Below are 56942 nucleotides of genomic sequence, written 5' to 3'. Positions count from 1 at the left end.
ATCAAATCTATAAAAAGAATAATAAATAGCGACTTAAAAAGCTTAACAACATTAACTTTACGTTTTGCTTTTTAATCTGGCTATTGCAGTTATTTTTCGCCGCCACTATTATGAGGCGGCAGAACAACTCCATTTATTATATTTTGAGATTAGGACAATGAGCGAAGCACTTAAAATTCTTAATAATATCCGTACATTGCGCGCGCAGGCTCGGGAATGCTCTCTGGAAACACTGGAAGAGATGCTGGAAAAACTTGAGGTTGTGGTGAATGAACGTCGTGAAGAAGAATCTCTTGCCCAGGCGGAAAATGCCGAGCGCAGCCGTAAGCTGGAACAATATCGTGAAATGCTGATGGCAGACGGTATTGATCCAAACGAACTGCTGCAGGCATTAGCGGAAACCAAAGCGCCAGGTAAAGCCAAACGTGCGGCACGTCCGGCGAAGTATGGTTACGTCGACGAGAACGGTGAGAACCGTACCTGGACCGGCCAGGGACGTACGCCAGCCGTGATTAAAAAAGCGATTGAAGAACAAGGTAAACAACTGGACGATTTCCTGCTGTAAGGAACCAGTGCTTCGCAGCATGCCAGGCCTGGCGCTGTGCTCTGTTTTACACCGGGTAAGAAAAAAGGAAGCCGCTGGCTTCCTTTTTTTATCGCGATTTATTGCTGATAGAAGTCGCGGTACCAGTCAACAAAACGCTGCACGCCCTGCTCTACGCTGGTCTGCGGGCGGAAATTTATCGCGTCATACAGCGGCTGGGTGTCTGCACTGGTGCCTAATACATCGCCGGGCTGCATCGGCAGCATATTTTTCTTCGCCTCAATCCCCAGCGCTTTTTCCAGCGACTCAATGTAAGTCATCAGGCTGGTAGGCTGACTATTGCCAATATTGTAGACACGATACGGTGCCGAACTGGTGGCAGGCGAGCCGTTTTCCACCGTCCAGTTTTCATCTGCCTGCGGAATCACGTCCTGCAAACGCACAATCGCTTCGGCAATATCATCAATATAGGTAAAGTCACGTGTCATCTGGCCGCGGTTATACACATCGATCGCGTCACCGGCCAGCATCGCGCGGGTGAACTTAAACAGCGCCATATCAGGACGGCCCCACGGACCATAAACGGTAAAGAAACGCAATCCGGTGGTGGGTAATTGGTAAAGGTGTGAATAGGTATGCGACATTAATTCGTTGGCTTTTTTCGTCGCAGCATAAAGTGATACCGGATGATCAACGGAATCATCCGTGGAGAACGGCATTTTACGGTTCAGGCCATAAACCGAACTCGATGAAGCATACAGCAGGTGGCCAATCTTATGATGACGGCAACCTTCCAGAATATTTAAGTGACCAATCAGGTTGGCATCAGCGTAGGCGTGCGGATTCTCGATGGAATAGCGAACCCCTGCCTGTGCGCCTAAATGGATCACGCGCGCAAAAGCATGCTGTTCAAACAGGGAAGAAATGGCCTGGCGATCCGCCAGGTCCATTTTAAGGAAAGTAAACGCGGGATGTGCGGTAATCTGGTCGAGGCGCGCCTGTTTCAGGCTGACATCGTAGTAATCATTCAGGTTATCGATACCAACAACCTGGTGACCGGCAGCCAGCAAACGCTGACTAACGTGAAAACCAATAAATCCTGCCGCGCCGGTGACCAGAAAATTCATACATCCCTCATTTATTACACAATTTGAATAGACGCTCCGCGGCCGATTGCATAATAAACGAAACCGCGTTTGCTGATACGCTCCGGATCATACAGGTTACGACCATCAAAAATCACGGGTTGTTTTAACGAGGATTTAATCACGTCGAAATCCGGAGCACGGAAGTTCTGCCACTCGGTGCAGATCACCAGACCATCAGCGCCCTGCAGCGCAGCTTCTTTAGTGCCGCACAGCTTCAGATCGTCACGATGGCCGTAGATGCGCTGGGCTTCTTCCATCGCTTCCGGATCAAACGCCTGCACCGTTGCGCCCGCCTGCCACAGTGCTTCCATCAGCACGCGGCTTGAGGCTTCACGCATGTCGTCGGTGTTCGGTTTGAACGCCAGACCCCACAGCGCAAACGTCTTGCCACGCAGATCGTCGCCAAAGTGACGTTTAATAAACGTCGGCAGCTTGTTCTTCTGCGAATCGTTGACGTCTTCTACCGCCTGCAACAGGCGCGGGGTGTAGCCGATTGACTCTGCAGTGCGAATCAGCGCCTGCACGTCTTTCGGGAAGCAGGAACCGCCGTAACCACAGCCCGGATAAATAAAGTGATAACCGATGCGTGAATCAGAACCGATGCCCTGACGTACTTTTTCCACGTCAGCACCCAGGCGTTCCGCAAGGTTGGAAATCTCGTTCATGAAGCTGATTTTGGTTGCCAGCATGCAGTTAGCTGCATATTTGGTCAGCTCTGCACTGCGGATATCCATCAGAATCATGCGATCGTGATTACGGTTAAACGGCTCGTACAGTTCACGCAGCAGTTCGACCACCTCATCATTGTCGGTGCCCACCACGATACGTTCCGGACGCATGCAATCGTTAACTGCGGCGCCCTCTTTCAGGAACTCCGGGTTGGAGACCACATCGAACGCGATATTGGCATCACGCTGCTTCAGCGTTTCGCTCATCACCGCGCGCACGCGGTCAGCGGTGCCTACCGGTACGGTAGATTTGTCGATGACGACTTTGTGATCGTTCATGTGCTGCGCGATAGTACGCGCAACCGCAGTCACATATTTCAGGTCGGCAGAGCCATCCTCATCCGGCGGCGTGCCCACAGCAATAAACTGCATTACGCCATGGTTTACGCCCTCTTCTGCGTTGGTGCTGAATTTCAGACGCCCCGCTTCATAGTTCGACATAACCAGCGGCGTCAGGCCCGGTTCAAAAATTGGGATGATGCCCTTTTTCAGGTTTTCGACTTTCTTTTCGTCGACATCAATACAGAGAACGTCATGTCCGACTTCGGCTAACACCGCAGCCTGAACCAGACCGACATAGCCGATACCAAATACAGTGACTTTCATTGAATTATCCTGTGCTTAATGAATTACTTTTTGTTGCCTGCAACGCCGTCGAGCCACTGAGCGAAATCTTTGCCCAGCACCGGATGACGCACGCCATACTCAACAAAAGCTTGCATATAACCCAGTTTGTTACCGCAGTCGTGGCTCACGCCGGTCAGGTGGTAAGCTTCTACGGTCTCTTTTTCCATCAGCATGGCGATGGAGTCGGTCAGCTGCACTTCGCCGCCGGCACCCGGAGGGGTCTTCGCCAGCAGAGGCCAGATGTCCGCAGACAGCACGTAACGACCGACTACCGCCAGGTTAGATGGCGCTTCCGAGGCTTTTGGCTTCTCAACCACGCCCACCATCGGTGCGCTCTGGCCCGGTGCCAGCTCTGCGCCCTGGCAGTCAACCACGCCGTAAGCGGTGACATCGGCAACTGGCTCAACCATGATCTGGCTGCGACCGCTCTCTTCAAAGCGCGTCAGCATTTCTGCCAGGTTATCTTTGGTTGGGTTAGATTCGTACTCATCAATAATCACGTCTGGCAGAATCACCGCGACTGGCTCATCACCGACCAGCGGATGAGCACACATCACGGCGTGACCGAGGCCCTTGGCGATACCCTGACGTACCTGCATGATGGTGACGTGTGGCGGGCAGATGGACTGGATTTCATCCAGCAGCTGACGCTTCACGCGTTTTTCCAGCATCGCTTCCAGTTCGAAACTGGTATCAAAATGGTTTTCGATGGAGTTTTTAGAGGAGTGCGTAACCAGCACGATCTCATTAATACCCGCAGCAATACACTCGTTCACGACATACTGGATCAACGGCTTATCGACCAGCGGTAACATCTCTTTTGGAATAGCTTTGGTGGCAGGCAGCATACGCGTACCCAGACCTGCAACCGGGATTACCGCTTTTTTTACTTTAGACTTATAGGCAGACATCAAATACCTCTCTTAATAGGCCGTTCAAGTTAATACTTGATATGTCGGTTTAAAAACGAAATGAGTATATCAGTTAGTGTCAGACGGATTTATCCTGGATGGAGTTAATCCGCGGAATTTAAGACTATTACCCAAGTGTAAAGCTAAGCTTTGGCCCTGTCTTTAACCCGCGGAAAATATAAATCTGAGTGGCTATTCTTCGGACGATAACATCAGGCGAAGCCGGCCGCCGGCTCCCCAGACGTGACATTGCCAGGCATCGGCGCGCTGGCTGATTTGATTAAGATGGGTGCTGCCCATAGTGCCAAGCGGCACACCGTTACTGAGCTGGATTTGCTGAGTATTGATGTGCAGCGTGGCATTCAGACCGGCTGAAACCAGAATCAGATTTTTCAACTGACGATGATAGTAGCCCACCAGCAGCGGGAACTGACCGTTCAGGTTGGCCTGACGCAACAGCATATTCACCTGACGCAGCAGACCATTGAGTTCCGGCAGACGCTGCTTTTGCCCGGACAGTTGCTCCTGCAATAAACCGTTAAACAGTGCTCTGAGCAATAATGCAGCCAGCACGCCGTTGTCGCCGGCACGCGTCACGTCCAGGCAATAAAACGCCAGATCTTTGTCCGACAGCGCGGCAATATCCAGCACCAGTCCCGGCTGTTCCGCCATGGTGAGTTGACGGTAGTTTATGCGGCAGCTGGCGATGGTTTGCTGGACTGGCGGTTGCAGCTGTTTGAGCAGCTTGGCGGCAGCGAGCGGATCGCGTACCAGGGCATCCCAGTCCTGAAAGAGCTGTTCATCTTCTTCCACTTTTGAGGTGAACATCGAAGGATAGAGGCACTCAAACACCGCTTCACGGAAACGTTCCAGGTTTTTTAGCGGCTTGAGCAGCACGTCCTGCACGCCAAGGCGCAGCACGTGGGCAATATCGGCCATGTTCTGCGTGGCGGAGATGATCAGGATGGGCACGCTATTACCACGTGTACGAATTCGCTCGACAAACTCAATACCGCCCATGCGCGGCATTTCCAGATCGCAAATGACCAGGTCCACCGACTGCGCGGCGAGTAAATTCAGGCCGTCGAGTCCGTCGCCCGCTTCGAACGTGCTGGCTCCAAGGCCAGTTAACAATGTGTCCAGCAATGAACGGAAAACGACCTCATCTTCGACAATGAGTATCTTTTTGCCGATTAGCGGTTTTTCCATTCTCTCCCCCTGCGTACCAGATATTTCAATAGTGGTTCATAAAACGCCGTTGCGCCTTTCAGAATTGGCTGAAGTCACAACCCCCGTGAATGAACAACTGATTATCTGCTACGGACCAGCGGTAATAGTTCATCCATTTTTTTCTCCACGGCGGCCTTGCCTGCCGCAATGGCCTCTTCAGCCCGATGAAAGTCCAGCGTTGAAATCTGCGGACAAAAAGGCTGAATCAGCACATCCGGCGGATCGCCTGCCATACGGTTACGTTTCAGGCGATTTTCCAATACCTGGATTGACGTTGACATAATTTCCATCGCGCCTGGAGACTGGCTGGCGCGCCGATGGGTCAACCCCATCAGACGCTGGCGCAGTTTTTTGCCCCAGCTCAGTGCTTCTGCCGCTGCCGCCTCTTCACCGCTCTGCGGCGTGACCGACAGCAGATCCTGCTGCATCAGGTGCGCATCATGTTGCAGGTCAACGGCAATCACTATGTCAGCGCCCAGCGCGCGGGTTAGCGAAATCGGCACCGGATTGACCACCGCACCATCCACAAGCCAATAACCATTGTAGCCAACCGGAGGCAATAAGCCTGGCATACTACACGATGCACGCACCGCCTGGTGCAAATCACCTTCGGTCAGCCACAGCTCGCGTCCGGTGCTGAGGTTGGTTGCCACCACGCCAAAGCGCTTATCCGCGTCTTCGATGAGCTCGTTAGGGATCAGCTGACGGATATGGCTAAACACCCGGTCGCCGCGCAGCAGGCCGCCACGCTGCCATGAGAGATCCATCAGACGGATAACATCCCAGTAGCGAAATGCGCTGACCCACTTCTCCATTAACGCCAGCCGGCCGTTGACGTAGGCAGAACCCACCAGTGCGCCGACGGAACAGCCGGCGACGACATCCACCTCAATACCGGCGCGCTCCAGCGCGTTGATAACACCGATATGCGCCCAGCCTTTGGCAGCGCCCGACCCCAGGGCCAGCCCAATCCTGACTTTTCTCATCTCACCTCGTGATCAACCTGATGCGTAGCTTCACGCTGGCCAGTCGGCTAACATAGCGCACACTTTCATTAACTTTAATCACTCTCAGGAGATGATGTGTCCGAAAAGTGCCCCTGCTGCAGCGGAGAGCAGTATAGCCTATGTTGTCAGCCCTTTCTGAACGGGCAACAAACGCCACAGCGCGCTGAACAGTTAATGCGCTCGCGTTACAGCGCTTACGTTAAGCAAAACGCCGCCTGGCTGGTAGAAACCTGGCATCCCAGCCAGCGCGTGGCCGGACTGGAGACGCTATTATCCGAAAGTTTCGCCACCACCGAATGGCTTGGCCTGAATGTAACCCGTTGTAATCACGGAAGCCATGAGAATGAAGCCTTCGTCACTTTTTTTGCGCGTTATCTCGAAAAAGGCCGTACCTGCAGCCTGTATGAATGTTCACGCTTTCTTCGCGAGGATCAACGCTGGTACTATGTCGACGGAACAACGCCGGAGTTAGGGCGTAACGATCGCTGTCCTTGTGGCTCCGATAAAAAATACAAAAAATGTTGTGGCTAATCTGGACAGATGCCCAACAGCTTCACCATTCATCGCTTTGACAGGACTCTGATCGAGATGCAAGCGCAAACCATGCAACGAAAAGTTTTACGGACCATTTGCCCCGATGCTAAAGGTCTGATCGCCAAGATCACCAACATTTGCTACAAGCACGAACTGAACATTGTGCAGAACAATGAGTTCGTCGATCACCGTACCGGGCGCTTTTTCATGCGCACAGAGCTGGAAGGCATTTTCAACGACAACACGCTGCTGGCTGACCTCGACAGCGCGCTGCCGACCGGTTCGGTACGTGAACTGCATAGCGCCGGACGTCGCCGCGTGGTGATTCTGGTCACCAAAGAGGCGCATTGCCTGGGCGATCTGCTGATGAAGAGCGCCTTTGGTGGTCTGGATATGGAAATCGCCGCCGTTATTGGTAACCATGAAACGCTGCGTTCGCTGGTCGAGCGTTTTGACATCCCGTTCGTGCTGGTCAGCCATGAAGGCCTGACGCGCGAAGAGCACGATAACCGCATGGCGGATGAGATCGATCGCTATCAGCCGGATTACGTGGTGCTGGCGAAATATATGCGCGTGCTGACGCCGGCGTTTGTACAGCGTTATCCCAACCAGATCATCAATATTCACCACTCGTTCCTGCCCGCTTTCATTGGCGCCCGTCCTTATCATCAGGCCTATGAGCGCGGTGTGAAGATCATCGGTGCCACCGCGCACTACGTGAACGACAATCTGGATGAAGGCCCGATCATCATGCAGGACGTGATTAATGTCGATCACAGCTATACCGCTGAAGAGATGATGCGTGCCGGACGCGACGTGGAAAAGAATGTACTGAGCCGCGCGCTGTACAAAGTGCTGGGCCAGCGCGTATTTGTTTACGGCAACCGCACGATCATTCTTTAACCACCGCGGCGCTGATTTGCGCAACTCTTCAGCGCCACGCGTAAAAAGTGGGCAAACGATTGAGTTTTTTACTGCGGGCGCTTTACAGACTGAACGCATTTGGTATGATGCGCCCCGCTTTCAGGCATAAAGATTCAGGCCAGTGGCGGGATTCCCGAGCGGCCAAAGGGAGCAGACTGTAAATCTGCCGTCATCGACTTCGAAGGTTCGAATCCTTCTCCCGCCACCATCTGAATCCATTCTGTGCCTGAATCTTCTGAGCTTCATATCCCTGGCGGGATTCCCGAGCGGCCAAAGGGAGCAGACTGTAAATCTGCCGTCATCGACTTCGAAGGTTCGAATCCTTCTCCCGCCACCATTTCATGCTGCACATCTCCTCCAGTTGTCATATGAATTCAGGCAATGCCTGGTCGCCATCAATGGCGCCCCTACAGTGATACGGACTCAAGTGTTACCCATGTGACCGGTTTGTAGGGTGCGCATTAATGCGCACCGGGTCAAGCGCACGAGGTGAGCCGCTTGCGGCGAATAATCCTTCTCCCGCCACCCTTTCATGCTGCACTTTTCACCAGACCGACATCTGAATTTACGCGATGCCAGGCCGGCATCAATGGCGCCCCTACAGTGATACGGACTCAAGTGTTACCCATGTGACCGGTTTATATTCTCATCGTCCCAGTTGTCACCCGGATTGTAGGGTGCGCATTAATGCGCACCTGGATATTCACATCAACGCCCCAGGCTGAACGGCATCGCCTGTCTTACCCCGCTATCCTGCGTCTCCCACCACAAATCACCTGCGTGCTGCCTCTCGCTCTTATCGGCACGCTCTTATGACGCAAGCCATGACTTTTGCCGCAAACCTGGTTACCATCGCCGCAACCTTTTGCGACGAAAAATGGCAGCGAAATGAAATTTGTCTCTTTTAACATCAACGGTTTGCGCGCACGCCCTCATCAGCTGGCGGCGCTGGTTGAACAGCATCAACCGGATGTCATCGGCCTGCAGGAAACCAAAGTGCACGATGACATGTTCCCGCTGGAAGAGGTCAGCAAGCTCGGTTACAACGTGTTTTATCACGGCCAGAAAGGCCATTACGGCGTGGCGCTGCTGACCAAAACGCAGCCGGTGGCAGTTCGACGCGGTTTTCCTGATGACGGCGAAGATTCCCAGCGACGTCTGATCATGGCAGAAATTCCCAGCCCGATTGGCGATATCACCGTCATCAACGGTTACTTCCCGCAGGGGGAAAGCCGTGACCATCCCATCAAGTTCCCGGCTAAAGAGAAGTTTTATCGCGACCTGCAAAGCTATCTTGAGCAGCAACTGGCGGCCGACAAGCCGGTGCTGATCATGGGCGATATGAACATCAGCAGTACCGACCTGGACATTGGTATTGGTGAAGAGAACCGCAAGCGCTGGCTGCGCACCGGCAAATGCTCTTTCCTGCCGGAAGAGCGCGAATGGATGGACCGTTTGCTGCAGTGGGGGCTGGTCGATACGTGGCGTGAGAAAAACCCGGAAACCGCCGATCGCTTCTCGTGGTTCGACTATCGCTCCAAAGGATTTGATGACAACCGCGGTCTGCGCATCGATCTGCTGCTGGCCAGCCCACCGCTGGCATCACGCTGCATCGATAGCGGTATCGACTACGACATTCGCAGTATGGACAAACCGTCCGATCACGCGCCAGTGTGGTCCAGTTTCAAGCTGTAACTGAACAGCGTGGCGCCTGCGCGCCACGCCCGCTTATTTAATGATTTTCCAAATCAGCGGATTGGTGCCCAGCACTTTTTCGTCACGCGCACACTGCAGCAGTACGCCTTCCGCTTTTACAACCGCACCTTCAGAATAGCTGCGGTTTTCATAGATACAGCACTGCAGGCAGTTGTTCTGCTGGCGATTCTGCCCCTGCGTCCACACTTCCGGCGGCATATCCACCACCACATCGGTATTGCCCATTTGCGCGGGCTCCGGCTGGCGATTAGCCAGCGCGGCATGGCTGCACAGCAGCAGCCCACTCAGCAACAGCGTTGCGTAACGCATTATTCCGTCTCCTTCGTTTTGCGCCGGGGCGTTTTGCCTTTACTGCGCGTCTTCGCTCCGGTCGCGGCTAATCCACGAAAAGCCTGCAGCGACGGCCTCTGGCGCGCCTCACCGATCAAACCAATTAAGGTACTGACCAGCGGCTGCATAAACTCATCATAGCGACAGGCTTTTTCACTGATGCCGGTAAGCGTTGACTCCCAGTGCGCCGTCATATCCGGCCGCGCGGCCATCTCAGGTAACGCATGAATCAGCGCCCTGCCCGCCTCGGTTGAGTGAATATAGCGACCTTTTTTCACCAGAAATGTACGGCGGAACAGCAATTCTATGATGCCGGCGCGCGTCGCTTCCGTTCCTAAACCATCGGTCGCACGCAGCACTTTCTTTAATTCTTTATCCTGCACAAAGCGGGCAATACCGGTCATGGCCGACAGCAGTGTGGCGTCGGTGAACGGCCGCGGCGGCTGGGTTTGCTTCGCCAGCACCTCACCACGCTCACACAACAGCTCATCGCCTTTACTCACCACCGGCAGCGGCGTGCCGTCATTCTCTTCATCGCGCTCTTTACTGCCCAGCAGCGCACGCCAGCCGGCTTCGGCAAGAAAACGTGCTTTGGCAACGAACCTGCCACCGCCGATATCGAGGTCGATGACGCATTTGCGAAATACCGCGTCGGGACAAAACTGCATCAGATACTGGCGCGCAATCAGACCGTAAATATTGGCTTCATTGTCGCTCAGGTTCACCTTGCTGGCGCGCGCCGTAGGAACGATGGCATGGTGCGCATCCACTTTTTTATCGTCCCAGCAGCGATTTTTCTGATCCGCATTGAAATCCGCCGGCAGCGACACGTCCGGCTGATGCGCCTGAATGGCGTTCAGCACCGCATGACGTCCGGCAAAATGTTCGTCCGGCAGATAGCGGCTGTCCGAACGCGGATACGTGATCAGCTTATGGGTTTCATACAAACGCTGACAGCAGTCCAGTACCGTCTGGGCACTCAGGCCAAAACGCTTTGCCGCCTCGATTTGCAGGCTGGAGAGAGAAAATGGCAGCGGCGCCGTTTCTGACTCCCGCTTATCGTTGTAACCGGTAACCCACGCCGGTTTGCCGTTGATACGTTCAAGCACGTGGTCAGCGAGAGGACGATGCAGCAAACGGCCCTCGTCATCCTGCCACGGTTCACAGGCATCGCTGGGGATCCAGCTGGCAACGAAGCGCTCCTCTTTCGGGGTGACGATGTGCGCCTTCACTTCGAAGTAATCCTTCGGCACAAAGTTTTCGATCTCTTCATCGCGCCTCACCACCAGCCCCAGCACCGGCGTCTGAACGCGTCCCACCGAGAGCACGCCGTCGTAACCGGCGTTGCGGCCCAGCAGCGTCCAGGCGCGCGTCATGTTGATGCCATACAGCCAGTCAGCGCGCGCCCGGGCCAGCGCCGAGACGCACAGCGGAATGAATTCACGGTTCTCGCGCAAACGGCTCACCGCGCGCTCGACCGCCGCAGGGTTGAGGTCGTTAATCAGACAGCGCTGCACCTGCTGGCGCTTTTCAGCCGGCAGCTGCAGATAATCGAGCACTTCGTCGACCAGCAGTTGTCCTTCGCGATCCGGGTCACCGGCGTGCACCACCACGCTGGCCTGCTGCAGTAAGCCCTCGATCACTTTGAGCTGCTTCGCTACCGACGGGCGCGGCTGCAGGCGCCATTTATCCGGGATGATGGGTAAATCCGCCAGATTCCAGCGCGCATAGCGGCTGTCATAGCTGTCAGGCTGCGCCTGCTCCAGCAGATGCCCGACACACCAGGTCACAACCTGGTCATTACCACAGGCAATATAGCCGTCGCCACGTCGATGCGGTTTGGGTAGCACATCGGCGATGGCGCGTGCCAGACTGGGTTTTTCAGCAATAAACAAACGCATGAATGGCGTCGTTCCTTTACGTCAGGTGACTACAGTAATCAGTGGATGGGCGTGGTCGGCCGGCAGAAGTGTGCCAATCGCCGTGGCCTCAACGCCAGCCTGCGCGGCGCACGCGCGAAACGCCGCCACAGCGTCAGGCTGTACCGCCACCAGCAGCCCGCCGGAAGTTTGCGGATCGCACAGCAGTGCGCGCGTGGCCTCGTCCATGGCAGAAATGTGCTCGCCGTAGCTGGCGAAGTTGCGGCTGGTGCCGCCCGGCACCGCGCCGGCCGCAATGTACTGGTCCACGCCGGGCAGACGCGGTACCTGTGCGGCCTGCACGTGTGCGCGCAGGCCGGAGCCCAGACAGATTTCACTCAGGTGCCCCAGCAGACCAAAGCCGGTGACATCGGTCATGGCGCTGACGCCGGGCAGTTTAGCAAATTCCGCCCCTGCGCTATTGAGCTGGCACATCACCTGCGCCGCCAGCGTCTGATGCTCCGCACGCAGCAGCCCTTTTTTCTCTGCGGTAGTCAGAATACCGATGCCGAGCGGTTTGGTGAGGAACAGCTCGCAGCCCGCCTGCGCAGCGCTGTTCTTTTTCACGCGCGCTACGTCAACGATGCCGGTAACGGCAAGGCCAAAAATCGGTTCCGGCGCATCAATTGAGTGACCACCCGCCAGCGCGATGCCGGCCGCCTGGCAGGCCGCGCGACCGCCTTCAATCACCTGCTGTGCCACCTTCGCATCCAGCACATTAACCGGCCAGCCGAGAATAGCGATGGCCATGATCGGTTTGCCGCCCATGGCGTAAATATCACTGATGGCGTTGGTGGCCGCGATACGGCCAAAGGTGTGCGGATCGTCAACGATGGGCATAAAGAAGTCAGTGGTGCTGACCACCGCCGTGCCGTTGCCAAGATCGTACACGGCAGCATCGTCACGGGTTTCATTCCCGACCAGCAGTTGCGGATCGTGAAAGGCAGCCAGTTCGCTGTGCAGAATGGTCTCAAGCACCTGAGGTGAAATTTTACAGCCGCAGCCAGCGCCGTGGCTGTATTGCGTCAAACGAAGCGGTTCGCTCATGGCGGGTTCCTTGTGCGCTGAACAGAGAGGGCTATGTTAGCCTGGCAGCCCGCTGCTGGTAAGCGCTGTCGCAGCTAAGCGCGATCTTTCGCACAGCGACTGTGCAATCAGTGTCGTTGCATGCACCTTGCCGCAGAAACCCGCTGCTGTCTGTCAGAAATAACTGACAAAAGCCTCGCTATCGGGCGCAACCACGGTGGTATTCGCTTTCAGCTGCGGCGTTCCGAGGTAGAGGAAACCCACAATCGCATCCTGCTCGCGGCAGCCAAAGGAGGCGCGTACCTGCGGATGATCGGTCCACGGCCCGCTGCGCCAGATGCCGTTAAAGCCCTGCGCGACGGCCGCCATTTGCATCGCCATCACCGCGCAACCCGCGGACACGACCTGCTCCCAGCGCGGCACTTTGGCGGAGGCTTCGCAGTGCGCGACAACGGTGATGATCATCGGCGCGCGGAATGGTGACGTCCGGGCCTTCTCGATAGCTTTGTCATCCAGCTGGCTGTCGCGTGCGGCCTGCTCCAGCAGATGGCTGAAGCGTTCGCGCCCCTCATTTTCAATGATGATGAAGCGCCACGGCTGCAGCGTTCCATGATCCGGTGCGCGCATACCCGCGTGCAGAATATTCTGCAGCACCTCACCGGCCGGTGCCGGCTCGGTCAGACGCGACGCTGAACGACGGTTTATCAGTAATTCCAGAGCATCCATCTTGATTCTCCCGTGATTAACAAAGCGTGGGCTAATCCTGGCACAGCGCGATCTTTTGTAACAGTCTGGCGCGATTTCCTGCTGACTTTTCGCACGCTGCTCTTTAGGATGAACCCGACATCGGGGCAGACCGCACACCGGCTGCCCTGGCTACGTGAATATGGAGAGTTTATGCGCACATTGTGGCGAATTATTGCTGGCCTGTTCCGCTGGAGCTGGCGGGTGCTGAATTTTATCCGGGAATTTATCCTGAATCTGTTCCTGATTGTGTTAATTCTGGCCGGCGTCGGCATCTGGCTGCAGCTATCCAGCGCCAGCAGCAGTGAACCGGTGCAGCAGGGTGCGCTGAAAGTCGATCTGAGCGGCGTGCTGGTGGACAAACCGTCGGTCAGCAATCGTCTGAGCCGCATCAGCCGCCAGCTGCTGGGTGCCAGCAGCGATCGTTTGCAGGAAAATTCGTTGTTTGATGTGGTCGATGCCATTCGTCAGGCAAAGAGCGATAAAAATATCACTGGCATGGTGCTGGATCTGCGCGATTTTGCCGGCGGCGATCAGCCTTCGCTGCAGTACGTGGGTAAGGCACTGCGCGAATTCCGCGACGCGGGCAAACCCATTTTTGCCCTCGGCGACAGCTATAGCCAGGCGCAATATTATCTCGCCAGCTACGCCACGAAGGTCTATCTGTCGCCGCAGGGCACGGTGGATCTGCACGGTTTCGCCACCAACGGCCTGTATTACAAATCCCTGCTGGATAAGCTGAAAGTCAGCTCACACGTGTTCCGTGTCGGCACCTATAAGTCCGCAGTTGAACCTTTCCTGCGTGATGATATGTCGCCGGAAGCGCGCGATGCTGATGGCCGCTGGGTCGGCCAGCTGTGGCAGAACTACCTCAACACGGTGTCCGCCAACCGGCAAATCACGCCGCAGCAGCTGTTCCCGGGGGCGGCGGGCATCATCAGCGGTCTGCAGGCCGTTCAGGGCGATACCGCTAAATATGCCCTGGATAATAAACTGGTGGATGTGCTGGATTCACGCGCTGCCGCCGATCGCGAGCTGGTGAAAACCTTTGGCTGGGATAAAGCCAGCAATGACTACCGCAACGTCAGCATCTATGACTACAACGTCAAACAACCGACGCAGCAGGATGGCAACATTGCGGTGATTCTCGCCAGCGGCGCCATCATGGACGGCGAAGAGAGCGCCGGCAACGTCGGTGGCGACACCACCGCTGCACAAATTCGTGACGCCCGCCTCGACGACAAAATCAAAGCCATCGTGCTGCGCGTCAACAGCCCGGGCGGCAGCGTAACGGCCTCTGAAGCCATCCGTGAAGAGCTGGCGGCAGCGCATGACGCCGGTAAGCCGGTGGTGGTGTCGATGGGCGGCATGGCGGCATCGGGCGGCTACTGGATCTCCACGCCGGCCGACTACATCGTCGCTGCGCCGAGCACCCTGACCGGGTCGATCGGCATCTTTGGCGTGATCAATACGGTGGAGAACAGCCTGAGCAGCATCGGCGTGCACAGCGATGGCGTTGCCACCTCGCCGCTGGCGGATGTGTCGGCCACCAAAGCGCTGCCGACTGAAGTGCAGCAGCTGATGCAGCTGACCATTGAAAACGGTTATCGCAACTTTGTCGGTCTGGTCGCGGCGTCACGCCATAAAACGCCACAGCAGATTGATGCCATTGCGCAGGGTCACGTCTGGACCGGTAGCGATGCCAAAGCCAACGGGCTGGTGGATGCGCTGGGCGACTTCGACGATGCGGTGGCTAAAGCCGCTGAGCTGGCGAAGATCGCGAAACCTGAACTGAGCTGGTATCAGGACGATCCGGGGATGATCGACCTGCTGCTTAACCAGATGAATGCGTCGGCACAGGCCGTGCTGCCGGCCGCGCTGAAAGTGTGGCTGCCGGCTCCGGTCAGCGAAGTGATGGGCGCGCTGCAGGCGCAGCCGGGCCTGATGAATAATCTCAACGATCCGCAAAACCGTTACGCGTTCTGCCTGACCTGCGGCAACGTACGCTAATCTTTACAGCCCGGCCGCTGGTCGGGCTGCTTTTCCCCGCCAATCGCCTTATACTGCGCGTTTTACGGCAAGTCTGAGTCCATTCATGCAAAAGAAAAATATCTATGTAGCCTACACGGGCGGGACCATCGGTATGCAACGCTCCGCGCAGGGTTACATTCCGGTCTCTGGCCATCTGCAGCAGCAGCTGGCGATGATGCCAGAGTTTCACCGTCCGGAAATGCCGGATTTCACCATCCACGAATACCAGCCGCTGATTGACTCCTCGGATATGACGCCGCAGGACTGGCAGTCAATCGCTGATGACATCCAGCTGAACTACGATCGCTATGACGGTTTCGTCATTCTGCATGGCACCGATACCATGGCGTTCACCGCGTCGGCGCTGTCGTTCATGCTGGAGAACCTGGCCAAGCCGGTGATCGTCACCGGGTCGCAGATCCCGCTGGCCGAGCTGCGCTCAGACGGTCAGCAGAACCTGCTGAACTCGCTATACGTCGCGGCCAACTATCCGATTAATGAAGTGGCGCTGTTCTTCAACAACACGCTGTTCCGCGGTAACCGCACCACCAAAGCCCACGCCGACGGTTTTAATGCGTTTGCGTCACCGAACCTGTCGCCGCTGCTGGAAGCGGGCATCCATATTCGCCGTCTCAATACGCCGCCTGCACCGCGCGGCAGCGGTGAGCTGATCGTCCATCCGATCACGCCTCAGCCGATTGGCGTGGTGACCATCTATCCAGGCATCTCTGCCGACGTGGTGCGCAATTTCCTGCGTCAGCCGGTGAAGGCGCTGATTCTGCGCTCTTACGGTGTGGGCAACGCGCCACAAAACGCCGAGTTTCTTGCCGAACTGCAGCAGGCCAGCGAGCGCGGCATTGTGGTGGTGAACCTGACGCAGTGCATGTCCGGCAAGGTCAACATGGGCGGTTACGCCACCGGCAACGCACTGGAACACGCCGGCGTGATCAGTGGTTTTGATCTGACCGTCGAGGCCACCCTGACTAAACTGCACTTTTTGTTAAGCCAGAACCTCACCAGCGCTGAAATTCGTGCCAAAATGCAGCAGAATTTACGTGGCGAACTGACCGAAGACTGATACGGAGCAAAATCCCATGAAGCGGGCATTGATAATCATCGATATTCAGAACGATTTTTGCCCCGGCGGCCCGATGGCCGTGCGTGAAGGTGACCAGACGGTTGCCGTTGCTAATCGCTATGCACGCGAATTCCGCGCGCGCGGTGAATGCGTGGTGGCATTGCAGGACTGGCATCCGGCCAATCACGGCAGCTTTGCCTCGGTCTCTGGCGAGCCGGTGTATACCCTCGGTGAACTGAATGGTCTGGCGCAGATCTGGTGGCCGGATCACGGCGTGCAGCACTCACAGGGCGCGGATTTCCATCCGGATCTCGATCGCAGTCTGATTGATGCGGTGTTCCATAAAGGCGGCGATGTGGATGTGGATAGCTACAGCGCCTTTTTCGATAACGGGCACCGCCGCAAAACCGAGCTCGACAGCTGGCTGCGCGAGCGCGGCATTACTCACCTGGTGATGCTCGGCCTGGCGACCGATTATTGCGTTAAGTACAGCGTGCTGGATGCGCTGGAACTGGGATATCACGTTGAGGTGGTGCAGGAAGGCTGCCGGGGCGTCAATCTCAATCCGGACGACAGCGAGATCGCGATCGCGCAGATGCAGGCGCAGGGTGCGGTCATTATCTGAAAATCAGGGCTGGAACTCTCCAGCCCTGCAGCCGGTTAATGCAGGTTGATGCGCGTCACGTCGGACTCGATTCCCCACTCTTCCTTCAGCTGTTTTTTCGACTTCATCACCATCTCACCGCCTTTACCGATGGTCATGTGCTGCGGTTCGTCGTTATGGCGCGCCTGCCACAGCATCACCAGCTGCAGACAGTTATCTTTCTGATCCTGCGTCAGCGCCACGCCGTCTGGCCACTTGCCGGTTTCCACCGCGGTGGCGAGGCGCTCGTAGACTTCCGGCGTCATCGCCGCCAGCATTGCTTCCAGTTCCTGCTTCATGCTCAGCCCTCGTGCTGATTGCCCTGCTCGTCGGTAAAGTTCAGCGACGCTGAGTTGACACAATAGCGCTCACCGGTTGGCTGCGGGCCATCCGGGAAGACGTGGCCAAGATGGGCGTCACAGTTACCACAGCGGATTTCGACGCGGTGCATACCGTGCGAGTCATCTTCCAGATAGCGGATAGCTTCATCGTTATACGGCTGGTAAAAGCTCGGCCAGCCGCAGCCGGAGTCATACTTGGTTTCGGAGAGAAACAGCGGTGCGTTGCAGACCAGGCAGTGATAGATACCCTCCTGCTTGTTGTGCAACAGCGCGCCGGTGAAAGGCGGTTCGGTTCCACGATGCTGAGTGACGTAGCGCTGCATTTCCGACAGCTGGGCAATTTTTGCCTCGGGTGCGGTGTCTTTAGCCATTTTGAGTTCCGGAGTGTCATTCTGTAAAAATCGTCTAGTATTCTAACAAACGAACAACATCTTCCGGGTCTTTTTTCGTGCGGATGCTTTTGCCCCGACCAGCACTGCGCAATTTTGTGATGACGATCACTCTTTGCAACAGTCATCCCTTTTTAGTCTGCATTCGGCGTAAGATAGGTGCGCAATAAGGGCGCTGCGCAAGCGTTTGCGCACCCAATTATTCCTGGCGCTGGAATTGACCTGTCGCAACAATTGACACGATTCCGCTTGACGCCTGGTAAGGTTTTTGTAATTTTACAGCCAACCTTTTATTCACTAACAAATAGCTGGTGGAATATATGACTATCAAAGTAGGTATCAACGGTTTTGGCCGTATCGGTCGCATCGTTTTCCGTGCTGCTCAGCAGCGTTCTGACATCGAAATCGTCGCGATCAACGACCTGCTCGACGCCGATTACATGGCTTACATGCTGAAGTATGACTCTACACACGGTCGTTTCGACGGCACCGTAGAAGTGAAAGATGGCGCGCTGATCGTTAACGGTAAAAAAATCCGTGTTACCGCTGAGAAAGACCCGGCTAACCTGAAATGGGACGAAGTGGGCGTTGACGTTGTTGCTGAAGCAACCGGTATCTTCCTGACCGACGAAACCGCACGTAAACACATCACTGCCGGCGCGAAGAAAGTGGTTCTGACTGGCCCGTCTAAAGATGACACCCCAATGTTCGTTCGTGGTGCCAACTTCGACAAATATGCCGGCCAGGACATCGTGTCTAACGCTTCCTGCACCACCAACTGCCTGGCGCCGCTGGCTAAAGTAATCAACGATAAGTTCGGTATCGTTGAAGGTCTGATGACCACTGTTCACGCCACCACCGCCACCCAGAAAACCGTTGATGGCCCGTCTCACAAAGACTGGCGCGGCGGCCGCGGTGCAGCGCAGAACATCATCCCATCTTCTACTGGCGCAGCGAAAGCAGTAGGCAAAGTTCTGCCAGAGCTGAACGGTAAACTGACCGGTATGGCGTTCCGCGTACCAACGCCAAACGTGTCTGTGGTTGACCTGACCGTTCGTCTGGAAAAACCAGCGTCTTATAAAGACATCTGTGCAGCCATCAAAGCCGCTGCTGAAGGTGACATGAAAGACGTGCTGGGCTACATCGAAGACGACGTGGTTTCTACCGACTTCAACGGCGAAACCCTGACTTCCGTGTTCGACGCGAAAGCCGGTATCGCTCTGAACGACAACTTTGTGAAACTGGTTTCCTGGTACGATAACGAAACCGGTTACTCCAACAAGGTTCTGGATCTGATTGCACTGGTTGCTGCTAAGTAAGCTAACCGGCTAAACAGACAAGGGGTGACTTCGGTCGCCCCTTTTTTTTCGATTGGATGAGAGAAGGTCTGACAATGCACAATTCGCTCTTTAACTTGCCCGTGGTGACGCAGATCACCCCTTACCTGTCGCAGCGTCAGATGGGTGAATTGCCGATTCTGGTGATCAGCCATCCGAAAGTGCGCGCGGCCATTGCGCTGCAGGGCGCGCATCTGCTGGCATGGCAGCCGGCCGGTCAGCAGCCCGCCATCTGGCTTAGCGACAAGACGCCGTTTGTCAGCGGCAAAGCCATTCGCGGCGGTGTGCCGGTCTGCTGGCCGTGGTTTGGTCCGGCAGGTGAACCTGCACATGGCTTTGCCCGTAATCAGCCATGGACGCTGACGGCGCATGATGAGAACGAAGATGCGGTCATGCTGACGTTCACGCTGGAAAGTAATGCACAAACGAAAAAACTGTGGCCGCACGATTTCACGCTGCTGGCGCGCTTCCGCATTGCTGAACACTGTGAGATTGAGCTGGAAGCCTGGGGCGATTATGAAGCTACTGCCGCGCTGCACAGCTATTTTCAGGTGGCGGACATTGCGCAGGTTGAAGTCAGCGGGCTCGGCAACAGCTATATCGATAAGGTGCAGGACAATGCCATCGGCAGCGCAGCGGACGGTAAACAAACCTATCCCGATCGGGTTGATCGCATTCATACCGCAGCGGAAGACTGCAGTGTGATTCACGATCGCGCCGGTAAGCGCCAGATTGAAGTCTACCACCATTATCAAAGTGACGTTGTCACCTGGAATCCTGGCCCGGCGCTGTCCTGCAGCATGGCCGATATGCCTAATGATGGTTATAAAACGATGGTGTGCGTGGAGACGGCGCGGATTAACAAGCCGATGAAAAGTGCCGGAGAAACCCCTGCCCGCCTTGGCGTCACGCTGAGAATCCGTAATAAGTAATGCTGAACGGCGCGCACGCGCCGTTTACACCACATCCAGCGCCAGTTTATGCTGCGGCGGCGGAAAGGCGCGATCCAGCAGCGCCAGCTCATCGCTGGTCAGGATGATATTCAGGGCCGCCGCATTCTCCTGCACGTGCGCCACGCTGCCCGCCTTTGGAATGGCCATTACGCCCGGCTGGCGAATCACCCAGCTCAACAGCAACTGAGCGATGCTGATGCTCTTCTGTTGTGCAATCTGCTGCAAAGTCGCATCGTCAAACAGCGCCTGACGCAGCCGTCCGGCCTGCGCCAGCGGACAGTAAGCCATGACGGGCGTATGGTGCTGCTGACAGAGCGGCAGTAAATCGAATTCAATACCGCGTGAAGCCAGATGGTACAGCACCTGATTAGTCGCGCAGCCCATCCCTCCGGCTTCACTCCACAACTCCTGCAGATCGTCGCTATCAAAATTGGAGACGCCCCAGTGGCGGATTTTGCCCTGCTGCTGCAGCGTTTGCATGGCGCGCACGGTCTCCTCCAGCGGCACATTACCGCGCCAGTGCAGCAGATAAAGATCGAGATAGTCCGTCTGCAGACGGCGCAGACTGCGCTCACAGGCGTCAATCGCATCGACCTCACCGGCGTTCCACGGGTAAACTTTTGATACCAGCCAGGCTTGATCGCGCCGTCCGCGCAGCGCTGCGCCGACCACCTCTTCCGCGCCGCCTTCGGCATACATCTCAGCGGTATCGATCAGTTTCAGTCCGGCGTCCAGTCCAGCCTGCAGCGCAGCGATTTCCTGCGCCCGCTGTGCCGGATTTTCGCCCATATACCAGGTGCCCTGGCCGATAGCCGCTAACGGCGTATCGTCATTAAACTGAATTGTCTTCATCCCACCTCCCGTTGCGCCATTACGGGGCGCAATATTGGTGCAGGGTAACAAAAACGCCTCATTATGAGGCGTTCGTACGGTCATCAGAAGCTGTAGCTAACGCCGGTCCACAGCGTAAACTGACCGTCTTTATCTACCATTGGACTGTCTTTGATTTCGCTGGCGAAGCGGGTGTAACGGCCTGACAGGCTGGCGTTCCAGCTCTCGCTAATCTGATAGCTGGCGTTCATCTCGACGTAAGGCGACCAGCTGTCGTCCGGGTGATAGCGATCAATGCCGGTACGCGCGCTTTCGTGGCCGGAAACGCCGTAGTAATAGCGGTTTTGGTTGGCACTGTTCCACATTGCGCCAATGCCCGGTGTCAGGCTGAACGCGCCGAAATCAAAGCGGTACAGGTAGGTCAGGTCCCAAATCATGCCGTTGCTGTTATTCAGCACATCGCCCAGCAGCGCGGTACGCACAATCCCCCAGTCGGCAACGTGACGATAAGTCGCGCCGGCCATCAGCGTCATGCGACGCTTGTCCAGCCCTTTCATGTCGCCCAGATCGTTATCTTTCGGGTCATACTGCTGCGGCGAGCCCAGCAGCGTTAACGACAGCTGATTCTGCGGGTCTTTCCACAGGTAATAACCGCCCTGCAGGCTGCGGAACCAAAAGTTTTCTCCCTCATAATTGATGACCGGGATCGGCAGATAACGGTCCTGGCCGCCGCGGTACGGCGACTGGGCATAAATAACCGAAGCCCCAAGTGACACGGGTTCAGCGTAAGTGCTGAACGCCGCAAAATAGCAAGGACACATCAGAGCAAGCGCTTTAAGTTTGAAATGGTTCACAATTTATTCATTCCATTAATATAACAATCACACGCAGAGTCTAACCAAATTTTGCCACTGGTTTAACTTTTAATGTTGATTTCCTTTTTATCCTGTCAGACGCGTCTGAGACGCAGCGCACCTGTTGCCGCAAGGGCGTGACGGCCTTAGCGCTTATGAGACTTTGTTATTGATATATCGCTAAATAAGGAGAAAAGACGGAGCAATTTTTCTGATTGCCTTCTACAGTAAAAGTAAGACGAGAATTTTTTGTACGAGCAGAGTAACCATAAGAATTGTGAATCCCGATAAAAAATCGTCAGGTTGGCATAAGGGTTGCTGTACTCAATAAAGAATATCTTCCGGGAGCTGCAAGAGCATCTTATTACGCTCCTTTACCTGTGCTAAAAACGAAAGGACGGGCATCGCTATGAATATATTCGATCACTATCGTCAGCGTTATGAAGCTGCCAAGGACGAAGAGTTCACACTGCAGGAATTCCTCACCATCTGTAAGCAGGATCGCAGTGCATACGCCAACGCGGCAGAACGACTATTGATGGCCATCGGTGAGCCTGTGATGGTCGATACTGCCCAGGAGCCTCGCCTTTCCCGTATCTTCTCGAACCGCGTCATCGGACGCTACCCGGCCTTTGAAGAGTTTTACGGTATGGAGGAAGCGATTGAGCAGATCGTCTCCTACCTGAAACACGCCGCACAGGGGCTGGAGGAGAAGAAACAGATTCTGTACCTGCTCGGCCCGGTGGGCGGCGGTAAATCCTCGCTGGCCGAACGGCTTAAAGCGCTCATGCAGCGCGTGCCAATCTATGTGCTGAGTGCCGACGGTGAACGCAGCCCGGTCAATGACCATCCGCTGTGCCTGTTTAATCCGCAGGAAGACGCCAATATTCTTGAAAAAGAGTACGGCGTGCCGCGGCGTTACCTTGGCACCATTATGTCGCCGTGGGCGGCAAAACGGTTGCATGACTTTGGCGGCGACATCACCCGCTTCAAAGTGGTGAAAGTGTGGCCGTCGATTCTGGAACAGCTGGCTATCGCCAAAACCGAACCGGGTGATGAGAACAACCAGGATATTTCAGCGCTGGTGGGTAAAGTGGATATCCGTAAGCTGGAAAACCACGCGCAGAACGATCCGGATGCCTACGGCTATTCGGGTGCGCTGTGCCGCGCCAACCAGGGCATCATGGAATTCGTGGAGATGTTTAAAGCACCCATTAAAGTGCTGCATCCGCTGCTGACCGCCACTCAGGAAGGTAACTATAACGGTACCGAAGGGATTTCCGCCCTGCCGTTTAACGGCATCATTCTGGCGCACTCCAATGAATCAGAGTGGGTGACATTCCGTAACAACAAGAACAACGAAGCTTTCCTTGACCGCGTATACATCGTGAAGGTGCCTTACTGCCTGCGCGTGTCCGAGGAGATCAAAATTTATGAAAAACTGCTCAACCACAGTGAGCTGACCACCGCGCCTTGCGCACCCGGCACGCTGGAAACGCTGGCGCGTTTCTCGATTCTGTCGCGCCTGAAAGAGCCGGAAAACTCCAGCATCTACTCGAAGATGCGCGTCTATGACGGTGAAAGCCTGAAAGACACCGATCCAAAGGCGAAATCGTGGCAGGAGTATCACGATTACGCCGGTGTGGATGAAGGCATGAACGGCCTGTCGACCCGCTTCGCGTTTAAGATTCTGTCACGCGTGTTTAACTTCGACCATGCCGAAGTAGCGGCTAACCCGGTGCACCTGTTTTACGTGCTGGAGCAGCAGATTGAGCGCGAGCAGTTCCCGCAGGATCAGGCGGAGAAGTATCTGGAACACCTGAAAGGCTATCTGATTCCGAAATATGCGGAGTTCATTGGCAAAGAGATTCAGACCGCTTACCTTGAATCCTATTCGGAGTATGGTCAGAACATCTTCGACCGCTACGTCACTTACGCGGATTTCTGGATTCAGGATCAGGAGTACCGCGATCCGGATACCGGCCAGCTGTTCGATCGTGAATCACTCAACGCCGAGCTGGAAAAGATTGAGAAACCTGCCGGGATCAGTAACCCGAAAGATTTCCGTAACGAGATTGTCAACTTTGTGCTGCGCGCACGGGCACAGAATAACGGACGCAATCCAAACTGGACCAGCTACGAAAAACTGCGCACGGTGATCGAGAAGAAAATGTTCTCCAACACCGAGGAGTTGTTGCCGGTGATTTCGTTCAACACCAAAACATCCACGGACGAACAGAAAAAACACGACGATTTTGTCGATCGCATGATGGAAAAAGGCTATACCCGCAAGCAGGTGCGTCTGCTGTGTGAATGGTATCTGCGCGTGCGCAAATCGTCATAATCGACAGCGGTAAGCTACGCGGCATCCACATGCCGCCTGAGGAGGCCGGACCCGTTCCGGCCTGGCTTACAGCGTAGTTTGGGGGAATTTATGGCCTATTTCATCGATCGGCGTCTTAACGGCAAGAATAAAAGTGCGGTCAACCGGCAGCGCTTTTTGCGCCGTTATAAGTCGCAAATCAAACAGTCGATCTCCGAGGCCATCAACAAGCGTTCGGTCACCGACGTGGAGAGTGGCGAATCGGTGTCGATTCCTGTTGACGACATCAACGAGCCGATTTTCCATCAGGGGCGCGGCGGCAGCCGCCATCGCGTGCATCCGGGGAACGACCACTTTGTGCAAAACGACCGCATTGAGCGGCCACAGGGCGGCGGTGGCGGCGGGAGCGGTCAGGGCAATGCCAGCCAGGACGGAGAAGGTCAGGACGAGTTCGTGTTTCAGATATCGAAGGATGAGTACCTCGACCTGCTGTTTGAAGATTTAGCGCTGCCTAACCTGCGCAAAAATCAGCATCGCCAGCTCAATGAGTACAAAACTCACCGCGCGGGCTTCACCTCGAATGGCGTGCCGGCCAATATCAGCGTGGTGCGCTCGCTGCAAAACTCGCTGGCGCGACGAACCGCCATGACCGCAGGCAAGCGTCGCATGCTGCACGAACTGGAAGCCACACTGAGTGAAGTCGAAAACAGCGAGCCGGCGCAACTGCTGGAAGAGGAGCGGCTGCGCAAAGAGATCGCTGAACTGCGGGCGCGCATTGAGCGCGTGCCGTTTATCGACACCTTTGACCTGCGTTACAAGAATTTCGAGAAGCGGCCTGAACCGTCCAGCCAGGCGGTAATGTTCTGCTTAATGGACGTTTCCGGCTCGATGGACCAGGCAACCAAGGATATGGCGAAACGCTTTTATATCCTGCTCTATCTGTTCCTCAGCCGGACTTACAAAAACGTCGATGTGGTGTATATCCGTCACCATACTCAGGCGAAAGAAGTCGATGAACAGGAGTTCTTCTACTCGCAGGAGACCGGCGGCACTATCGTCTCCAGCGCGCTTAAGCTGATGGACGAAGTGGTGAAAGAGCGTTATGACCCGTCGCAGTGGAATATCTATGCGGCGCAGGCCTCGGACGGCGATAACTGGGCGGATGACTCACCGTTGTGTCATGAAATTCTGGCGAAGCATATCCTGCCGGTGGTGCGCTACTACAGCTACATTGAGATTACCCGACGGGCGCACCAAACCCTGTGGCGCGAGTATGAGCATCTGCAGGCGATGTTTGATAACTTTGCCATTCAGCACATCCGCGAGCCGGAAGACATCTACCCGGTATTTCGTGAGCTTTTCCATAAACAGGTCGCTGAAGCCTGAGTTTACCAGCCGGTCACCGACCGGCTTTTTCTTTCCCCCGCCCGGCTTAACCCCTCTGAAAACCCTGCTGTTTTTCTGTGCGGATTTAACCTTCTATGGGATAGCGCGCCACAGAATGAAAAAATGTGCAATTAACCGCTGACAAGCTATTGATAAGGCATTATCTTTTCACCTTGTCTGTGTGAATTGCCCGCAATTTGCTTTTTTATGCCCCGCCGCAGGAGAACGCCGTTGAATGCCAGCATGATTTACAGTTTGTTCATTATTGGTTCCGTGCTGGTCGCAGCAAGTATTCTGCTGAGTTCCTTCTCGTCGCGTCTCGGTATCCCGATTCTGGTGATCTTCCTGGCGCTGGGGATGCTGACCGGCGTGGACGGCATCGGCGGTATTGCCTTTGATAACTATCCGGTGGCCTATCTGGTGTCCAACCTGGCGCTGGCCATCATTCTGCTCGACGGCGGCATGCGCACCAAGGCCAGCTCGTTCAAGGTAGCGCTTGGTCCGGCGCTGTCGCTGGCCACCGTTGGCGTGATGATTACCGCCGGTCTCACCGGTCTGGCTGCGGCCTGGCTGTTTAAGCTCGATCTGATGCAGGGCTTTCTGATTGGCGCCATTATCGGCTCGACCGACGCCGCAGCGGTGTTTTCACTGCTGGGCGACAAAGGGCTCAACGAGCGTGTCAGTTCCACGCTGGAGATTGAATCAGGCAGCAACGATCCGATGGCGGTGTTTCTTACCATTACGCTAATCGACATGATCCAGCAGGGGCAGAGCGGCCTGAGCTGGATGTTTGTGGTGCATCTGGTGCAGCAGTTCGGCCTGGGCATTGTGCTCGGACTGGGCGGCGGCTGGGCGCTGCAGCAACTGATCAACCGCATCAGCCTGGCACAAGGGCTCTATCCGCTGCTGGCACTGAGCGGCGGCATCATTGTGTTTGCTCTGACCACAGTGATGGAAGGCAGCGGCATTCTGGCGGTGTATCTGTGTGGTTTTCTGCTGGGCAACAGCCCGATTCGTAACCGCCACGGCATTCTGCAGACTTTCGACGGGATGGCCTGGCTGAGCCAGATTGGTATGTTTATCGTGCTCGGCTTGCTGGTGACGCCGTCTGATCTGTGGCATATCGCGCTGCCGGCGATGATTCTCTCACTGTGGCTGATTCTGGTGGCGCGTCCGCTGTCGATTCTGGTCGGGCTGCTGCCGTTTAAAGGCTTTACCGGACGTGAACGCATCTTTATCAGCTGGGTAGGCCTGCGCGGTGCGGTGCCGATCATCCTCGCGGTGTTCCCGATGATGGCCGGGCTGGAGAATTCCAAACTCTACTTCAATATCGCCTTCTTTGTGGTACTGGTATCTCTGATGCTGCAGGGCACGTCGCTGGGCTATGCCGCTAAACGGGCTAAGGTGGTGGTACCGCCGACCGCATCGCCCATCAGCCGCGTCGGGCTGGATATCCATCCGGAAAATCCGTGGGAGCAGTTCGTTTATCAGCTCAGCGCCGACAAATGGTGCGTCGGCGCCGCGCTGCGCGATTTGCAAATGCCGCGCGAAACGCGCATTGCCGCCCTGTTCCGCGATAACGCGCTGATGCACCCCAACGGCAATACGCGTCTGAAAGAGGGTGACGTGCTGTGCGTTATTGGCCGCGAGCGCGATCTGCCGGCGCTGGGCAAAATGTTCAGCCAGACGCCGCCGGTGGCGCTGGATCAGCGCTTCTTTGGTGACTTTATCCTTGATGCCGAGGCGCGCCTGCGCGATGTCGCACAGATCTATGGCCTGGAGCTCGATGAAGAGACCAACGATCAGCAGTCGCTCGGCCAGTTGATTATGGGTCTGCTCGGCAGCACGCCGGTGGTGGGAGATCAGGTCGAGTGGAACCAGCTGACGTGGACGGTGGCGGAAAAAGAGGATAACCAAATCGTCAAAATCGGGGTGCGCGTGCGGGAAGAGAAGGAATAATCTGAGGCCGTATCGCTCGTAAACTGCGTGTCAGCGTCTATGATCACTATTCCACCCAGCAAACGGGAGAAGATGATGGGACACGTGGTGAAGATTGGTCGTTACGAGATCGTCGATGCAGTAATGGATGTGGAGAAGCTGGATACCGTCGGCATCCCCTGCCATACCAACCCCGGCCTGAGTTATCAGCTCGACGGCTGGGATCATGAAACCAGCGTACCGGCGTGGATTGATGGCGAACCGGTTGATCTGCAAATCGGCCACTATGACAAGCAGCAAGACCGCTGGGTATTGAAAAAACCGGCCTGATATTTTCCTCACCGCCATTCACTTTGACTGGCGGTCATTCCGAAAAGTAGTCTTAAAATAGTCTGTTATTTCATGGCACCTTTTACTTTTAAGATTATTTTTCAACAGATTAGGCAGTTTATAGTTTAATCAAATATTGTTTTTTCAGACTCTTTCCATATTAACTCTGTCAAATAACTCCTGCATACTCTTAAACGTTGCTGCAGCTTTTCGTGACGTAAATCACGTCTCAAACGGCCCTTTCCATGCAGCGCTTATGGCAGCACTGACTCATATCTCGCTGAATATTATTTTATTTCTGCTTTCAGCGGACGACTCCTGAGCGCGTACTTGATTCTGGTCAGGCCATCTTTTACTTAAGAAAAGAGAGCAGGTTTTATGGCAAGTACATTGGTAATGAACGATGCAACCCGCTCGTGGAGCGGACTGCGCAAAAATCTCATCGCGAAAGTGGCACTCAGCTTTTCGGATTTAATTGCACTGAACCTGGCATTATTTTTATCCGCGGCCACCGTCCAGGGTATTTGGGGAGAACTGGACAGTTTTATTCCGCCGCAGCAAATTGAATACCGCTTTGTCGCACAGTTAGGCCTGTCAGTGCTGTGCACGGCCTGGTTCTGGGTGCGTATGCGCCACTACACCTACCGCAAACCGTTCTGGTTTGAGCTGAAAGAAATCGTCAAAACGCTGTTTGTGTTTTCGCTGCTGGATCTGGCGCTGATTGCCTTTTCCAAATGGGACTTCTCGCGCATGGTGTGGGTGTTTAGCTGGACCTATGCCCTGCTGCTGCTGCCGCTGATGCGCGCCGGCGTGAAGCGTGCCATCAATCGCGCTGGCCAGTGGCAGAAAGAGACCATTATCATCGGCTCCGGTAAAAACGCCATGGAAGCCTACGCAGCGCTGCAGAGCGAGGAGATTCTGGGCTATAACGTGCAGGCGTTTATCTCGCTGGATGATGAGCCTCACCAGGAAAGTGTTAACGGCGTGCCGGTTATTACCTGGAAAGACATCAACTGGCAAACCATGGACCGTGACAACACGCAATTTATCGTCGCCACCGAATTTGAACAGCAGGTGGTGCGCGATAAATGGCTGAAGTTTCTGTCCAAGATGAAATGCCGCTCAATTTCGGTTATCCCTACGCTGCGCGGTGTGCCGCTGTATGGCACCGATATGTCATTTATCTTCAGCCATGAAGTGATGATCCTGCGCGTCAGTAACAACCTGGCGAAACGCTCCTCGCGTTTCCTCAAGCGCACTTTCGACGTGGTGGTTGCCTCACTGCTGCTGCTGTTTCTTGCCCCGGTGTTCGGTCTGCTGTGCTGGATGGTGAAGCGCGATGGCGGTAACGCTATTTACGGCCACGAGCGCGTCGGTCAGGATGGCGTGAAGTTTAAGTGCCTGAAGTTCCGTTCAATGGTGACCAACTCGCAGGAAGTGCTGCAGAATCTGCTGGCCACCAGTGCCGAAGCGCGCGCTGAGTGGGATCGTGATTTCAAACTGAAGAATGATCCGCGCATCACCAAAATCGGTGGCTTCCTGCGTAAGACCAGCCTGGATGAACTGCCCCAGCTGTGGAACGTGATTCGTGGCGAAATGAGTCTGGTGGGACCGCGTCCGGTGATTGAAGCTGAGCTGGAACGCTACGCGGGCGATGTCGACTACTATCTGATGGCCAAACCGGGCATGACCGGTCTGTGGCAGGTCAGCGGGCGTAACGATATTGACTACGACACGCGCGTCTATTTTGACTCCTGGTACGTGAAGAACTGGGCGCTGTGGACCGACATCGCCATTCTGTTCAAAACCGCTGGCGTGGTGCTGCGCCGCGACGGTGCTTACTGATACCCTCGACGCGATGTCTGCGCCGTCCCGGCAGACATCGCCTTTTCGTTTTAGCCCTTTCTTTTTGGTCGCAGACTCATTACCCTTCTCGCCTGTTTAACAGGACGTTACTGGTTCGTAATGCAAAAGTTTACCCTACTCCTTTTGAGCCTGGTGCTGCTGGCACCGCTGGGCATCGATCTCTACCTCCCCACGCTGCCGCAGATTGCCGAAGGTCTTAACAGCCCGGTCAGTCTGATCCAGACCACCATTCCGCTGTTTTTGCTGGTGATGGGTATAGGTCAGCTGGTCACCGGTCCGCTGGTGGATAATTTTGGCCGTAAGCCGATCGCGCTGATCGGCCTCGCGCTTTACATCATCGGCAGCGCAGTGGCCGCAACCGCCACCGTGTGGCCGGTGTTCTTCCTGGCGCGCCTGATTCAGGGCTGCGCGGTATGCTGTAGCGCGGTGGTGGCATTTAGCGGCGTGCGCGATCGGCTGAGCGGCGATGCCGCGGCGCGCGCTTATGGTTTCCTCAATGGCGCGCTGAACATCGTGCCGGCGCTGGCACCGCTGCTCGGCGGTATTCTGGCGGAAGCCTATGGCTGGCGTGCGCCCTTCTGGTTCCTGTGCGGTTATGCGCTGGTGATTGCCATTATTGTGGTGGTCGCACTGCCGGAAACGCGTCCGGCGAACACGCTGCGCGTTAAAGGGCTGCCACTGGCGCAGTATGCTGCCATCGCCCGGCAGCCGCGCTTTCTCGCTTTCGCCTTTGCCAACGCGGGCGCGCTCGGCATGGTGCTGACCTACGTTTCGCTGGCGCCGCACGTGTTGATGACCGAAGGTGGCCTGACGCCGCTGCAGTTCTCCTTTGCCTTTGGTGCCAATGGTTTCTGGATCATGCTGGTGAGTGCCTTTGTTAATAAAACCATTCGCAAGGCGGGCCGCCCGTTTTGTCTCGCCATGGGGTTTGTCACCATGCTGCTCGGTGCGCTGCTGCTGGTGGCGGGGATGACGCTGTTACCTGCGGCCTGGCAAACCCACTGGTCGCTGTACATGATTCCGGTGGCGATCTCGGTGGCCGGCCTGGCCTTCACCGTCGGTCCGGCCACCAGCTATGCGCTGGAGCCCTATCAGCAGCAGGCGGGTGTGGCGTCGGCGCTGCAGGGATTTATTCAGATGGCGGGCGGTGCGGGCGGCAGCCTGGCGATGGTGGCGCTGCCGGTGGCGGAGAAATCAGCGTTAGCGCTGATGATGCTGGTGGGTGCAGCGCTGGCGCTGATCGCCTGGCGCTGCAGTAAGAACATGCGTGGTACAGTGACAGCGCTTAACTAAGCGTGACCGGGACGCGCGGCGCGAGCGCGCACATCAGCTCGTAGCCTACCGTTCCGGCGGCTTTCGCCACCTCATCAATTTTCACCTCGTTGCCCCACAGCTCCACGCGCGATCCGATACCCGCCTGCGGGCAGGGTTCGAGGTCAATCATCATCATGTCCATTGAGATCGCCCCGAGCGTTTGCGTGCGGATGCCATCAACGCTGACTGGCGTACCGGTTGGCGCATGGCGCGGATAGCCGTCAGCATAGCCACAGGCCACAATACCGATACGCTGTGGCGCGGCCGCGTGGTAACGATAACCGTAGCCAACGCCCTCGCCGGCACTGATCTGCTGTATGCCAATAATTTCACTGCTGAGCGTCATGACCGGCTGCAGACCGGTACTGGCGATATCCTGCCAGTCGCCGCTCGGTGACGCGCCATAAAGAATAATGCCGGGCCGCACCCAGTCAAAATGCGCCTGCGGATGCCACAGCGTGGTCGCGGAGTTGGCAAGCGAACGCGGACAGTTTAGCCCTTCCGCCGCCTGTTCGACGCGCTGCATCGGCTCCACCAGCCCCTGCGGGTTTTCCGCATCGGCAAAGTGCGCCATCAGCGTCATTTCCCCCACGTTGGGCAACGCACGCAGCTTGTGCCAGGCCGCCTGCGCCTGTTCCGGACGAAAACCGAGACGGTTCATGCCGCTGTTGATCTTCAGATAAACATCGACTGGCGCCGACAGCTGCGCCTTCGCCAGCGCCTGAATCTGCCAGTTACTATGTACGCTGGTGGTCAGGCGATAGCGATCGATCAGCGTCAGGTCATCGGCGTGAAAGAAGCCTTCCAGCAGCAGAATTGGCTTTTTCCAGCCCTGCTCGCGCAGCAGGATCGCCTCTTCCATATTCAGCAGCGCGAAACCGTCGGTCTCCGCCAGACTCTGCCATACGCGGGCAATGCCGTGGCCGTAGGCATTGGCCTTCACCACCGACCAGACGCGCGCGTGCGGTGCCGCCTGACGCACAATCGCCAGATTGTGGCGCAGCGCCTGTTGATTAATGGTGGCACCCGTAGGACGTGACATGTTTTTACTCTCCCTGAAGTATCAGCGCGTCGCGCTGGCATTACGCAGCGGCGATGCCGGGGCCGCAAAGCCCGGCAGATAACGCAGCACAGACAAGTCGTCGGCGGCGATGGCCGGTTTACGTCCCGAAATCAGATCGGCCAGCAACTGGCCGGAACCACAGGCCATCGTCCAGCCCAGCGTACCGTGCCCGGTGTTCAGCCAGAGATTGGTCAGCGGCGTGCGCCCGACAATGGGCGTGCCATCCGGCGTCATCGGGCGCAGTCCGGTCCAGAACGTAGCCTGTTCAACATACCCGCCTTCAGGATAGAGATCGCGGACCACCATCTCCAGCGTTTCACGTCGTGCCGGCAACAGTTTGGTGTTAAAACCAACGATTTCGGCCATGCCACCGACGCGAATGCGGTCATCAAAGCGTGTCACCGCCACTTTATAGGTCTCATCCAGAATGGTGGAAACCGGCGCGCCCTGCGGATCTTTGATCGGGATAGTCAGGGAATAGCCTTTCAGCGGATAGACCGGAATCGACACGATGTCTTTCAGCAGCGCCGTGGAGTAAGAGCCAAACGCCACAACGTAAGCATCGGCTTTGATGACCTCATCGCCGCACTTCACGCCATAGATGCGATTGCCTTCGCGCAACAGCTGATCCACTGACGTGTCGTAACGGAAAGTGACGCCGGCTGCGGCTGCCATTGCCGCCAGCCGCTGGGTAAACAGCTGGCAGTCACCGGTTTCGTCATTCGGCAGGCGCAGGCCGCCGGTCAGCTTGTGCGCGGTACCTGCCAGCGCCGGCTCTACGCTGTGCAGCTGATGCGCTTCCAGCAGCTCATAAGGCACACCCGCTTCACGCAGCACCGCGATGTCTTTGCTGGCGCTGTCAAACTGTTGCTGCGTGCGGAACAGCTGCAAAGTGCCGCCCTGGCGCCCTTCATAGACGATGCCGGTGCTGCTGCGCAGTGCCTTCAGGCAGTCGCGGCTGTATTCGGCGATGCGCACCATACGGCCCTTGTTTTCCTGGTAGTGACGCATGTCGCAGTTGCGCAGCATATTCCACATCCACTCCAGCTGGAACTTGCTGCCGTCAAGTCGCACCGCCAGCGGTGCGTGTTTCTGAAACATCCACTTTACCGCCTTGAGCGGTACACCGGGCGCCGCCCAGGGTGCCGCATAGCCGGGCGAAATCTGCCCGGCATTGCCGGCACTGGTTTCCAACGCCGCGCCGGGCTGGCGATCGATTACGGTGACGTCATGCCCCGCCTGCGCCAGATACCACGCACTGGCTACCCCTACGACACCACTACCCAGAATGACTACGCGCATAAGCCCCTCATCGAGAAAAGCATAATTAACTGATATCACCATCGGGTTTAGCATAACCCGATGGCTGAACTGATATTACATTCGACCCTTTCATTTCACATGTTTTTCACTTAACTGCACACTGAAATCATGCGGTCGCGCCAAAATCAGAGTTTTTTGTGCCTTAAAAGCGTTAACCAGCGAATTATTATGCGAAAGGCAGAGCATCTCACTTTTTTCAGGAGAAAGCGCCGCAGTCATATCGCGCGCTTATAAACAGGATTTAATGCTGCAATTTATCACTCAGATAACACATCACCTTATTAGCTACCAAAGCACGCCTATTATGATGATTTTGTACCAAAAGAATTCGATTGAGTTCCCGCATCGGATAAGCGACAGTGGACTATCATTGAAGTGTTCGCTCAGTTTTTTTGGGCTGTCTTTCTCAGGATGAAGCCTTAAACGATCGTGACAGGTGACACTCTGTTGCCTGCCGCTTGCAAAACAGAGGTGCGCTATGACGACAATGTTTGACGAGCCAACCCGCAACAGCAAACGACTCAGTGACGGTCCCGACTGGACCTTTGAACTGCTTGATGTCTACCTGGCGGAGATCGACCGCGTGGCCAAAAGCTATGGGCTCGATACCTACCCGCACCAAATTGAAGTGATCACCTCCGAGCAGATGATGGATGCGTACTCCAGCGTGGGGATGCCCATCAATTATGCCCACTGGTCGTTCGGCAAGAAGTTCATCGAAACCGAGCAGCGCTACAAACACGGTCAGCAGGGACTGGCGTATGAAATCGTCATTAACTCGAATCCCTGTATCGCTTACCTGATGGAAGAGAACACCATGACCATGCAGGCGCTGGTGATGGCGCACGCCTGCTATGGCCACAACTCTTTCTTCAAAAACAACTACCTGTTCCGCAGCTGGACCGATGCCAGCTCGATTGTCGATTACCTGCTGTTCGCGCGTAACTACATTTCTGATTGCGAAGAGCGTTATGGCGTGGAAGAGGTCGAGCGGCTGCTGGACTCCTGTCATGCGCTGATGAACTATGGCGTCGATCGCTATAAACGCCCGCAAAAGATTTCGCTGCAGGAAGAGAAAGCGCGGCAGAAAAGCCGGGAAGAGTATCTGCAGAGCCAGGTCAATACGCTGTGGCGCACCCTGCCACGCAAAGAGAAAGAGTTTACTCAGGTCGAGGCGGCGCGCTATCCCTCTGAGCCGCAGGAAAACCTGCTGTACTTTATGGAAAAGAACGCGCCACTGCTGGAGTCGTGGCAGCGTGAAGTGCTGCGCATTGTGCGTAAAGTCAGCCAGTATTTTTACCCGCAGAAACAGACCCAGGTGATGAATGAAGGCTGGGCGACCTTCTGGCACTACACCATCCTGAATCACCTGTACGATGAGGGCAAAGTGTCGGAACGCTTTATGATGGAGTTCCTGCACAGTCATACCAACGTGGTGTATCAGCCGCCGTATAGCAGCCAGTGGTATAACGGTATCAACCCGTATGCGCTGGGCTTTGCCATGTTCCAGGACATCAAGCGCATCTGTCAGTCGCCAACCGAGGAAGATCGCTACTGGTTCCCGGACATCGCCGGCTCCGACTGGCTGAAGACGCTACATTTCGCCATGCGCGAATTTAAAGACGAGAGCTTCATCAGTCAGTTCCTGTCGCCGAAAGTGATGCGGGATTTCCGTCTGTTTACGGTGATGGACGACGATCGCAATAACTATCTTGAGATTGCCGCCATTCATGATGAGGCGGGATATCGTGCGATTCGTCAGCAGCTGTCGGCGCAGTACAATCTGAGCAATCTGGAGCCGAATATCCAGGTGTACAACGTTGACCTGCGCGGTGACCGTTCGCTGACGCTGCGCTATGTGCCGCAGCAGCGCGCCCCGCTCGATAAGAGCCGTCGCGATGTGCTGAAGCATGTGCATCGGCTGTGGGGTTTTGATGTCAATCTGGAACAGCAGAACGAAGATGGCAGCGTGGAGCTGCTGGATCGCTGTCCGGCGCGCGGACCGGCGCTTTGAGAGGAAGATAAAACGCGCAGGGTTGCGCTGGACCTGCCGCATCGGCTGCTGCCGGGCCAGGTCCTCGCGCCGCTACGCGGTACCTGCGGCGTTTACGTTACGCCTTACGGACCGGCCGGTATCGGTCATCCTGACCGGCCCGGCCTGATTCCCGCTTCCCACGGGAATCTCCTGGCGCAACGTAAAAGCCTCAGCGCTGCGGATTGCCCTTGCATCAGCCGACGCGTCAGGTCAGTCAAAATTGTGCCCGGCTAAAACCGTACCTGGCAGGGCAAACTTAACGCTTACTGCTCAAATCATCCGGCATGCTTTTCTGCATACTGTGCCAGATTTCACCGCTGCGGCGGCCGTAGTTACGCACGCTGTCGACGATCTGATCCTGCGTCGGCTGTTTGCCACACAGATCCGCCAGCTGACGATAAAAGTTACGCGCCAGTTCACGCGCTTCCGGATTTGAGAAGTAATGGCGGCCAACGCGGGTGTACAGCCCTTTCAGACCGTTGAGAATCAGGCCGTAAATCGGGTTGCCGGAAGCAAAGGCCAGGCCGCGAAACACGCGGTAATCCAGCTCGGTATAGGCTTCAGCCTGATCTTCCTCGCTCAGCGCACTCTCCAGCACTTCACGCGCCTTATCCGGATGATGGCGCAGCGCGCGACTGATAAAGATCGACGCGATATTGGTGCGCACTGACAGCAGGTTATCAATTAACTGCGGCACACTGTCGTGGTCAAGACGGGCGAGCGTTTCGAGGATATTAAGACCAGACGTTTCCCAGAAATCATTGACGCGGGTGGGTTTACCATGCTGAATGGTCAGCCAGCCATCACGAGCCAGCCGCTGCAGCACTTCACGCAGAGTGGTGCGGGTCACGCCGATCAGTTCAGAAAGCTCACGTTCAGCAGGAAGAATCGATCCCGGCGGAAAACGGCTGTTCCAGATGCTTTCAATTATGTACTCTTCAGCGAATCCTGCAGGGCTCTGTGCCTTAATCACCATAGCATTTATTTCTCGTTGCTTTCTTTGTCGTAATGGCACTCATCATACCAGAGGGGTCATAGCGGAAATAGCCTGCCAGCGGATTAAAAGCGCGCGCTGGCGCAAAATTCAGCCGCTGCGCAGCGAAAAAAGCCGTGGGTTACGCTGCGCTTGCGTGGGCGCTTTTGATGCCGTGTGCTAAAAGCCACGATTTTTTGGCGTGGATCAGGGATAAGTCATTTTTATACATGATTTTTTCCCCCTGCCTGGCTGGCACGGGTACGCTTTTGGTTTACACTGCGATGCATTAACGGCTACGGGAAAAGCAATATGTTGCGATACTTGAATCAATGCTCACGCGGACGCGGTGCCTGGTTATTAATGGCCCTGACCGCCCTGGTTTTTGAACTGGTTGCGCTGTTCTTTCAGCACGTGATGGGACTGCAACCCTGCGTAATGTGTATCTATGAGCGTTGTGCGCTGTTTGGCGTCATGGGCGCCGGCCTGGTGGGTGCAATTGCGCCTAAAACGCCGCTGCGCTGGGCAGGCATTGCCATCTGGCTCTACAGCGCTTATGAAGGGGTACGCCTCTCTTATGAGCACACCATGATTCAGCTGCATCCCAACCCGTTTGTGACCTGCGATTTTGCTGCTCGCTTCCCGAGCTGGCTGCCGCTGGATAAATGGCTGCCGGCGGTATTTGTCGCCAGCGGTGACTGCGCCGAACGCGGATGGACTTTCCTGACCTGGAGCATGCCGCAGTGGATGATCGTGATTTTTGCCGCTTATCTGCTGGTGGGCATTCTGGTGCTGATTGCGCAACCGTTCAAAGCAAAACGTCGCGATCTGTTTGGTCGCTGATTCCCAGTCAAACTAAGTCTCAGACAAAACAGGCAGCCGCGGCTGCCTGTTGCGTTATCAGCCGTTCCGATCCGGCCGGTCAATAATGTGTTCTTCCCAGTCGCGCACTTCACTCTCGCGCACCGCGATGTATCGCACCGAAATACGCTGAGCATGCATCGCCTTCTTCGACCCGGCAATCAGCGGGTGCCACGCTGGCAGCGTTTTACCCTCCCCCAACAGCCGGTAAGCGCAGGTGCGCGGCAGCCAGTTAAAGGTGGTGAGATTCTCGCGCGTCAGCTTAATGCAATCTTCTTCGTACTCGAAGCGACGCTCATAATTGCGGCACTGACAGGTCTTAATGTTGAGCTGATTGCAGGCGACGTTGGTAAAGTAAATCTCATCGGTATCCGCATCCTGCAACTTATTCAGACAGCACTGTCCACAGCCGTCGCACAGCGATTCCCACTCTGCGTCGTTCATTTGGTCCAGGCGTTTGGTCTGCCAGAAAGGTTGGTCGGTCATGATAGCGGTCCGGGTTGAGCAACAAGACCGCACCTTATAAAGCTTCAGGTGCGGTGATGCAAGTATTACAGTACGCGGGTGCTGATACCGTGACCAGCCAGCGACACTTCCAGCTTATCGCCGGAGCGCAGCGGGCCCACGCCTTCAGGCGTACCGGTCAGCACCACGTCACCGGCGCGCAGCGTAAAGTACTGGCTCATGTAAGCAATCAGCGGCAGAACTTTGTGGATCATATCTGCCGTAGTGCCGTGCTGGCGCACCTCGCCGTTAATGACCAGTTTGAGTTCGGCATCCTGCGGATCGACGCTGAATTCAGCCGCCGGGATAAACCCTGACAGCGGACAGGAGTTATCGAAACTCTTGGCGCGCTCCCATGGCTGACCGGCTTTCTTAAACCCGGCCTGCAAATCGCGCAGCGTTAAATCCAGCGCGACGCCATAACCGGCAATCGCTTTCGCCACGTGCTCTTCACTGGCCTGCTTCAGGGTAGCGCCAATCAGCACCGCCAGCTCCACTTCATGATGCACCTCACCAAAGCTGGCCGGGATCGACAGTGGCTGCCGCAAATCGCACACCGCGGTTTCCGGTTTGATAAACACCACCGGCTCACTCGGGGTGGCGCTGCCCATCTCTTTAATATGCTTTGCATAGTTGCTGCCGACGCACACCACTTTGCTGACCGGATAATCCAACAGCGCGCCCTGCCAGTTACGATGCTGATACATGCTAATCCCCTGCTTGAGTTGTGTTAGGTGCCAGCCGCGCTGGCGAAGATGTCTCATCAGCCGCCGGAACGTGGCAGGCTGCTGAGCACTATATTAGCGGGTTTATCGCGGCGCACGTGACGGAAAGCGGCAAAAGCCGTTCCCCTGTTCATCAGGTCCGCCGCTTAAGACAACGATTATTGCCCACAATAATGGGTTAAGGTGAGCAATTAAATTAATGCCGAAGCACTGATTATATTTACAGGATATATTTTTACAGATGAATCTGAATTAAACTTTTTTACCCTGTTCAAGATGAATGTTGAGCAGACTTTCAACCGGCGGTGGGATCTGCAAATAATAACCTTGTTCGCTTAAACCCTGCTTCACTTTATTGATGTCAGCGTTGGCCAGCCTGTCGCGCTGGTCGAGGGACAGCACCATCGCCAGCTGCGGTTTGCCAAAGCCGCGCAGCAGTTCTTCCGGGACGCGCGAAAAATCGTCTTTTTTTTCTACATACAGATAAGTCTGGTCACGTTGCGGGCTTCTATAGATCACACAAAACATATTTTTTACTCGAATTAACTAAGGGCGTCACTTGCCTGAATATAGCAGTAACTATAACATGCTTGCAGAACTTCGAATATTGACCCGCGGATGTTAATGACGATTTTATCGGCGTTTACTTCAGGGTCGTAAAACAGGACTGAGTCAGGACAGATGTCGCAATCGCCAATCGAATTCAAGGGCAGCAGTTTTACCCTGTCAGTTGTTCATCTGCACCATTCGCAACCCGAGGTGATTCGTCAGGCGCTGCAGGACAAAATCGACCAGGCCCCGGCTTTTTTGCACAACGCGCCGGTGGTGCTGAACGTGTCAGCCCTGAACGGTGACATCAACTGGAAGCAGATGCAGCAGGCCGTCAGTGCCACCGGCTTACGCATTGTGGGCGTGAGCGGCTGTAAAGATGAAGCCCTGAAAAAGATGATTGCCCGCGCTGGCCTGCCGGTGCTGTCAGAGGGTAAAGAGAACCGCAAACGCGCTGATGCGCCCGCGCCGGAGCCGGAAGCGGTCGCGCCACCGGTCAGCGAACCGGCCAGCAAAACGCGTATCATCAATACGCCAGTGCGTTCCGGTCAGCAGATTTACGCGCGCAACGCCGATTTGATCGTCACCAGCAGCGTCAGCGCCGGTGCCGAACTGGTGGCAGACGGCAACATTCATATTTACGGCATGATGCGCGGCCGCGCGCTGGCCGGTGCCAGCGGCGATCGCGACTGCCAGATTTTTTGCACCAACCTGTCAGCAGAGTTGGTCTCCATTGCCGGCGAATACTGGATCATGGACCAGATCCCGGCGGAATTCTTTGGTAAAGCCGCGCGCCTGTGCCTTAAAGAGGGCGCGCTCACCATCCAGACACTTAATTAGGCCCCTTTTCTTTCGTTAAGGAAATCAACATTTATGGCACGCATCATTGTAGTTACATCGGGTAAAGGGGGCGTTGGCAAGACCACGTCAAGCGCGGCCATCGCCACAGGGTTAGCGCAGAAAGGCAAAAAAACCGTGGTGATCGATTTCGATATCGGTCTGCGTAACCTCGACCTGATCATGGGCTGTGAACGCCGCGTGGTGTATGACTTTGTCAACGTTATCCAGGGCGATGCGACGCTGAATCAGGCACTGATTCGCGACAAGCGCACCGAGCAGCTTTATATTCTGCCCGCCTCACAAACCCGTGATAAAGATGCCCTGACCCGCGAAGGCGTGGAAAAAGTGCTGAACGACCTGGCGGCAATGGACTTCGATTTTATCGTCTGCGACTCGCCGGCCGGTATCGAAACCGGTGCGCTGATGGCGCTGTACTTCGCGGATGAAGCAATCATTACCACCAACCCGGAAGTCTCTTCCGTGCGTGACTCAGACCGTATTCTCGGCATCATCTCGTCGAAATCACGTCGCGCTGAAAACAGCGAAGATCCGGTAAAAGAGCACCTGTTACTGACCCGCTATAACCCGGGACGCGTAACGCGTGGCGACATGCTGAGCATGGAAGACGTGCTGGAAATCCTGCGCATTCCTCTGGTGGGCGTGATTCCGGAAGATCAGTCGGTGCTGCGCGCGTCTAACCAGGGTGAGCCCGTGATCCTCGATGCAAACTCTGACGCCGGTAAAGCTTACGCTGATACCGTAGATCGCCTGCTTGGCGAAGAACGCCCCTTCCGCTTTATCGAAGAAGAGAAGAAGGGTTTCCTGAAACGCCTGTTCGGGGGATAACCAATGGCATTACTTGATTTCTTTTTATCCCGTAAGAAGAACACAGCCAACATAGCCAAGGAAAGGCTGCAGATTATCGTGGCCGAACGCAGAAGGGGCGACAGTGAGCCCCACTATCTGCCGCAGCTGAAGCGCGATATCCTGGAAGTGATCTGTAAATACGTGAAAATTGACCCGGACATGGTCACGGTGCAGCTGGATCAGAAAGGGGATGACATCTCTATCCTCGAGCTCAACGTGACGCTGCCGGAGACGGAAGACGTTCCTAAATGATTGTAGCGGGTTCCTGATTTTCCCCTGCGTGGTTGCGCAGGGGAAAACGTTCCGCTTACAGCGTGTGTAAAATCTCGTCGATACCGGCTTTCAACACCTCACCCCGCCAGCCTGCCAGCAGTTCCGGCGGACGCGTGGCGCTTTTCAGTCCCCAGTGCACGCTAAGCACCTGGTTAATCTGGCGCCGTGATGCTAACAGCTCCTGACTGTAACCGGTCTGCTCACTCACCTGCTGTACCAGTGCTTTAATCGCTTTGAACGCCTGCTTGTAATGCGCGTGGTCAATCAGATTAGGCAACGGCGGCGGTAATGCGGCCTCATCCAGCGCCTGCGCCTCTGCCACCATCGCCACCAGCGCCTTACCGTGGAAGCGGATTTCGTGACCGTTCAGGCCGAGATGATCCAGCTCGCCAAGGCTGCCGGGCATAAAGCGCGCGACTTTCCACAGGTTCTCTTCGCGCACCACAAAATTCACCGCCATGTCTTTCTGCCGGGCGAGGTTGAGACGCCACGCGGCCAGACGCTGCAGCACCGCCAGCTGGCGCGGACGCAGCTGCCACGCATTGGTGATATCGCGCCACGCCTCTTCCGGCTGCAGTACGTCAAGACGGCGCTGACACAGCGTAGCGCATTCACTCAGCGCCGCCGCCATGTTGCCTGCCGCTTCGGTCTGCGCCACCAGCTGATGGGCGATCGGCAGCAGATAAGCCACATCGGCCGCAGCGTACTGACACTGCCGCTCGGTAAGCGGACGCGCCAGCCAGTCGGTGCGCGCTTCGCTCTTATCCAGCTCAATCTGGTTGAAATGATTGACCATCGCCGCAAAGCCCCACGACAGCGGCTGCCCGGCGAAAGCGGCCAGAATCTGCGTATCGATCATCGGCTCCGGCAGGCAGCCGAAACGATGCAGGAAGACTTCGAGGTCTTCCCCGCCGGCGTGCAGGAACTTGGTCAGCTGACGATCCTGCAGCAGCGCAACAAACGGCGCCCAGTCGCTGATGGTTAACGGATCGATCAGAACCAGTTGCTCGCCATCGAAGAGCTGGATCAGGCCAAGCTGCGGATAGTACGTGCGGGTGCGCACGAATTCGGTATCCAGCGCCACGGCGCGATGCTGACGGGCCTGCTGGCATACGGTGGCCAGCTGGTCATTGTGGTCGATCAGGGTGTAATTCACGTTGTCTTTCTCGCTGCGACAAACCTCGCACAGCGCTCCATGTTAAAAGCAATAAAAACGCCGGACGGTGCCGGCGTTAACCTGAGCATTCAGCGGAAGCCAGTACTACGCTTCACGCTTCGCCTCGTCGCGCAATTCGCGACGTAAAATTTTACCGACGTTGGTCTTCGGCAACTCATCACGAAACTCGATAATCTTCGGCACTTTATAGCCGGTGAGCTGACGGCGACAATGATCCAGCACTTCCTCTTTCGTCAGCGACGGATCTTTTTTCACGATGCACACTTTCACCGCTTCGCCGGAGAGATCGCTCGGCACGCCAATCGCCGCCGCTTCGCGCACCTTGGCGTGCTGCATCAGCACATCTTCGATTTCGTTAGGATACACGTTAAAGCCGGACACCAGTATCATGTCTTTTTTACGATCGACGATGCGGATAAACCCTTCAGCGTCCACGGTAACAATATCACCGGTGTGCAGCCAGCCATTTTTCAGCACTTCCTCGCTGGCATCCGGCCGCTGCCAGTAGCCAATCATGACCTGCGGCCCGCGAATGCACAGTTCACCCGGTTCGCCCGGCGGTACGTCGCGATCTTCATCATCGACAATACGCACGTCCGTCGACGGAACCGGCAAACCGATGCTGCCGGTGTGGCAGGTAATATCATACGGATTAACCGACACCAGCGGTGAGCATTCGGTGAGTCCGTAGCCCTCCAGCAAATAGTGCCCGGTGAGTTTCTCCCAGCGCTCGGCCACCGCTTTCTGCACCGCCATGCCGCCACCGGCAGACAGACGCAGTGTGGAGAAGTCCAGCTGGTTAAAATTGGCATCGTTCAGCAGGGCGTTGAACAACGTATTAACACCGGTGATGGCGGTAAAGGGAAATTTGCTCAGCTCTTTAACGAAGCCGGGAATATCGCGCGGGTTGGTAATCAGCAGGTTGGTGCCGCCCAGGTCGAGGAACAGCAGACAGTTCACCGTCAGGGCAAAGATGTGATAAAGCGGCAGCGCGGTTACCACCTGCTCCTGACCGGCGCGCAGCAGTTTACCGTAGGTGGCTTTGGTCTGCTCCAGATTAGCCTGCATGTTGCCGTGGGTCAGCATGGCGCCTTTCGCCACGCCGGTGGTGCCGCCGGTGTACTGCAGAAATGCCAGATCCTGATTATTGATGACAGGACGATGATAGCTCATCTGCTCGCCCTGCTGCAGCGCATGACGGAACGGTACCGCCCCTGGCAGATGGTATTTCGGTACCAGCTTTTTCACATATTTAACGACGAAGTTCACCAGCGTGGCTTTTACCGGCGCCAGCTGATCGCCCATGCGCGTCAGCATCACGTGCTTAACCGGGGTTTCCGCGACCACTTTTTCCAGCGTATGGGCGAAGTTGGAGACAATGACAATCGCACTGGCACCGCTGTCGTTAAGCTGGTGCTTCAGCTCGCGCGGCGTGTACAACGGATTAACATTCACCACCACCATACCGGCACGCAGGACGCCAAACAGCGCCACCGGATACTGCAGCAGATTCGGCATCATCAGCGCGACGCGATCGCCCTGCTGCAAGCCTAATCCCTGTTGCAGCCAGGCCGCAAAAGCACGGCTCTGCTGCTCCAGCTGGCGGTAAGTCATTGGCTGGCCCATGTTAATGAAAGCCACCTGATCGGCATAACGTTGCGCTGCGTGTTCGAAAAGATCGACCAAAGAGGGATAACGGTCTGCGTTAATTTCCGCTGGTACATCTGGCGGATAGCGTTTCAGCCAAACCTTGTTCAAAGATTCACCCCGATATTCTTGTTGCGTAGCCATCGCCGCCTCTGCAATCAGTGTTGTTAACAATATTTTAACTGATTGTACCAGTTTGCCTGTTCCGGCATTTTCAGGTTGCGAGGCGCATCACTAAATTTCGCGCATCGGTTGCGCGCCCAATAAAAAGGCCCGTTCGCGAGCACCGCGACCGGGCCGTAAAAAAACCTGTTTAGCGCTATTCGGTAAGAATGGTCTCGACCTGCGCCGGACCGCCGGTGTTCATGCCCCAGTAGGGATTAGGGCCCCAATAGCCGGGATGGCGACGCGTCGGCCCGTACCAAATCCACGGATCGATCGGCTGCGGCGGCGTCATCACCTGCTGAGTCAGATGCCAGCGCTGATAACCGCGCACATCAATCACCACAAAGGTGTAACTGGCTTTGCCAATTTCCCCTTTCTCGGTGCCTTTGATGTTGCCCAGCACCGTGACGTACTGATTATTGACGTCGATCGGATCAACAAAGCCATGAATGTCCGCATAAATGCGGCCAATGGAGGCAGCACCGAGGCGCGGTCGCGCGCTGTCATCCAGCGGCTGAGTGGCAATTTCCAGCCGGGTCAGGCCGTTGAGGTTGGTCACCTTCACGACTTTGCCGCCGAAGCGCGACTCCTGGCCGACATACAGCTGCGGCGCATTCATCACGCGTAATAAATCCTGCTGTGGAAGCTGAGAACTCCCTTTAATGGCATCCGGCACTGACACGCAGCCGCTGAGCAACAGCGCACAGGCTAACAGAGCGCCAGACATCCCTTTACGACTAATTGGCATAGCACTTCTCCTGTTATTTCTCCGTTAGACTGAAGGCGCAAAAATAAGTTGCGTAGGCGCCTAGCGCCCCGGCAATTTTTTCCATGCCACTTCATTGCGCAGATAAACCGGCTCAGCATTTTCCACCGCCACGCTATCGCCGCGCTGCCAGGCGCTGAGCGCCAGCGGCAGCATATCTTCTGCGGCAGGCAGCGTGACCGTGGTGGTCAGCAGTTGTGCCCCGGTCGTGCCAGCCAGCAGCTGCGGATAAGCCTGCCAGCCGGTGCCGACGGTGGCCCACTCGCCGCTCAGCTGCGCGATGCGCGCCTGTGCCGCTTCCGGCTTGAGTACGGCTTCGCTCTCAGCGCCCTGCCACTCGCCCTGCTCATCACGCTGATATTCTGCCCAGTAGACTTCACCCATGCGCGCATCAATCGCCGCCAGCACGCGCGTTGCCCCGGTCAAACGCCAGGCGCCCTGCGCCATGGTTGCCAGCGAGGATACGCCAATCATCGGCAGATTTGCGCCCAGCGCCAGGCCCTGCGCGATGCCAATGCCGATGCGCACGCCGGTAAAACTGCCGGGCCCGCGGCCAAACGCCAGCGCGTCCAGCGCGCTCAGCGCCAGCGACTGCGCCTGCAGCAATTCCTGCACCAGCGGCAGAATACGTTGAGTATGATCGCGGGGCGCGATTTCGAAGCGGGCATCGATCTGCTGCTGATTCAGCAGCGCGGCAGAACAGGCTTCTGTCGCAGTGTCCAGGGCTAAAATTCGGGCGGACATAACAACCTCAGAGAATCAAAATGGCGCGCATCTTACCACAGCCTGGCACAAATTAGTGCTGCTCTGGCGGACGCACAAAGTCAATCGCACGCTGTAAATCGCGGGTGCGCGGTGTCGGCGGCAGGCTATTAAGGAACAGACCGCCATACGGACGCGACACCAGCCGCTGGTCACAAATCACCAGCACGCCGCGATCGTCGGTATCACGAATCAGACGGCCCACGCCCTGCTTGAGGGTAATCACCGCGTCCGGCAGCTGCACATCGTTGAACGGATCGCCGCCGCGCAGACGGCAATCCTCCATGCGCGCCTTCAGCAGCGGATCTTCCGGTGAGGTAAACGGCAGCTTGTCGATGATCACCAGCGACAGCGCATCACCGCGCACGTCAACGCCTTCCCAGAAGCTGCTGGTGGCCACCAGCAGTGCGTTGCCGGCATCAAGAAACTGTTTGAGCAGCTGGCCTTTGCTGGTTTCGCCCTGCAACAGCACCGGCAGGGTCATGGAGGCGCGGAACTCCGCCGCCAGCTCGCGCATCATTTTGTGCGAGGTGCACAGGAAGAAACAGCGTCCTTTGTTGGCTTCAATCAGCGGTTTCATCATGCGTGCCAGCTGACGCGCACCGCCAGGATAGTTGGGTTCCGGCATGTTGCGCGGCACGCACAGCAAGGCCTGCTGCGCATAATCAAACGGACTTTCGAGGATCAGGGTGCGGGCATTATCCACACCGAGCCGGCTGGCGAAGTGGCTCATCTGTTCGTTGACCGCCAGCGTCGCCGAGGTAAACACCCACGCCGCTTTGCGTCCGTCCATCACTTCGCGGAAGCGCTCCGCGACCGACAGCGGCGTCAGCGCCAGCGTAAAGTGCCGGCTGCTGCATTCGTACCAGTAGCTGAAGCCCGGTTCATCAATCGCGCGTAAACGCTTGAGCCGGGTGCGATACAGCGCGGCACGCTCGAAGGCAGCGTCCAGCAGCGCGGAACGGCCCAGCGACAGCTTAATCACGTCGTAACACAGCTCGAGCGCATCATCCAGCAGCGTAAACATGCGCATGATGTTGTTGTCGCTCAGCAGGTCACGCAGATTGCCGCGAAAACCGGGCTCGCCCAGCGTCAGGCGGAAATCCTGTGCGCACTGCGCCAGCCGGTCGGCGGATTTCTGCAGCTGCTGCACATCGCGCACCTCGGTGCGGTAGGCAAGGATAATGTCTTTGGCGAGATCCTGCAGTTGCCGGCTCGACAGCTGCTGGCCAAAATACTGGCTGGCAATATCCGGCAGCTGGTGCGCTTCGTCGAAGATCATCACGTCAGCTTCCGGGATCAGTTCGCCAAATCCCCCCTCTTTGACCACCAGGTCAGCGAGAAACAGGTGATGGTTCACCACCACCACATCCGCATCCATCGCTTTTTTGCGCGCCTTCACCACGAAGCAATCTTTGTACAGCGGGCAATCGCTGCCGAGGCAGTTATCGTTGGTGCTGGTAACGTAAGGCCAGATCGGGCTGTCTTCCGCGACGCCGGCGCAGCTGCTGACGTCGCCATCAACGGTCTCCGAAGACCAGCTGCGCACGTTAATCAGATCGCCGAGCGCCTGCACGCTGAGATCGCCGCCGGTCTGATTTTGCTGCTCCAGCCGTTCCAGGCACAGATAGTTGGAGCGCCCTTTCAGCAGCGCGGTTTTGCCGCTGAACGCCAGGGCGCGGGCAATGGTCGGCAGATCGCGGTTGTAGAGCTGATCCTGCAACGCTTTGGAACCGGTCGATACAATGACTTTTTTCTTCGCCCGCAACGCCGGTGCCAGATACGCATAAGTTTTACCGGTGCCGGTGCCGGCCTCGACCACCAGCTCGCCCGCCTGCTGCACCGCTTCGCTCACTGCCTGCGCCATTTCGCGCTGTGCCGCGCGCGGCTTAAAGCCGGGAATCGCCTGCGCTAACGCGCCATCCGCTGCAAAATCGTCTGCCACACATCCTCACCGATTGCTCTTAAAACTACTGTAATTATGTCAGGATTCACCGCAGGCGACCACAACAGATGACAGCCGGCCATGGGATATGGCAGGCTAACGCAGCAAAAATAAAGGAGAACAGCATGACCATTACGCGTATTGATGCCGAGCACCGCATGTCCGAAGCGGTTGTACATGACCAGACCGTGTATTACACCAGCGTGCCGGAGAATCTGGATGACGATGCGGAAGCGCAGACCGCCAACGCGCTGGCGGTGATTGACCGCATCCTGACGCGCGTGGGTTCGGATAAAAGCAAAATTCTCGACGCCACCCTTTTCCTGGTAGACAAAGAGGACTTTGCCGCGATGAACCGCGCCTGGGATGCGTGGGTCTCGCCGGGTAATGCGCCGGTACGCTGCACGGTGCAGGCCGGCCTGATGAATCCGCGCTATAAAGTGGAAATCAAAATCATCGCCGCGCTATAACGCTCGCCGGGCGCTATTCGTCGTCTTCGTCCTCTTCGAAGCGCGCCCGAATCGCTTCGCCTTGATGGTTCTGGCGAATTTCCTGCGCCACCTGCGCAATCGCCTGCCCGCTGGACATGCCGCCGGCCATCAGTTCCTGAATACGTTCCACTGCCTGCTGCTGTTGTTCGTGCGATAAAGCCGGAAGACCTGAAAACATGATGCACTCCTGTAATGGGGGGACGCATTATTCCACGCTGAACAAACAGGTGCCAGCAGCAAAAAAATATGCCAGGCTACGCGCCTGCCTGCTGAACTGATTTAGCCAAACGAACGTGAAAACCCTCTCGCTACAGTATACGCCCGATACACTTTTACACCGTTTTTCCACGCTGGCGCACCGTCCGTGGGCGATGCTGCTGACCTCAGGTCACGCCGAGCACGCGGATAACCGTTTCGATATCCTCACCGCCGACCCGCGGGTGACCCTGACGACGCGCGGTGACAGCACCGCCATCGACGACGGCACCGGCATCAGCCACTCTAACGCCGATCCGCTGCAGCTGGTGCAGCAACAGCTGGACGCGCTGGGCATCCGGCCGGCGTTTGATGCAAATCTGCCGTTTCAGGGCGGCGCGCTGGGTCTGTTTGGGTATGACCTCGGTCGCCGTTTCGAAACGCTGCCGCAGCGGGCGCAGCAGGATTTACACACGCCGGATATGGCGGTCGGCATTTATGACTGGGCGCTGATTGCCGATCATCATCGCCAGACGCTGACGCTGATTGCCCTGCACGACGCGGAGCAGCGCTGGCAGTGGCTACAGGCGCTGGCGGTGCCGCAGCCCAAACCCTTTGCCCTGACCAGCGACTGGCAGGCCAATATGAGCTATGCGCAGTACGCCGCGCGTTTCCAGGCGGTGCAGGCCTACATCCAGGCGGGCGATTGCTACCAGGTTAATCTGGCGCAGCGTTTCCAGGCCAGCTATCGCGGCGATGAGTGGCAGGCGTTTTTACGTCTCAACCGCGCCAACCGCGCGCCGTTCAGCGCCTTCCTTCGTCTGCCGCACAGTGCCGTGCTGAGTCTGTCGCCGGAGCGTTTTCTCTCGCTGCAGCAACAGCAGATTGAAACCCGGCCGATTAAAGGCACGCTGCCGCGTCTGGCCGATCCGCAGGCCGATCGGCTGCAGGCGGAGAAACTGGCCAGCGCCGAAAAAGATCGGGCGGAAAACCTGATGATTGTCGACCTGCTGCGTAATGATATTGGCCGCGTCGCCGAGCCGGGCAGCGTTAGCGTGCCGGAGCTGTTTGTGGTGGAGCCATTCCCGGCGGTGCATCACCTGGTGAGCACGGTGCGGGCAAGGCTGCCAGACGCGCTCTCCGCTACCGATTTGCTGCGCGCCTGTTTCCCCGGCGGCTCTATTACCGGCGCGCCCAAAATCCGCGCCATGGAGATCATCGAAGAACTCGAACCGCAGCGGCGCAATGCGTGGTGCGGCAGTATCGGCTACATCAGCCTGTGCGGGCGTATGGACAGCAGCATTACCATCCGCACGCTGATTGCCGAAAATCAGCAGCTGTACTGCGCGGCGGGTGGCGGTCTGGTGGCTGACAGCGATGCTGAGGCGGAATATCAGGAGACGCTGCACAAGCTCAACCGTATTCTGCCCTGTCTGCGTGATGAAGCGTGATATGGAGCTGACGCTGGCGCAGTTTCTCAGTCGCTTTGTGCTGCAGCCGCCGCTGGCGAGCGCGCACAGCGTGATCAGCGGACGCCGTGCCGCGGTGCTGGTACCGGTGATTGATGGCGACCAGCCTGAACTGCTGCTGACCCGCCGCTCCGCGCTACTGCGCAAACACGCCGGGCAGGTGGCGTTCCCCGGTGGCATGATGGATGCCACTGACGATTCGCTGATCGCCACCGCGCTGCGTGAAGCGCAGGAAGAAGTGGGCATCGCGCCGCAGCAGGTGCGGGTGGTCGGCGTGTTACCGCCAGTCACCAGCAGTACCGGTTTCGCCGTCACGCCCGTGGTCGGTATCATTCCGCCGCACTTACCGCTGCGGCTCAACCCGGATGAAGTTGAAAGCGCCTTTTCCATGCCGCTCGCAGAGGCGCTGCGACTGGGGCGCTACAGCGGACTGACGCTGCGCCGCGGTCATCGCCAGCACCAGGTGTGGCTGTCGTGGTATGAAGATTATTTTATCTGGGGCATGACCGCCGGTATCCTGCGCGCGCTCGGCCAGCAGATCGCCCTGCCCTGATCCCCCGTCCCGTTTCACCCTGGCCGAAAAATTGATCCCGTTCACATCCGGGGATACGGATAACTATTTCTGTGGTTTATAATTAGTTTATTTCATGCGAAAAGCTGCTCGCTGCCGCCCGCTGGCGATTACTATTAGCCGCATTAACGGCCTGTGCCGTAGAAAAGAAGATTTGTGAGGAGCGTCACCGGTGATAAGTGTTTTTGACATGTTCAAAGTGGGTATCGGCCCGTCCAGTTCGCATACCGTTGGCCCGATGAAAGCGGGCAAACAGTTTGTTGACCTGCTGATCGAACAGGGCAAGCTGAAGGACGTGACGCGCGTGGCGGTGGATGTCTACGGCTCACTGTCGCTCACCGGGAAAGGACACCACACCGACATTGCCATCATCATGGGTCTGGCCGGCTTTGAGCCTGCCAGCGTCGACATCGACAGCATTCCGGCGTTTATCAAAGATGTCGAAACGCGTGAGCGGCTGCTGCTGGCACAGGGCGCGCGCGAGGTCGACTTCCCGCGTGACGGCGGCATGGTCTTCCGCAGCGAAAACCTGTCGCTGCATGAAAACGGCATGACCCTGTACGCTTTTGCCGGCGATCGGCTGCTTGAGCGCAAAACCTATTACTCGATTGGCGGCGGCTTTATTGTCGACGAAGCGCATTTTGGTCAGTCAGTGCTGGATGAGGTCGCCGTGCCCTACCCGTTCCATTCAGCCAAAGAGTTGCTCAGTCATTGCCGCGATACCGGCATGTCGCTTTCCGGGCTGGTGATGAAAAACGAACTGGCGCTGCACAGCCGTGACGAGATTTACGCCTATTTTGGTAACATCTGGCAAACCATGCAGGCGTGTATCGATCGTGGCCTGAATACCGAAGGCGTTTTGCCGGGCCCGCTGCGCGTGCCGCGTCGGGCGGCGTCGCTGCGACGTCTGCTGGTCTCCTCAACCAAACATTCTAACGATCCGATGAACGTCATCGACTGGGTCAATATGTTTGCGCTGGCGGTGAATGAAGAGAATGCGGCCGGTGGTCGTGTGGTCACTGCACCGACCAACGGTGCCTGCGGTATCGTGCCGGCGGTGCTGGCGTATTACGATCACTTCATCGAAACGGTCACGCCGGATATCTTTATCCGCTACTTCCTCGCCTCGGGCGCGATTGGCGTGTTGTATAAAATGAACGCCTCGATTTCCGGTGCCGAAGTCGGCTGCCAGGGTGAAGTGGGCGTGGCCTGCTCAATGGCCGCCGCCGGCCTCGCTGAACTGCTGGGAGCCAGCCCGGAGCAGGTGTGCGTTGCCGCTGAAATCGGCATGGAACACAACCTTGGACTGACCTGCGATCCGGTCGCCGGTCAGGTACAGGTGCCGTGCATTGAACGTAACGCCATTGCCTCCGTCAAGGCGATCAATGCCGCGCGGATGGCGCTGCGCCGCACCAGCGAGCCGCGCGTATCGCTGGATAAGGTGATCGAGACGATGTACGAGACCGGCAAAGATATGAACGCTAAATATCGTGAGACCTCGCGTGGCGGTCTGGCGATCAAGGTGCAGTGCGACTGACCGGCAACGTCGCGTTTCGCTGCTGACAATTGCAGCGATCGGCCATTATTTCTGCAATGGCCTCTACCTCCGCGTTATCAAACCAGATACATTATTTTTGCGCGCGACCTCTAATGGTCGCGCGATTTTTTAGTGCCGCTTTTTTTCTCCAGCCGCGCTAAATTTGGCCGCCGCCATGCCGATAACCTTCACGTTAATTTGGCCTCATTCTTTGTCTTAGCAAGGTGGTTACTGATGCTCCTTCCCCAGCAATTTGTGGGTCAATTTCGCCGTAAGCGCCTGCTTATTGCGTTGGTGATCGCGTCGCTGGTTCTCATTCTTACGCTGACTTTTCGCTACATCGAAGAGAAGTCACGCATTGAGCAGCAGTCCCTTAACTTTGCCACCCGCGCGATTGAGCGCTTTGACCGCATGTTTTCGCCGCTGGACGTCTCCGCCAACAACACGCTGGGGCTGGTGGGCGTGCCCTGCACGCAGGTGCGCTATCCGCTGATTGAGAAGATCGCCGCGCTGCAAACCGTGCGCACCGTGCTGCTGGTACAGGACGATACCATCTACTGTTCGAGTATTTATGGCCCGCGCCACATCTCGTTCAGCCAGACCTATCCCGAGCTGGCGATCAACAACCAGCGCATGATGCTGTCCACCGACGACTACCTGCTAAAAGGTTCGCCGGTGCTGCTGCTGTGGACGCCAAAGTCGCTGGATAACCAGGACGGCCTGCTGCAAATCATCAACATTGAGCTGATGACCAACTATCTGCTGGAGCCGCAGCTGCCGTGGGTGGAACGCGCGATCTTCAACGTAGGCGGACAGAGCCTCGAGTACGGTAATCCGCTGATCGAGCATACCGTGCCGTCCGATGACGAAGTGGCGTACGATCAGGCCTCGCTGCGTTATCCCTACAGCATTACGCTGTACGGTCCCTCTCCGGCGCGGCTGGCGCTCAACACGCTGCCGTCTCAGCTGCCGCTGGCGGTACTGCTGAGCCTGCTGCTGGGCTATATCGTCTGGCTGGCCACCGCCAATCGCATGAGTCTGAGCTGGCAAATCAGCTATGGCATCACCGCTAACGAATTTATGGTTTACTGCCAGCCGCTGATCAATGCCCGCAGCGGCGACTGCGATGGTATCGAGCTGCTGCTGCGCTGGCACAATCCGCGTCAGGGCTGGATTGCCCCGGACGTATTTATTCCGCTGGCCGAACGCCAGAATCTGATTGCACCGCTGACGCGCTTTGTGATTGCCAGAGTCGTCGCGGAGTTGCCTAATCTGCCACAGTGCCCGGCATTTCATATCGCGATTAACGTCGCGGCCAGCCACTTCCGCGACCGCCTGATTGTTGAGGATTTACAGCGCTACTGGTGGCCCGCCAATCCCCTGCCGAAACTGGTGGTGGAGCTGACCGAGCGCGATGCGCTGCCAGTTATCGACCAGACGGTCGTGGCGCAGCTGCATGAAATTGGCGTGCGGCTGGCGATTGACGATTTCGGCACCGGCCACAGTTCGCTGGCCTATCTGAAGGACCTGAAGCCGGACGTACTGAAAATCGATAAAATTTTTACCGCCGCGATTGGTACTGACGCGATCAACGCCACGGTGACGGATATGGTGATTTCACTGGCGCAGCGGCTGAATATCGCGCTGGTCGCGGAGGGAGTGGAAACCGCCGAGCAGGCGCATTATCTGCGCGAGCGCGGCGTGGATCATCTGCAGGGTTACTACTATGCGCGCCCGATGCCGATTGAGGACTTCCCGCAATGGCTGGCGCAGCATCAGGCGCAGCTGGGCGCCTGATGCCGGACGACATCAGGCGTCGCCCTCTTCCTCGTCATGGTGCGGCTTGTCTTTGGTGACGCGCACCAGATCAATACGGTAATCTGTGGCTTCGATAATCTGGAAGTGCAGCGGTGGCAAATCGATAATCTCGCCCGGCAGCGGCAGCTGCCCCTTCTGCTCAATCAACAGGCCGGCGAGCGACGCGTGATCTTCATCCGGATCGACCAGCTCATGGTGGTCGAGCAGCTGCTGCAGCGAGTGCAGATCGGTACCGCCCTTTACCAGCCAGCCGTCGCCATCCGCCACCACATCCGGCGTTTCGTCTTCGTCCGGGAACTCACCGGCAATCGCTTCCAGCACGTCCAGCGGCGTAATCAGGCCCTGCACCACACCAAATTCGTTGGTAACGATGACGAAGCTCCCTTTAGCGCGACGCAATACGCCCAGCAGGTTGATAGGATCCAGCGTTTCCGGTACCACAATCGGCGGCGTGTTGGCCGCGAAGGTCGCGACATCCATACCGTGCTCCAGCGCCACCAGCAGCTCTTTGGCGCGCACCACGCCGATGATCTCATCCAGTTCGCCACGACACACCGGGAACAGACTGTGAGGCGTATCCAGCAGCTGAATGCGGATCTCATCCAGCGGACGCGAGACGTCAACCCACGAGATATCGCCGCGCGGCGTCATGATGCTGCGAATCGAACGCTGTGACAGCGTCAGCACGCCGTTAATCATGTAACGCTCTTCGTCTTTAAACGCTTCCTGCGGCATCGCTTCCGTCAGCGACGCTTCTTCGGTATGCGCCGGCTGGTTACGCTGACGCCCGCCCATCAGACGCAGAATCGCTTCGGCGGTACGTTCACGCATCGGACGGTGCGCCTGATGACGGATAAAGTTCCGGCGCGCAATCTGGTTGAACAGCTCGATCAGAATCGAGAAGCCAATCGCCGCGTACAGATAACCTTTCGGAATATGGAAACCAAAGCCTTCCGCCACCAGCGACAGACCAATCATCAGCAGGAAGCTCAGACACAGCACCACCACCGTTGGGTGCGCGTTGACGAAGCGGGTCAGCGGTTTTGAGGCCAGCAGCATCACGCCCATGGCAATCACCACCGCCGTCATCATCACCGGCAGATGGTTCACCATACCGACGGCGGTAATCACCGCATCCAGGGAGAACACCGCGTCCAGCACCACAATCTGCGTCACGACCGCCCAGAAGCTGGCATAGGCTTTGTTGCCCTGATGCTCCATGCCACGGTTTTCCAGCCGCTCGTGCAGTTCCATGGTGGCCTTAAACAACAGGAACAAACCACCAATCAACAGAATTAAATCTCGTCCGGAAAAGCTGAAATCGCCTACGCTGAATAGGGGTCGCGTCAGCGTCACCATCCAGGAGATCAGTGACAGCAGGCCGAGGCGCATCACCAGCGCCAGCGACAGACCAATCAGGCGCGCTTTATCGCGCTGTTTCGGTGGCAGCTTGTCGGCAAGAATGGCGATAAACACCAGGTTGTCGATGCCGAGCACAATCTCCAGCACGATCAGCGTCAGTAAACCCGCCCAGATTGAGGGGTCGAAGAGAAATTCCATCAATGACTCCTTGCTAAACGTAAGGGCGAACGCGACTGAGCCTGCGCCGGAAGGCGAGACGAGAGAGCGTTAACGGATGAGGCAACACCGGCAGGTGTCAGGGTGCGCGCTGAGCAGCGCGGGGAACAAGTGAAGCGACATCGGTGACGGTCCATATAGGTGAGCTAAAGCCCGGTACTCCTGAGTAATAAACAGAAAGCTAATGTATCAGTTACATCAACAACGTCAAAAAATTTTCTTACATTTACAAATAACTGCGCCAGCGCAAGAAACTGCCATAAAAATGCCCGTTGCCGCCGGTACGCTCTGAATAGCAGAGCAACGTCACATATTTTATTTTTTCGCTCACTAAAATAAATCGCGACCTTACTGCTGTATCGCGGAATGTTTTGGGCCTTTTCCTGATGACTTTCTTCAATTTAGTCCCGGGCGATCCACAGAAAATAACAACGGTAATACTCAATGATTCCCGGCCATGGTCGGGAACTCTCATGCGAACGGAGGTAGCAAGTGACCATTGCGCTTGTAATTGGTACACATGGCTGGGCGGCAGAACAGCTGCTGAAAACAGCAGAAATGCTGTTAGGCGAGCAGGAAAATGTCGGATGGATTGATTTCGTTCCCGGCGAAAATGCAGAAACGCTAATCGAAAAATATCAGGCGCAGCTCGCCCGACTCGACACGTCGAAAGGCGTGCTGTTTCTGGTGGACACCTGGGGCGGCAGCCCGTTTAACGCCGCCAGCCGCATCGTGGTGGACAAACCGGGCTATGACGTTATTGCCGGGGTCAACATTCCCATGCTGGTGGAAACCCTGATGGGGCGCGATGACGACCCATCGCTGGAAGAGCTGATCCACATCGCCGTCGAGGCCGGCCGCGAGGGGGTGAAAGCGCTCAAAACCGAATCCGCCGCGCCGGCTGCGGCCGCACCGGCCCCGAAAGCCCCTGCCCAGCCGCAGAAACCGCTGGCACCGGGCGAGCACATGAAAATTGGCCTGGCCCGTATTGATGACCGTCTGATCCACGGCCAGGTGGCCACGCGCTGGACCAAAGAGACCAACGTGACGCGCATCATCGTCGTCAGTGATGAAGTGGCCAACGATCACGTACGCAAAACCCTGCTGAGTCAGGTGGCGCCGCCGGGCGTGACCGCCCACGTGGTGGATATCGCCAAGATGATCCGCGTGTGGAACAACCCGAAGTACGGTTCCGATCGCGTGATGCTGCTGTTTACCAATCCGACCGATGTTGAGCGCGTGGTAGAGCAAGGCGTGGATATCAAGTCGGTGAATGTCGGCGGCATGGCCTTCCGTCAGGGGAAAACGCAGGTTAATAACGCAGTGTCGGTGGATGAGAAGGACATCGCTGCCTTCCGCAAGCTGAATGAGCGCGGTATCGAACTGGAAGTGCGTAAAGTCTCCAACGACCCGAAACTGAAAATGATGGACCTGATTGCGAAGGTCAATGCCTGATTCGCCTGTGCCTGCACGCGTGGGCAAAAAGTTCTGATCTTGCTGAGGAAAAATGCAATGGAAATAACCTCGCTACAAATAGTGTTGATATTTATTGTGGCCTGTATTGCCGGGATGGGATCGATTCTCGATGAGTTCCAGTTCCACCGGCCGCTGGTGGCCTGTACCCTGATTGGTGCAGTGCTGGGTGATATGAAAACCGGCATCATCATCGGCGGTACGCTGGAGATGATCGCGCTGGGCTGGATGAACATCGGTGCGGCAGTGGCACCGGATGCGGCGCTGGCTTCCATCATCTCTACCATTCTGGTCATTGCCGGCGGTCAAAGCGTCGGTGCCGGTATTGCGCTG

General features: G+C 56.6%; 53 protein-coding genes and 2 tRNA genes (1 of these 55 only partly in view). 29 read left to right on the top strand and 26 right to left on the bottom strand.

From position 1 onward, the window contains the following. Nucleotides 1-157 precede the first annotated feature (157 nt). Nucleotides 158-565 (top strand): histone-like nucleoid-structuring protein H-NS, encoded by a 408-nt coding sequence (gene hns / locus AC6I7J_RS09360; RefSeq protein ID WP_031280215.1) that lies wholly within the window; start codon nucleotides 158-160, stop codon nucleotides 563-565. A 98-nt stretch (nucleotides 566-663) separates the two neighbouring features. On the opposite strand, the gene AC6I7J_RS09355 is transcribed toward hns, so the two are convergent. From AC6I7J_RS09355 to rssA, 5 genes are all read right to left on the bottom strand, one after another. Continuing rightward, nucleotides 664-1671: an NAD-dependent epimerase gene (locus AC6I7J_RS09355; RefSeq protein ID WP_058757710.1), complete on the bottom strand. Its 1008-nt coding sequence runs from the start codon at nucleotides 1669-1671 to the stop codon at nucleotides 664-666. 14 nt (nucleotides 1672-1685) lie between these two features. Further along, on the bottom strand, nucleotides 1686-3026 hold the full coding sequence (locus AC6I7J_RS09350) for a UDP-glucose dehydrogenase family protein (protein ID WP_021510077.1): 1341 nt from the start codon (nucleotides 3024-3026) through the stop codon (nucleotides 1686-1688). Nucleotides 3027-3049: 23 nt separating this feature from the next. After that, nucleotides 3050-3958, bottom strand: a complete 909-nt coding sequence (gene galU, locus AC6I7J_RS09345; protein WP_021510076.1) for a UTP--glucose-1-phosphate uridylyltransferase GalU — start codon at nucleotides 3956-3958, stop codon at nucleotides 3050-3052. A gap of 192 nt (nucleotides 3959-4150) precedes the next feature. Next, nucleotides 4151-5167 (bottom strand): two-component system response regulator RssB, encoded by a 1017-nt coding sequence (gene rssB / locus AC6I7J_RS09340; protein ID WP_021510075.1) that lies wholly within the window; start codon nucleotides 5165-5167, stop codon nucleotides 4151-4153. Between the two features lie 101 nt (nucleotides 5168-5268). Then, complete coding sequence (rssA, locus tag AC6I7J_RS09335; protein WP_021510074.1) at nucleotides 5269-6174, bottom strand: patatin-like phospholipase RssA; 906 nt, start codon at nucleotides 6172-6174, stop codon at nucleotides 5269-5271. Nucleotides 6175-6270: 96 nt separating this feature from the next. Between rssA and AC6I7J_RS09330 the strand changes: the two genes are divergently transcribed. The 5 genes from AC6I7J_RS09330 to xthA all read left to right on the top strand — a co-directional run bounded on the left by AC6I7J_RS09330 (nucleotide 6271) and on the right by xthA (nucleotide 9348). Beyond that, nucleotides 6271-6726, top strand: a complete 456-nt coding sequence (locus AC6I7J_RS09330; protein WP_040679954.1) for a YchJ family protein — start codon at nucleotides 6271-6273, stop codon at nucleotides 6724-6726. Nucleotides 6727-6783: 57 nt separating this feature from the next. Then, nucleotides 6784-7632, top strand: a complete 849-nt coding sequence (purU, locus tag AC6I7J_RS09325; protein WP_031280214.1) for a formyltetrahydrofolate deformylase — start codon at nucleotides 6784-6786, stop codon at nucleotides 7630-7632. A gap of 144 nt (nucleotides 7633-7776) precedes the next feature. Next, nucleotides 7777-7861: transfer RNA gene (locus AC6I7J_RS09320), tRNA-Tyr, on the top strand. 44 nt (nucleotides 7862-7905) lie between these two features. Then, a tRNA-Tyr gene (locus tag AC6I7J_RS09315) sits at nucleotides 7906-7990 on the top strand. A gap of 551 nt (nucleotides 7991-8541) precedes the next feature. Continuing rightward, the gene (gene xthA, locus AC6I7J_RS09310) at nucleotides 8542-9348 is read left to right on the top strand and encodes an exodeoxyribonuclease III (protein ID WP_104189042.1); all 807 of its coding nucleotides are present in this window, start codon (nucleotides 8542-8544) and stop codon (nucleotides 9346-9348) included. 33 nt (nucleotides 9349-9381) lie between these two features. Here the strand turns inward: xthA and AC6I7J_RS09305 are convergent, their stop codons facing one another. The 4 genes from AC6I7J_RS09305 to AC6I7J_RS09290 form a co-directional block, all read right to left on the bottom strand. Then, nucleotides 9382-9678 carry a YnjH family protein gene (locus AC6I7J_RS09305; RefSeq protein WP_348878954.1) on the bottom strand — a complete coding sequence of 99 codons (297 nt, stop codon included), beginning with the start codon at nucleotides 9676-9678 and terminating at the stop codon, nucleotides 9382-9384. Then, nucleotides 9678-11600 carry a DNA topoisomerase III gene (locus AC6I7J_RS09300; protein ID WP_498007190.1) on the bottom strand — a complete coding sequence of 641 codons (1923 nt, stop codon included), beginning with the start codon at nucleotides 11598-11600 and terminating at the stop codon, nucleotides 9678-9680. The genes AC6I7J_RS09305 and AC6I7J_RS09300 overlap by 1 nt, the downstream gene beginning before the upstream one ends. A 21-nt stretch (nucleotides 11601-11621) precedes the next feature. Continuing rightward, nucleotides 11622-12665: a selenide, water dikinase SelD gene (selD, locus tag AC6I7J_RS09295; protein WP_498007189.1), complete on the bottom strand. Its 1044-nt coding sequence runs from the start codon at nucleotides 12663-12665 to the stop codon at nucleotides 11622-11624. Between the two features lie 153 nt (nucleotides 12666-12818). Further along, nucleotides 12819-13370, bottom strand: a complete 552-nt coding sequence (locus tag AC6I7J_RS09290) for an NAD(P)H nitroreductase (protein ID WP_394517417.1) — start codon at nucleotides 13368-13370, stop codon at nucleotides 12819-12821. Between the two features lie 171 nt (nucleotides 13371-13541). Here AC6I7J_RS09290 and sppA point away from each other — a divergent pair, with 171 nt between their 5' ends. From sppA to pncA, 3 genes are all read left to right on the top strand, one after another. Then, on the top strand, nucleotides 13542-15398 hold the full coding sequence (gene sppA, locus AC6I7J_RS09285) for a signal peptide peptidase SppA (RefSeq protein ID WP_498007188.1): 1857 nt from the start codon (nucleotides 13542-13544) through the stop codon (nucleotides 15396-15398). 85 nt (nucleotides 15399-15483) lie between these two features. Beyond that, nucleotides 15484-16497, top strand: coding sequence for an asparaginase (gene ansA / locus AC6I7J_RS09280; RefSeq protein ID WP_136547151.1), 1014 nt, complete (start codon nucleotides 15484-15486; stop codon nucleotides 16495-16497). A 16-nt stretch (nucleotides 16498-16513) separates the two neighbouring features. Further along, entirely contained in the window at nucleotides 16514-17122 is a 609-nt protein-coding gene (pncA, locus tag AC6I7J_RS09275; protein ID WP_031280213.1) for a bifunctional nicotinamidase/pyrazinamidase, read from the top strand. Between the two features lie 35 nt (nucleotides 17123-17157). Here the strand turns inward: pncA and AC6I7J_RS09270 are convergent, their stop codons facing one another. Then, nucleotides 17158-17439 (bottom strand): YeaC family protein, encoded by a 282-nt coding sequence (locus AC6I7J_RS09270; RefSeq protein WP_104189023.1) that lies wholly within the window; start codon nucleotides 17437-17439, stop codon nucleotides 17158-17160. Nucleotides 17440-17441: 2 nt separating this feature from the next. Then, nucleotides 17442-17852 (bottom strand): peptide-methionine (R)-S-oxide reductase MsrB, encoded by a 411-nt coding sequence (gene msrB / locus AC6I7J_RS09265; RefSeq protein ID WP_021510062.1) that lies wholly within the window; start codon nucleotides 17850-17852, stop codon nucleotides 17442-17444. A 338-nt stretch (nucleotides 17853-18190) separates the two neighbouring features. Here msrB and gapA point away from each other — a divergent pair, with 338 nt between their 5' ends. Next, nucleotides 18191-19189 carry a glyceraldehyde-3-phosphate dehydrogenase gene (gene gapA / locus AC6I7J_RS09260; protein WP_021510061.1) on the top strand — a complete coding sequence of 333 codons (999 nt, stop codon included), beginning with the start codon at nucleotides 18191-18193 and terminating at the stop codon, nucleotides 19187-19189. A 74-nt stretch (nucleotides 19190-19263) separates the two neighbouring features. After that, complete coding sequence (locus tag AC6I7J_RS09255; RefSeq protein WP_058757720.1) at nucleotides 19264-20139, top strand: D-hexose-6-phosphate mutarotase; 876 nt, start codon at nucleotides 19264-19266, stop codon at nucleotides 20137-20139. A gap of 24 nt (nucleotides 20140-20163) precedes the next feature. Here the strand turns inward: AC6I7J_RS09255 and AC6I7J_RS09250 are convergent, their stop codons facing one another. After that, on the bottom strand, nucleotides 20164-21012 hold the full coding sequence (locus AC6I7J_RS09250; protein WP_241798705.1) for an aldo/keto reductase: 849 nt from the start codon (nucleotides 21010-21012) through the stop codon (nucleotides 20164-20166). Nucleotides 21013-21095: 83 nt separating this feature from the next. Beyond that, complete coding sequence (locus AC6I7J_RS09245; RefSeq protein ID WP_058774604.1) at nucleotides 21096-21845, bottom strand: MipA/OmpV family protein; 750 nt, start codon at nucleotides 21843-21845, stop codon at nucleotides 21096-21098. Between the two features lie 409 nt (nucleotides 21846-22254). Between AC6I7J_RS09245 and yeaG the strand changes: the two genes are divergently transcribed. The 6 genes from yeaG to AC6I7J_RS09215 all read left to right on the top strand — a co-directional run bounded on the left by yeaG (nucleotide 22255) and on the right by AC6I7J_RS09215 (nucleotide 30981). Beyond that, nucleotides 22255-24189: a protein kinase YeaG gene (gene yeaG, locus AC6I7J_RS09240; protein ID WP_021510057.1), complete on the top strand. Its 1935-nt coding sequence runs from the start codon at nucleotides 22255-22257 to the stop codon at nucleotides 24187-24189. Nucleotides 24190-24279: 90 nt separating this feature from the next. Further along, nucleotides 24280-25554, top strand: a complete 1275-nt coding sequence (locus AC6I7J_RS09235; protein ID WP_031280211.1) for a YeaH/YhbH family protein — start codon at nucleotides 24280-24282, stop codon at nucleotides 25552-25554. Between the two features lie 231 nt (nucleotides 25555-25785). Then, nucleotides 25786-27513: a potassium/proton antiporter gene (locus AC6I7J_RS09230; protein WP_021510055.1), complete on the top strand. Its 1728-nt coding sequence runs from the start codon at nucleotides 25786-25788 to the stop codon at nucleotides 27511-27513. A gap of 75 nt (nucleotides 27514-27588) precedes the next feature. Further along, entirely contained in the window at nucleotides 27589-27822 is a 234-nt protein-coding gene (locus tag AC6I7J_RS09225; protein WP_021510054.1) for a DUF1480 family protein, read from the top strand. Nucleotides 27823-28200: 378 nt separating this feature from the next. Next, nucleotides 28201-29667: an undecaprenyl-phosphate galactose phosphotransferase WbaP gene (gene wbaP / locus AC6I7J_RS09220; RefSeq protein ID WP_058757724.1), complete on the top strand. Its 1467-nt coding sequence runs from the start codon at nucleotides 28201-28203 to the stop codon at nucleotides 29665-29667. A gap of 120 nt (nucleotides 29668-29787) precedes the next feature. Continuing rightward, entirely contained in the window at nucleotides 29788-30981 is a 1194-nt protein-coding gene (locus AC6I7J_RS09215; RefSeq protein ID WP_338671086.1) for a multidrug effflux MFS transporter, read from the top strand. Here AC6I7J_RS09215 and dadX read toward each other — a convergent pair. After that, on the bottom strand, nucleotides 30974-32044 hold the full coding sequence (gene dadX, locus AC6I7J_RS09210; RefSeq protein WP_058774602.1) for a catabolic alanine racemase DadX: 1071 nt from the start codon (nucleotides 32042-32044) through the stop codon (nucleotides 30974-30976). The genes AC6I7J_RS09215 and dadX overlap by 8 nt on opposite strands. A 21-nt stretch (nucleotides 32045-32065) precedes the next feature. Further along, nucleotides 32066-33367 carry a D-amino acid dehydrogenase gene (locus AC6I7J_RS09205; RefSeq protein ID WP_498007187.1) on the bottom strand — a complete coding sequence of 434 codons (1302 nt, stop codon included), beginning with the start codon at nucleotides 33365-33367 and terminating at the stop codon, nucleotides 32066-32068. A 499-nt stretch (nucleotides 33368-33866) separates the two neighbouring features. Between AC6I7J_RS09205 and AC6I7J_RS09200 the strand changes: the two genes are divergently transcribed. Further along, on the top strand, nucleotides 33867-35402 hold the full coding sequence (locus tag AC6I7J_RS09200) for a SpoVR family protein (RefSeq protein ID WP_498007186.1): 1536 nt from the start codon (nucleotides 33867-33869) through the stop codon (nucleotides 35400-35402). Between the two features lie 277 nt (nucleotides 35403-35679). Here AC6I7J_RS09200 and fadR read toward each other — a convergent pair whose 3' ends face one another. Further along, nucleotides 35680-36399: a fatty acid metabolism transcriptional regulator FadR gene (fadR, locus tag AC6I7J_RS09195; protein WP_058757728.1), complete on the bottom strand. Its 720-nt coding sequence runs from the start codon at nucleotides 36397-36399 to the stop codon at nucleotides 35680-35682. 309 nt (nucleotides 36400-36708) lie between these two features. Between fadR and dsbB the strand changes: the two genes are divergently transcribed. Next, a complete protein-coding gene (gene dsbB, locus AC6I7J_RS09190; RefSeq protein WP_498007185.1) occupies nucleotides 36709-37239 on the top strand; it encodes a disulfide bond formation protein DsbB in 531 nt (176 codons plus the stop codon). A gap of 57 nt (nucleotides 37240-37296) precedes the next feature. Here the strand turns inward: dsbB and ycgN are convergent, their stop codons facing one another. From ycgN to AC6I7J_RS09175, 3 genes are all read right to left on the bottom strand, one after another. Beyond that, complete coding sequence (gene ycgN, locus AC6I7J_RS09185; protein ID WP_021510046.1) at nucleotides 37297-37743, bottom strand: cysteine cluster protein YcgN; 447 nt, start codon at nucleotides 37741-37743, stop codon at nucleotides 37297-37299. Between the two features lie 65 nt (nucleotides 37744-37808). Further along, on the bottom strand, nucleotides 37809-38468 hold the full coding sequence (locus tag AC6I7J_RS09180) for a fumarylacetoacetate hydrolase family protein (protein WP_498007184.1): 660 nt from the start codon (nucleotides 38466-38468) through the stop codon (nucleotides 37809-37811). Between the two features lie 270 nt (nucleotides 38469-38738). Continuing rightward, on the bottom strand, nucleotides 38739-39014 hold the full coding sequence (locus AC6I7J_RS09175) for a YcgL domain-containing protein (RefSeq protein ID WP_021510044.1): 276 nt from the start codon (nucleotides 39012-39014) through the stop codon (nucleotides 38739-38741). Nucleotides 39015-39167: 153 nt separating this feature from the next. Between AC6I7J_RS09175 and minC the strand changes: the two genes are divergently transcribed. Genes minC through minE form a run of 3 tightly spaced genes read left to right on the top strand, consistent with a single transcriptional unit; the run spans nucleotide 39168 to nucleotide 40994 of the window. Next, nucleotides 39168-39875 carry a septum site-determining protein MinC gene (gene minC, locus AC6I7J_RS09170; protein ID WP_021510043.1) on the top strand — a complete coding sequence of 236 codons (708 nt, stop codon included), beginning with the start codon at nucleotides 39168-39170 and terminating at the stop codon, nucleotides 39873-39875. 33 nt (nucleotides 39876-39908) lie between these two features. Beyond that, a complete protein-coding gene (gene minD / locus AC6I7J_RS09165; RefSeq protein ID WP_211726126.1) occupies nucleotides 39909-40721 on the top strand; it encodes a septum site-determining protein MinD in 813 nt (270 codons plus the stop codon). Nucleotides 40722-40724: 3 nt separating this feature from the next. After that, the gene (minE, locus tag AC6I7J_RS09160) at nucleotides 40725-40994 is read left to right on the top strand and encodes a cell division topological specificity factor MinE (RefSeq protein WP_010616394.1); all 270 of its coding nucleotides are present in this window, start codon (nucleotides 40725-40727) and stop codon (nucleotides 40992-40994) included. Nucleotides 40995-41049: 55 nt separating this feature from the next. On the opposite strand, the gene rnd is transcribed toward minE, so the two are convergent. The 5 genes from rnd to yoaA all read right to left on the bottom strand — a co-directional run bounded on the left by rnd (nucleotide 41050) and on the right by yoaA (nucleotide 47477). Further along, complete coding sequence (rnd, locus tag AC6I7J_RS09155) at nucleotides 41050-42171, bottom strand: ribonuclease D (protein WP_498007183.1); 1122 nt, start codon at nucleotides 42169-42171, stop codon at nucleotides 41050-41052. 105 nt (nucleotides 42172-42276) lie between these two features. Then, nucleotides 42277-43950 (bottom strand): long-chain-fatty-acid--CoA ligase FadD, encoded by a 1674-nt coding sequence (gene fadD, locus AC6I7J_RS09150; protein ID WP_132462411.1) that lies wholly within the window; start codon nucleotides 43948-43950, stop codon nucleotides 42277-42279. A 208-nt stretch (nucleotides 43951-44158) separates the two neighbouring features. Continuing rightward, a complete protein-coding gene (locus AC6I7J_RS09145; protein ID WP_132462409.1) occupies nucleotides 44159-44752 on the bottom strand; it encodes a Slp/YeaY family lipoprotein in 594 nt (197 codons plus the stop codon). A gap of 60 nt (nucleotides 44753-44812) precedes the next feature. Next, the gene (gene tsaB, locus AC6I7J_RS09140) at nucleotides 44813-45514 is read right to left on the bottom strand and encodes a tRNA (adenosine(37)-N6)-threonylcarbamoyltransferase complex dimerization subunit type 1 TsaB (protein WP_058781824.1); all 702 of its coding nucleotides are present in this window, start codon (nucleotides 45512-45514) and stop codon (nucleotides 44813-44815) included. 52 nt (nucleotides 45515-45566) lie between these two features. After that, nucleotides 45567-47477: a DNA repair helicase YoaA gene (gene yoaA / locus AC6I7J_RS09135; RefSeq protein ID WP_058771245.1), complete on the bottom strand. Its 1911-nt coding sequence runs from the start codon at nucleotides 47475-47477 to the stop codon at nucleotides 45567-45569. Between the two features lie 125 nt (nucleotides 47478-47602). Here yoaA and AC6I7J_RS09130 point away from each other — a divergent pair, with 125 nt between their 5' ends. Further along, a complete protein-coding gene (locus AC6I7J_RS09130) occupies nucleotides 47603-47947 on the top strand; it encodes a RidA family protein (protein ID WP_021510036.1) in 345 nt (114 codons plus the stop codon). A gap of 13 nt (nucleotides 47948-47960) precedes the next feature. Here the strand turns inward: AC6I7J_RS09130 and AC6I7J_RS09125 are convergent, their stop codons facing one another. Further along, complete coding sequence (locus AC6I7J_RS09125) at nucleotides 47961-48146, bottom strand: YoaH family protein (RefSeq protein ID WP_021510035.1); 186 nt, start codon at nucleotides 48144-48146, stop codon at nucleotides 47961-47963. A 115-nt stretch (nucleotides 48147-48261) separates the two neighbouring features. Between AC6I7J_RS09125 and pabB the strand changes: the two genes are divergently transcribed. The 4 genes from pabB to pdeD all read left to right on the top strand — a co-directional run bounded on the left by pabB (nucleotide 48262) and on the right by pdeD (nucleotide 53537). Next, nucleotides 48262-49614, top strand: coding sequence for an aminodeoxychorismate synthase component 1 (gene pabB, locus AC6I7J_RS09120; protein ID WP_058771244.1), 1353 nt, complete (start codon nucleotides 48262-48264; stop codon nucleotides 49612-49614). A gap of 1 nt (nucleotide 49615) precedes the next feature. Beyond that, nucleotides 49616-50185 (top strand): CoA pyrophosphatase, encoded by a 570-nt coding sequence (locus tag AC6I7J_RS09115; RefSeq protein WP_211726123.1) that lies wholly within the window; start codon nucleotides 49616-49618, stop codon nucleotides 50183-50185. A gap of 190 nt (nucleotides 50186-50375) precedes the next feature. Next, nucleotides 50376-51740, top strand: coding sequence for an L-serine ammonia-lyase (locus AC6I7J_RS09110; RefSeq protein ID WP_498007182.1), 1365 nt, complete (start codon nucleotides 50376-50378; stop codon nucleotides 51738-51740). Nucleotides 51741-51974: 234 nt separating this feature from the next. Continuing rightward, entirely contained in the window at nucleotides 51975-53537 is a 1563-nt protein-coding gene (gene pdeD, locus AC6I7J_RS09105) for a cyclic di-3',5'-guanosine monophosphate phosphodiesterase PdeD (protein WP_058757738.1), read from the top strand. A gap of 12 nt (nucleotides 53538-53549) precedes the next feature. Here the strand turns inward: pdeD and AC6I7J_RS09100 are convergent, their stop codons facing one another. Further along, entirely contained in the window at nucleotides 53550-55118 is a 1569-nt protein-coding gene (locus AC6I7J_RS09100; protein ID WP_021510030.1) for a TerC family protein, read from the bottom strand. Nucleotides 55119-55628: 510 nt separating this feature from the next. Between AC6I7J_RS09100 and manX the strand changes: the two genes are divergently transcribed. Continuing rightward, nucleotides 55629-56591: a PTS mannose transporter subunit IIAB gene (gene manX, locus AC6I7J_RS09095; protein ID WP_498007181.1), complete on the top strand. Its 963-nt coding sequence runs from the start codon at nucleotides 55629-55631 to the stop codon at nucleotides 56589-56591. A 57-nt stretch (nucleotides 56592-56648) separates the two neighbouring features. Continuing rightward, a protein-coding gene (locus AC6I7J_RS09090; RefSeq protein ID WP_031280203.1) for a PTS mannose/fructose/sorbose transporter subunit IIC crosses the window boundary here: on the top strand, nucleotides 56649-56942 show its 5' end (the start). The gene runs 507 nt beyond the window's last position; only the first 294 of its 801 coding nucleotides appear in the window; its start codon is at nucleotides 56649-56651; its stop codon lies beyond the right edge, outside the window.

Source organism: Type-C symbiont of Plautia stali (assembly GCF_059730935.1).
Note: the sequence above shows the minus strand (reverse complement) of the source record. Positions and strands in the feature narration are given on the sequence as shown.

What these genes read in the sequence shown, in the direction of transcription:
- xthA (WP_104189042.1), top strand. Translation starts at nt 8,542, where the DNA reads ATGAAATTTGTCTCTTTTAACATCAACGGTTTGCGCGCACGCCCTCAT.
- AC6I7J_RS09180 (WP_498007184.1), bottom strand. Translation starts at nt 38,468, where the DNA reads ATGTATCAGCATCGTAACTGGCAGGGCGCGCTGTTGGATTATCCGGTC.
- rssA (WP_021510074.1), bottom strand. Translation starts at nt 6,174, where the DNA reads ATGAGAAAAGTCAGGATTGGGCTGGCCCTGGGGTCGGGCGCTGCCAAA.
- selD (WP_498007189.1), bottom strand. Translation starts at nt 12,665, where the DNA reads ATGAGCGAACCGCTTCGTTTGACGCAATACAGCCACGGCGCTGGCTGC.
- dsbB (WP_498007185.1), top strand. Translation starts at nt 36,709, where the DNA reads ATGTTGCGATACTTGAATCAATGCTCACGCGGACGCGGTGCCTGGTTA.
- AC6I7J_RS09255 (WP_058757720.1), top strand. Translation starts at nt 19,264, where the DNA reads ATGCACAATTCGCTCTTTAACTTGCCCGTGGTGACGCAGATCACCCCT.
- galU (WP_021510076.1), bottom strand. Translation starts at nt 3,958, where the DNA reads ATGTCTGCCTATAAGTCTAAAGTAAAAAAAGCGGTAATCCCGGTTGCA.
- AC6I7J_RS09200 (WP_498007186.1), top strand. Translation starts at nt 33,867, where the DNA reads ATGACGACAATGTTTGACGAGCCAACCCGCAACAGCAAACGACTCAGT.
- dadX (WP_058774602.1), bottom strand. Translation starts at nt 32,044, where the DNA reads ATGTCACGTCCTACGGGTGCCACCATTAATCAACAGGCGCTGCGCCAC.
- purU (WP_031280214.1), top strand. Translation starts at nt 6,784, where the DNA reads ATGCAAGCGCAAACCATGCAACGAAAAGTTTTACGGACCATTTGCCCC.
- pncA (WP_031280213.1), top strand. Translation starts at nt 16,514, where the DNA reads ATGAAGCGGGCATTGATAATCATCGATATTCAGAACGATTTTTGCCCC.
- yeaG (WP_021510057.1), top strand. Translation starts at nt 22,255, where the DNA reads ATGAATATATTCGATCACTATCGTCAGCGTTATGAAGCTGCCAAGGAC.
- AC6I7J_RS09305 (WP_348878954.1), bottom strand. Translation starts at nt 9,678, where the DNA reads ATGCGTTACGCAACGCTGTTGCTGAGTGGGCTGCTGCTGTGCAGCCAT.
- AC6I7J_RS09125 (WP_021510035.1), bottom strand. Translation starts at nt 48,146, where the DNA reads ATGTTTTCAGGTCTTCCGGCTTTATCGCACGAACAACAGCAGCAGGCA.
- tsaB (WP_058781824.1), bottom strand. Translation starts at nt 45,514, where the DNA reads ATGTCCGCCCGAATTTTAGCCCTGGACACTGCGACAGAAGCCTGTTCT.
- AC6I7J_RS09355 (WP_058757710.1), bottom strand. Translation starts at nt 1,671, where the DNA reads ATGAATTTTCTGGTCACCGGCGCGGCAGGATTTATTGGTTTTCACGTT.
- AC6I7J_RS09100 (WP_021510030.1), bottom strand. Translation starts at nt 55,118, where the DNA reads ATGGAATTTCTCTTCGACCCCTCAATCTGGGCGGGTTTACTGACGCTG.
- ycgN (WP_021510046.1), bottom strand. Translation starts at nt 37,743, where the DNA reads ATGACCGACCAACCTTTCTGGCAGACCAAACGCCTGGACCAAATGAAC.
- pdeD (WP_058757738.1), top strand. Translation starts at nt 51,975, where the DNA reads ATGCTCCTTCCCCAGCAATTTGTGGGTCAATTTCGCCGTAAGCGCCTG.
- ansA (WP_136547151.1), top strand. Translation starts at nt 15,484, where the DNA reads ATGCAAAAGAAAAATATCTATGTAGCCTACACGGGCGGGACCATCGGT.
- minC (WP_021510043.1), top strand. Translation starts at nt 39,168, where the DNA reads ATGTCGCAATCGCCAATCGAATTCAAGGGCAGCAGTTTTACCCTGTCA.
- AC6I7J_RS09270 (WP_104189023.1), bottom strand. Translation starts at nt 17,439, where the DNA reads ATGAAGCAGGAACTGGAAGCAATGCTGGCGGCGATGACGCCGGAAGTC.
- sppA (WP_498007188.1), top strand. Translation starts at nt 13,542, where the DNA reads ATGCGCACATTGTGGCGAATTATTGCTGGCCTGTTCCGCTGGAGCTGG.
- AC6I7J_RS09300 (WP_498007190.1), bottom strand. Translation starts at nt 11,600, where the DNA reads ATGCGTTTGTTTATTGCTGAAAAACCCAGTCTGGCACGCGCCATCGCC.
- minE (WP_010616394.1), top strand. Translation starts at nt 40,725, where the DNA reads ATGGCATTACTTGATTTCTTTTTATCCCGTAAGAAGAACACAGCCAAC.
- AC6I7J_RS09250 (WP_241798705.1), bottom strand. Translation starts at nt 21,012, where the DNA reads ATGAAGACAATTCAGTTTAATGACGATACGCCGTTAGCGGCTATCGGC.
- wbaP (WP_058757724.1), top strand. Translation starts at nt 28,201, where the DNA reads ATGGCAAGTACATTGGTAATGAACGATGCAACCCGCTCGTGGAGCGGA.
- AC6I7J_RS09235 (WP_031280211.1), top strand. Translation starts at nt 24,280, where the DNA reads ATGGCCTATTTCATCGATCGGCGTCTTAACGGCAAGAATAAAAGTGCG.
- AC6I7J_RS09115 (WP_211726123.1), top strand. Translation starts at nt 49,616, where the DNA reads ATGGAGCTGACGCTGGCGCAGTTTCTCAGTCGCTTTGTGCTGCAGCCG.
- AC6I7J_RS09350 (WP_021510077.1), bottom strand. Translation starts at nt 3,026, where the DNA reads ATGAAAGTCACTGTATTTGGTATCGGCTATGTCGGTCTGGTTCAGGCT.
- AC6I7J_RS09175 (WP_021510044.1), bottom strand. Translation starts at nt 39,014, where the DNA reads ATGTTTTGTGTGATCTATAGAAGCCCGCAACGTGACCAGACTTATCTG.
- AC6I7J_RS09215 (WP_338671086.1), top strand. Translation starts at nt 29,788, where the DNA reads ATGCAAAAGTTTACCCTACTCCTTTTGAGCCTGGTGCTGCTGGCACCG.
- AC6I7J_RS09130 (WP_021510036.1), top strand. Translation starts at nt 47,603, where the DNA reads ATGACCATTACGCGTATTGATGCCGAGCACCGCATGTCCGAAGCGGTT.
- AC6I7J_RS09290 (WP_394517417.1), bottom strand. Translation starts at nt 13,370, where the DNA reads ATGGATGCTCTGGAATTACTGATAAACCGTCGTTCAGCGTCGCGTCTG.
- minD (WP_211726126.1), top strand. Translation starts at nt 39,909, where the DNA reads ATGGCACGCATCATTGTAGTTACATCGGGTAAAGGGGGCGTTGGCAAG.
- hns (WP_031280215.1), top strand. Translation starts at nt 158, where the DNA reads ATGAGCGAAGCACTTAAAATTCTTAATAATATCCGTACATTGCGCGCG.
- msrB (WP_021510062.1), bottom strand. Translation starts at nt 17,852, where the DNA reads ATGGCTAAAGACACCGCACCCGAGGCAAAAATTGCCCAGCTGTCGGAA.
- fadR (WP_058757728.1), bottom strand. Translation starts at nt 36,399, where the DNA reads ATGGTGATTAAGGCACAGAGCCCTGCAGGATTCGCTGAAGAGTACATA.
- AC6I7J_RS09225 (WP_021510054.1), top strand. Translation starts at nt 27,589, where the DNA reads ATGGGACACGTGGTGAAGATTGGTCGTTACGAGATCGTCGATGCAGTA.
- gapA (WP_021510061.1), top strand. Translation starts at nt 18,191, where the DNA reads ATGACTATCAAAGTAGGTATCAACGGTTTTGGCCGTATCGGTCGCATC.
- rssB (WP_021510075.1), bottom strand. Translation starts at nt 5,167, where the DNA reads ATGGAAAAACCGCTAATCGGCAAAAAGATACTCATTGTCGAAGATGAG.
- AC6I7J_RS09205 (WP_498007187.1), bottom strand. Translation starts at nt 33,367, where the DNA reads ATGCGCGTAGTCATTCTGGGTAGTGGTGTCGTAGGGGTAGCCAGTGCG.
- AC6I7J_RS09145 (WP_132462409.1), bottom strand. Translation starts at nt 44,752, where the DNA reads ATGCCAATTAGTCGTAAAGGGATGTCTGGCGCTCTGTTAGCCTGTGCG.